We start from the raw sequence: 57,671 nt of genomic DNA on the forward strand, positions 1-57,671 counted from the left end.
GCAAATCTGGCTATGAATTCCTCTTCCTTGGCAAGCATGGCTTGCTGGCGCTTGAATGTAGCCTCTAATTGTTCCCGTCGGATTTGACGTTCCGTGAGGTAGAAGTCGTAGTCTCCCGAGTAGGTAGTGATGGTGCCCTGGGCGATTTCAACGGTTCTGCTGCAGAGCCGGGTCATAAATTCCCGGTCATGGCTCGTCATGACGATGGTTCCGTCAAAGGTGTTGAGCCAGGATTCCAGCCAGACGATGGATTCCAGATCCAGGTGGTTGGTGGGTTCGTCCATAAGCAGTACGGTGGGATTCTGAAGGAGGATTTGGCCCAGGGCGATCCGCATCTTCCATCCCCCTGAGAAGGACTCCACGGGTTCATCCCAGCGGTTCCGGGAAAATCCCAAGCCGGTGAGGATGGTTTCCGCCTTGGTTTCTAGGTTGTATCCGTCCAGATTCAGGAACTCCTCCTGGAGCTCCCCGTAGCGGTCCATGTCTTTCTCGGAGAAGCCCTCCGGGTCGGCCATACGGTTTTCCAGGTCGGTCAGCTCCCGGGCTACCTGGCTTACCCGGCCGGCACCCCGGATGAGGGTTTCGAAGAGGCTGCCGCCCTGCATCTCTCCCGTCTCCTGGGAGAAGTATCCCAGATCCACCCCTGGATCCATGGTGATTGAACCGGAATCCGGTTTTTCCTGACCGGTTATAAGGCGAAAAACCGTAGATTTACCCGCCCCGTTAGGACCTACCAGGCCGATCCGGTCTCCCCGGCGTACTAATAGATCAGCCTTGGAAAAGAGAACCCGATCGCCGTGGACAACCGAAATCCCCGATAGATGTATCATGAGAGCCTCCCGCGGTGGGGAGTGTAGCGAGTTTTGGTACCTTGTAACAGCCCCCGGTGGGCCCGGGGGGCAGGACGGGAGCGGCTTCCGGGGTACTCAGGCGGTATCCTCCCGGGTTTGCTCTTGGACCAGGAGGGGGATATGCAGGCAGAACCGGGTGCCGCGGTGTTCTTCCTGCTGGATTTTCACCCGCCCTTGCACCGATTTGAGGCGGTCCCTCACGAGGCTGAGGCCCACACCCCGGCCTGCATGGAGATCCGCCTGCCCAGCGGTACTGAAGCCTGGGGAGAAGAGCAGCTTAAACAGGGAGGATGGGGTGTGAGGGCCATCGGAATCCCGCAACAGCCCCAGGGAAAGCGCTTTTTGGCGGATGGATTCGAGGTTCAAGCCCCGACCGTCATCCTCCAGGGTGATAATGCCATGGTCGTCGGTCCTGGTAATGGAAAGGCGGATGGTCCCCTGGCCGGGTTTTCCTGAGGAACTCCGCTGATCCGGGGGCTCAATGCCGTGATACACGGCGTTCCGTACCAGCTGGACGAGGATCTCCTTGAGTTCCCGGCGGGGGAGGTCTTCCAGGATATGGGGTTCCAGGGCGTCGATTTCAAGACGGACCTGTTTCCCCTGGGCGGATGCGGCTTTTTCAGCCACCTTTTCCAGGGTCTTAATGAGGACATGTTCCCCCTGGAGGTGGATCTCTCCGGATTTGAAGGACCGGATCTTGCCGATGAGGGTTTTGAATACATCCAGGGAACGGTAAATATCTTCCAGCTGGAGGGTGACTCGGAGGGTATCCTGAAAGGTGATGTCTGGGTTCTCCCGAAGATTGGCTATGTCCTGTTCAATGGTATGGAGTTTTTGGCCGAAATTCTGGAGTCCCAGGATAACCGCGTTGGATTTTATGGCGTGGACGCCCTGAAAGGTCTGTACCATGGCAGCCTGGGTCTGGGTGCGGGAGTCCTTGAGGATCTGATTGATCTGTTCAAGCTCGTAATCGGTATCCTGAATAAAGTCGTCGAAGACCCGGGGATCCACGTGGATGACCTCGAAGAGGGACTGCATCTCCTCCTGGCGCTTCGCCTCCTCTTCAGAGAGCTGGCGGGTAAGCTCGACCTCCCGGGTCTGGTCCTTGATCAGGCAGAGGATCTGCACCTGGCCGTCCTCCCGGTCCACCGGGGCGAAACTACATGCCAGAATCCTGGGTTCGCCGCCATGGGTGGGTTGGTAGGTGAATTCGTGGAGGGGATTGATGTCTAGGAGCATCTCCTCATCGAAGGAGCGCTGACGGACCATGTCGAAGTAATCCTGAACAGACTGTAGCTCCTTATCCTTGAGTGAGCTGGTCAGCAGACCGGGAAGACTCATGCCTGACAGGTCCGGAACATCCAGGATGCGGGCAGCAGAAGGGGAGTAGTTGGGTTGGATCTGGTATTCTTCGTTTATCAGGAAGATGCCGTCCTTCAGATTGTCTTTCATGGCGGTGATTTCGTCGCGTTCTACCTGTAGGCGCCGGTTCAACGCAGCCAACTGGATGTCCTTGTTCATTTTGGTGCGCTCGTAGACGATGGTGGAGGCGAAAATGAGGAGGTACACCCCAATGGCCCGGAGGGCGAATCCCGTCTGGAAATCCATCTGAGCCAGCCCGGGAAGGAGCACCGTCACCCCGAGGAATACACCCAGAAGGCCGGCCAACATGGATCCCCACTGCATACCCAAAACGAAAACGGCAATAATGGGAAAGGAGAATGCCCATAACACCCCCGACCCCTGGACCCCTCCCCCAAAGGTGAGAAACCCGCAGAGGAACATGTACGGCACGACGGTAAGAAATCCGGAAATGATGAAGGGCGCGCTGCTCCGGAGCAGGAAGAACCCCACCAGGGTGGTAAGCCCCATGGCGATGTCGAAGGCCGCTTGAATCCCCGCACCGGCCTGGAGGCTCTGATACCCGAAGAGGAAGAGCAGACTGCCGCCCAGAATGATGAGGGTATTGAGCATGATGTACCGGATTCTTCCGTCCATCGCCGAGGGGTCCCGGGGATCGAATTCTTTTCCGCTGGTAATAAGATTCACGAAGAGGTTTGTCTTGCGACTGGTCATGGTTCATCCCTTTTTTATCTGGTTTCTGGTATGGTAATCGGAACCCAATCCTGGGCTGGATTCCGGAAAGACCCCGGGTTGACGGACCGGATACTGCCGCCGTTCTATCCAACCGCCTCGATAGCCACGGAAAGGCAAAACGTATCCCCCGAGGGAAGACGGAAGGGAATGCAGATGATCCTGGTCTGCTCGGTGGGCCAGATAACCGAATGGTTGTTTCCCCGGACGATGGTCGGCAGGGAGATGACCAGCCGGAAGGATTCCTCCAGCCCGCGTTTGGCATTACCGGCGATAATATTTACCACCTCGCCGATGGCATCCACCACCTCGTCGTCCAGACCGGTGTGCTGCTGCCCCGTCAGGGTACTGGTAAGGGACAGGGCCAGGTTCAGCTTCATGGAGATAACCACCGCCCCCCGGGCCTCCCCGGTTAGCCCGATGACAGCGGAAATATCCCAATTGTTCGCCTCGCTGCGGTCGATGAAGTGGGGCCTGTCAGCCCGTACCTCGGTTTGGAGAAAATCTCGGAATACCGATTCGCAAACCTCAACGAAGGGTTGTATATATTTTTCCACATCGGACTCCTATTTCAGGTGTAGCTTTGCCAACTTCTGCTGGAAGGTCTTCTCGTTCACCGGCTTGATGATGTAATCCGTAGCCCCGTTTTTCAGGGCTTCAATGACGTTGTACCGGGCTGCCTCGCTGGTAATCATGATGATAGGCAGATCTTTATGGAGGGGATTCGAACGCGCCTGCTTCAGAAAATCCAAGCCCGACAGTTCGGGCATGTTCCAGTCCAGGAGAACCAGGTCGATGGCATTATTATCCAGCCGTACCAGGGCTTCCTTCCCCGTGGAGGCCTCGATAAACTCGCAGGGAATATTCATGGATAAAAAGGTGTTCTTAACAATGTTCCGCATGATCCGGGAATCATCCACAACCAGTACCGTTTTTGCGCCCATTATTCCTCCATTTCGTTCATTGTAATGCATAGGAATGGTTAATCAATAGGGGCGCCTCTAAAAAGGTAATATTTTCTCCATAGTGAGGCGGAACAAGTTGAGTTTTATTGGTCCCGCTCTTTCCCCGAGCCTAGGGCCGGGTGAGCTTAGAGAAGGCGCTCCGGGTTTGTACGGGTTCCTCCCCCGAGCCTAGGGCCCGGGCACCAATAGCGAGATCAGCATGATACCGGCGAACAGTATGATTACCCCCGAGCTTACTGCCTCAAGGATACCCAATACCCTGCCCGCCGGAGAGTGGCTCCGATGCAGCAGGGTTTGTAACTGCTGTCTGCCGGCTACCACGCCTACCGCCAGGGCTGACATGGCGATGAATCCCCCCAGGGAGACCCCCGCCACCAGGAAGACGCTGAATGCCAGGCTGCGGTTTGCAACCCCGTAGACCAGGATGGCGGTGGACACCGGGCAGGGAACGAGGGCTACACTCATAGCAAGCCCCAGGGGGGAGGACGGTCCGGCTGACCGGGGGGTATCCGGTTCCCCGTGGGAGTGGCCGGAATGGCCCCCTCTACCTTCCGGGAGGTGGTGGGGATGGGAATGATGATGATGCATGCTCGGCCTATGGTGGGAGATCCAATGGCCCAGGGTGAGAATCAGAATCAGGCTGTAACTGACCAGTTGGAGCCACCAAGAGGCCTCGTTCTGGAAGTTGGAAAACACCACCTGGAATACCACCGTGCCTAAGAAGACCACTACCCCGGCGGACAGGCTGTCCACCAGGTTGACCAGGGCGCTGTATGCGATGCCCTGGCGTAATCTGGCACGGTTTCCCAAAAAGTAGGAGACGGTGAATACCTTTCCGTGGCCGGGTCCGAGGATATGGATGATTCCAAACAACACTGCGGTGAGGAAGGCGGAGACTCCCGCGCCGATATCTGCTTCTTCCATGACCCGGCGGGTAAGGTCCGAGAGCCGGCTGTGTAATTCCCGGGAGGTGCGGCGGATCCAGGAGGCTGCAGCCTGGAAGGGGGAGGCCAGGGGTGCTGGGGTGGAGTTCAGCACCGGAGTCGGTGATTCCTGGGACGGCGATGAGCCAGGGGTCTTGGAATCACCGCGAAAAAAGGGATCCTGACCGAAGAGGGGCAGGGCCTGAAGGGACAGGAGGAGAAACAAGAGGATTGGAAGCCGGATCATGGCAGGATCCTGAACCGCAGAGATTGTACCGGCAGGCGGCCCCATTCGCCGAAGTCCCAGGTTTCGGTGGGAAGATAGGGCTGGATGCTTCGGCCCCGGGTGGAGATGGGGGTTTCCGAGGCGGTAAGCAGGAAGTCGGTGTAGTAGCTCTGGTCGATATTGGCGATGCGCAAGGCGGGCAGATCCTGCCAGGGGACTGGGGTGTCCAGAGTGAACTGGAAGACCAGGCGGCCCTGGGTGATACTGCTGGTGAAGGAGCGGGCTTCGGGGATGGAAAGCCGGCGGTTGTTTACAAAAATGAAGAAGAAGTAGCTCCGGGATACGAGGTGGCTGAACATCAGTTCCCGGACGACGGCTATTTCCTCGGGGTCAAGGGTCCCGTCTCCGTCTGCATCGGCATCAACCAGAACCGCCGAGGAGTAGTATTCATCAAAGGTCCATTCCACCCCCAGCTCGGCCAGGCCTGCGGAATTAAACCGGGGTGTTACCGCCGTATCGATCCAGATGTGGGGGTGGGAAAAGCCCAGAGCGGGCACCAGGATCAGCATCATCAGCAGGCCGAGGCGTTGGGTGTCCGGCTTTGTACTGGGGTGTTTTGACCTTCGGGGCATAGGGTTCCTTTCCGGTAATATCTTGTAGTATCTTAGCGGATTAATAAGGATTTATACAACCTGCCGGGGTGCCTTCATGAACATCATGGTCCGGAAGTTCGGCTCCGGCCCAGGGTCTCCGGTTTGACTAGATACTGTTGGGGTGATTCTCATGCCGTCCGCCAGGGGACAGCCAGCGCAACCCCGGCGGTGTCCGGTCACCCCGGGACCCCGAGCTTGCCCCGTTGTACCGGAGCTGCAAAACCGGACGCAGGGGGGCGGTCCGGTTTCGGGGGCTGGGCTTAGGGGCTGGCAGAGAATGGTACCCCGGTCTCGGGCGAACTGGAGCAGGCTGTTCAGGTCGCCGGGGCTGCAGTCCAGAGAGAGCTGGAGCTCCAGGTAGGTGGCCGGACGTCCCGGGGGCAGAACCCCCAGGAGATCGTGTAAACTCGGGGTGATCATGCCACATCCCGGGATGAGCTAGCCCCAGGGGTGTTCAGAGCACCCCTCCTCCGGCCGACCAGGTAGAAGGCCCCGTATATACCCGCCAAACTGAGGAGGGAAAGAAGGATGGCGATGATGCTTCCCCCCTCGGCGAGCTGATAAAAGAGGGTTGCGATGTTGTAGGCTAGGACGGTTAGGTAGACCACTGCGGCCCACCCGTATCCGGCTCCCATCTCCCGGACCATGGCACCCAGGGCTGCTGCACAGGGAAAGTAGATAAGGACGAAGAGCAGGTAGGCGTAGGCGCCTGCGGGGCTGAACCGGCTGGTCAGGGCCGCTGCGGTCGCTGCATCCCCACCGGCCTCCTGAATGACCTCTTGGCTGTCCCCCTGGATCATTCCGATGCCCAGGGGGTCTGCCAGGCCCTCGATCCAGCCTGTAAGGTTCGCCGGTATGCTGAGGAAGGCTTCTCGGATGCCCGGCCATGGGGAGAATGCCGGAGACTCGGCAGCCGCGTCAGGGGCTGGAGGGGAATCGGTTTCAGGAGCTGGGTTCGGGGCTGCCGCGGGGGCAGCAATCTGGGCATCAACTTGGGAGTAGAGGGAGTTTAGGGTTCCGACTACTGCTTCTTTTGCAAAGATGCCGGTGAAGAGGCCGACGGTGGCCGGCCAATTGTCTTCCTGGATTCCCATGGGTTGGAAGACCGGTTGAATGGTCTTTCCCATAAGGCTCAGGAGGGATTCTTCGGAATCCTGGTTGCCGATGCTGCCGTCGGTTCCGATGGAGTTTAGAATGCCCAGAACTGCCACTGCTATCAGAATCACCTTACCCGCCCGGAGACTGAACTGCCCCAGACGACGGCCCACCGAGGAAACCAGAGGCACTATCCTCGGCGCCTGGTAGGGGGGCAGTTCCATGATGAAGGGGGTGGGCGGTCCGGTGAAGAGGGTGCGCTTTACCAGCAGGCCGGTTCCTATGGCCAGGACAGCGCCGGTTATGTAGAGGGAAAACACCACAAGGCCCGAGGCGTCGGGAAAAAAGGCCGCAGCGAAGAGGGCGTAGACCGGCAGCCGCGCGCCGCAGGACATGAGGGGTGCCATGAAGCCGGTGATTATCCGGTCACGTTTATGTTCCAGGGTTCGGGTTGCCATGATGGCGGGCACGGTGCATCCGAATCCCACCAAAAGGGGAACAAAGGCCTTGCCCGGCAGACCGATGCTCCGTAACAGTCGGTCCATGACAAAGGCGGCCCGGGCCATGTACCCCGATTCCTCCAAGAGGGAGAGAACCAGGAACATCATACCCACCACGGGAATGAAGGTCGCCACGGTCTGTATGCCCGCTCCCAATCCGTCAGCCAGCAGCACTCGGAGAAACGCCGGTGCAGCCAGGGTGTTCAGCAAGGCGGCAGTACCGTCCACAAAAATAGTGCCAAAGAGAATATCAAAGAAGTCGATGAATGCTCCGCCGATGGTCATGGTCAACCAGAATGCCAGGTACATGACCCCCAGGAAAATGGGTATTCCCCAGACCCGGTGCATGGTGATTCTATCTGCCCTGGAGAGTCCCGGTCGTCCGCCCCTGCTCCGGCGGGAGGGAGGGGTTGGGGCTGCTCCGCCGGATTGATCGGGGCGGTGGTTAAGGCTGGATGTGCCGGGGGATGCGCAGCAGCTGCGGTTGGGTTTTCTTAGGGTATCCTGGGATATGCTGCGGATGAGCCGGTATTTTGCATCGGCTACCAGGATGTCGGGATCCATTTCCAGGGTCGCCTCCAGGGCGGCGGCGGAGCTGTTGAGGCGTTCCCGGATCCGGGGTGTTAATTCCTCATCCTGTTCGAGGTATTTGATTGCAAGCCACCGGGGAGAAACCGCCAAATCAGCGGCCAGGTCGCCAAGCAGGGTCTCCTGGGTTTTAATCCAGCCTTCCAGCTCCTCCGGATAGGGTACGACCGGGAGGGGTTGGGTATCTCTGGGGCGAGGGTGAGAGGGAGGGGGCGCCACAAGGGTGCCGAGCCGGCCGGCTAGGTCAGCCTGGTCCTGGCGGTTTCGGGCGTTTACTGCGGCCACGGGGATACCGCCCAGGGCCCGGGAGAGGGCCTGGGTGTTAATCTCCCGGGTAATACGGTCTGTTTTCGTGAGAACTACCATGAGGGGGGTGCCCATTTCCAGAAGCTGGAGGGTGAGGTAGAGATTGCGCTCCAGATTGGAGACGTCTACCAGATTCACCACCAGATCCGCCTGACCGGAGAGGATAAACCGCCGGGCCACCTGTTCATCCTCGGAATTCGCATTCAGGGAGTAGAGGCCGGGTAGATCCACCACCTGTACCGGCGAGGGCTTGCTTCCCCGGGGACCGTGATCCAGATTCGGGGCCTGGGTGGCGGCATCCTTGGTCCTCCTGGCTTCCCCCGGCAGGGTAAGAATCCCGTATACCTGTTCCACTGTTACGCCCGGCCAGTTTCCCGTGCGCTGGGTGCTGCCTGTAAGGCCGTTGAAGAGGGTGGTTTTGCCGCAGTTCGGGTTCCCGATGAGGGCGATGGTTGGTGCCTTGGTCGGGGCGGGGTGTTTGGCTGCGCCGGATCGGTCGGGGCTCATAGCTCTCCTCCTTTTGGATTGTCCCGGAAGATGAGAATTTCTGCCTCTGCCTTACGCAGGGAGAGATTGTATCCCCGGAGTTCGATCTCAATGGGATCCCCTAGGGGGGCAATGCCGGTTACATGGATTTCTTCTCCCGGGGTGAGCCCCATGGAGAGTAGGCTCCGGCGGTATGCGCTGCTGCCCGGGCGGTATCCGGCTATGGTCCCCCGGAATCCTTTTCGTAATATGGTGGTCATGGGTAGATCCTCCTTTAGCTGTGGTGGTTATGGTCTGGTTTCATTCCTAGGGGTGTTACCCCAATGGCTTGGACAAGTTCCTGACTCAGGGCTAGGAGACTATCTCCGGACTGAACGAGTCTGGTGCCCCCGTGCCTGTTTTCTACCATCATGATCCTGGAGCCCGGTAACAGTCCCTGGCTGATGGCCTGGGAACGCAGGGAGGGGCAGCAGGGCAGGGTTTGGATGATCGCCTCGCTGTGGGGCTGTACATCCCCAAGGGAAGTCGAGCCGGGGAGGTGCCTTCCGGGACCGATGCGGCGCCGGAATCCCCTCATCCTCCCGGGTGATGGGTTGTTTTGGCGGCCGAATCTTCCTACGCGGCCCCAGCCTCTATGAATCATGGTGTTCTCCTCGGGTATCCTGCATTAGCCGGGTGTTTAGCCTAAGGAAGCTCTCAAGAGTTAATGCAGATAAACAAAGTAAGAGGAGTCTAACATTGGATGTTCGGGTGGTCAATATGAATTTGGTTCAGATGGTATCTGAAGGGGGAAGTAGGGCTCGGATTGCCTGTTCCAGGGAGGAAAACCCAGGGGAAAGGTGGGAAAGACCGGTTCTCAGTCCGGGGAGGGTTTGATCTACTGCGGCCTGTTCAAGGGTTGCGGCAAGTTTGGCCACCCCGGGTGCGCTTATTCCCAGACTGCTGCCCTTGAGGGCGTGGCAGAGTTCACGAATTTCAGCCCAATCCCGGTCATCCCCCGGGTCGGTCTGCCGCCAGGCCGATAATCCATCCACGATCTCCCGGGCCCGGGGGAGATATCCTTCAAGCACCCTGGTAACGGTGTCGGCATCACCCATAAAGGTATCCAGGAGGTCCGGGTAGTCGAGAATCTCCGGATCCGGAGCAGGGGGCGACCATGCTGCGGCCGGGGGGAGCAGGGAATCTGCCCGGGTGGATTGCTCGGGGTCCAGGGCATTCGGATTTCCCGGAGGCGGCGGGGATGGGGAGGCGGCCGTCCGGGGAATTCCGGTCTTCGCCTCGAAGCCGGGCGCTTCCCGGTCCTGGGGGGATGCCGGTCTGGGAAGCCATCGCTCCAGGATCGTCACCACCTCCTGGCGGCGGAAGGGTTTGATGAGCATATCGTTCATACCCGCGGAGAGGCAGACCTCCCGCTCACCCTTCACGGCATTGGCTGTAGCCGCGATAATCGGCACCCAGGGGTTATCCGCCCGGATAATCTGTGCCGCCTCGTACCCGTTGAGCTGGGGCATGTGTAGATCCATGAAGATGAGATCAAAGCTCTCCCGGGCGAGGGCATCCACAGCCTGCTGACCGTCCTCGGCTTCAGTGACGATACAGCCCAGTTTCGCGAGGATGGTCTGGAGCAGCAGGCGGTTTACCGGGGTATCCTCGGCAATGAGAATCCGGCTGTCCCGCCATGGCTGGTTACGGCTCGGGACCTGATCCCGGCTCTGGGCCTGATTCGGGCTCGGGACCTGATCCGGGCTCCCCGGGGGGATCACGCCGGGACGGGGAGGGATTCCCTGGAGTTGGGAAGCAGTCTCCCCGTCCGGATCCGGGCCCTCGAGGACCTCCAGATCGGCGTCCCGGCTAAAAATCCGGATGAGGGCGGCTGCAAGCTCATCCTGTTCCAGGGGTTTGTTGAGGTACTCATCGAACCAGTGCAAGAGTTTCATCTTGGCCTCGGTGCTGCCCGTACCCCGGGGGCTCATGAGGATGAGTCTGGTCTGGTTTATGGTTTTATCCGGGGTGATTTTACTGCCAAGGTGCCAGCCGTCCATGCCCGGCAGGGTCAGGTCGATGAGGGTTGCGTCCATGGGCTGGCCCAGGGCGCTCTGACGGTACAGGATCTCCAGAGCCTCATCACCCGAGGCGGCGGAGAACACCTGACATCCCCAGTGTTCAAGGTAGGCAGCGGTCAGGCTGCGCAGTTCAGGGTTGTCCTCAACCAGGAGAATACGCCGATCAAGGAGTTCCTGGATTCCGGACTGGCCGGCCCAGGGGGGAGGGGACATCGGATCCGGAGAGGAGGGGCTGTCCGGGGTGTCTCCGGGGCCGGGGATATCGGGCAGGGGCAGGGGGAGTTCCACCGTGAAGGTAGAGCCCCGGCCGGTTTTGCTCCTGACCCAGATAGAGCCCTTCATGAGCTGAACCAGGCCCTTGGTAATGCTCAGTCCCAGGCCGCTGCCCCCGAATTTTCGGGTGGTGGAGCTGTCTACCTGGCTGAACTCCCGGAAAAGGACCCCTTGCTTGGCTTTTTCTATGCCGATTCCGGTGTCCTGGATGTGCAGGGTGATTTCCTGGATATCCGCCCGGGGAAGCTCCTGGATGTTCCGGGAGTCGATGGGTAAATCCGGAAAGGACTGCTCCCCGGAAGCATGGGAATCCTCCCGGGGAAGACACCGAAGGATGATGAACCCGATCTCGGTGAACTTGACAGCGTTGTTGAAGAGGTTCACCACGATCTGGCGCAGCCGTACCGGATCGCCCATGACCCACCGGGGCAGTTCGGGATCAATATAGACGCCCACGTCCAGTCCCTTTTTGTGGGCTTCCAGGGAGAGCATGGATACGGCGGATTCCAGGGTACGGGTAAGGTCAAAGGGGATGGATTCCAGGGTCAGTTTGCCGGCCTCTATCTTGGAGAAGTCTAGTACGTTGCTTACCAGTTCCAGGAGGACCTCGGCGGCGAAGGATATCTGGCGGTTGTATTCCTGCTGTTCCTCATCCAGGGCGGTGTCTCCCAGGAGATCCCCCATGCCGATGATGGTGTGGATGGGAGTGCGGATCTCATGACTCATGGTGGATAGAAACTCGCTTTTAAGCTTCGCCGCCCGTTCAGCGGTTTTTACCGCCGTATCGGCGCTCTTTTTTTCCTGTACCAAGAGCTGCTCATGGGCAACCTGCTGGGAAATATCCTGAATGAAGGCCACTCCGAAGGGGTTGCCGCTCTCCCGGACCGGAGATCCGCTGATCCTCCACCAGGTTCGGTGGGGAATGCCCTGGGGGGATGCTGGGGCCGGGAGGGGCTGGACTTCTAGATGGAAGGCGGCATCCCGCTCGGACCAGAGCTTTGAAAAGGCTGCGGCCAGGGGCTGACGGTGGGCCTGATCCATGAAGCTCACCAGGGATTTGCCGGTCACCAGGGTGGGGTCACCCTGGACCATCCGTAAGAAGGCCTGGTTTGCCAGTCGGACGGAGAGATTTTGATCCACAATGACCATGCCTATGGGGGACTGTAAAAATACCGAACGGAACACCGGCGAATCATTCATGGGCGGCTCCGTCTAGAGGGATAGACTTAAGACCTCAGCGGTTTTGCGGATAACCTGCCGGGGTTTCAGGGGTTTAATCATATAACTGTGAATGCCGTAGCTGACGGCCTTTTTAACGCTTTCTTGGCGGCTGAGGGCGGAAAGGACAATAACGGGGATCTCGACGCCCCTGCGACGCAGGTACTCCAGCACCTGGAATCCGTTCAGTTCGGGCATCATGAGATCTAGAAAGATCAGGGCAAACTCATGGTTGGCGAGGTCTGCGGCGAAAAGACGGCCGTTGGTATAACTCCGGAAGGTCCACTTGCTCTGTTTGAATGTGGTTTTTATGACCTCATGAATGATCGGGTCATCGTCGACCACGGCGATTTCAAGGTTCTGAAACAGGATGCCCGATTCCGTCTCGTCATATCCCAGGCGGATCAGCTCCGATCCCGGAGATTTTGGAGCGGATGGGCTGAGCACCCGGTGCAGGGCGTCATCGTGGTGGTTGCCTTGATCGTGGCGCATACCCAGAAGGCCCTCCATGGCCTCTTCCAGATTGGGCGTTACCTGGATTGCCCGGAGCTTCTGACGGTTTTCCATGATGGTCTTTACCTGGGGGCTTTCGGTGAGCACCTTGATAAACCGGGGATCGGCCTGAGCCTGAGCGGTAATTACATCGAAAAATAAGAGCAGCTTTTCTTCATCCCCGGGAACCAGGTCCAGGGTACTGAACATGATCAGTACCTTGGGAGACTGCACCTGGTACAGGCTGGTGAGTTCTGCAATTTTATAGCGCAACTGGTCGATTTTGTGGCGGTTCAGGCCACGGGCTACCTCGATGAACAGGATGGTATCATTCAGATGGGCGTCGATGATGCAGGGGGTATCGTCGGTTCCCAGGGTGGTGCCGGTGATCTCGCTCACCGCCTTGAGCAGGATGTCCAGCTGCAGGGGTTTGGATACGATTTTGCTTACCTTCAGGCGGGCCAGCTGTACCACAGCATCCTTGGCGAGTTTGGTAGCCATTACGATGACCGGGGTGGTTTGGATGTTACGATCCTCCAGGCGGTCTTCCAGGATGGATATGCAGCTTTTCCGGGTTAGGTAAAAATCCGTGATGACGAGATCAGGCAGGGTACCCTTCAGCTTGGTATAGCCGTCCAACCCGTTGACGGCCGGGATGGTTGAAAATCCCAGGGCTTCAAGCTGGGTGCTGAGGTATTCCCGGATGAGGGGCGATTCATCGATTATCAGGATCGTTTTCATCACTCTAAAATATAAGAAATTTTTAATCGCGCTGCCATGGTCAGGGAAAAAAAGTGGCAGGCCCGGTTGAGTTGTTGTGGGTAGGATAATCGATAGAGGTACTAAAGATAGGATCCTAGACAAAATTCATATTATTAGTAAAATTTAATCATACTAGGAAAAACCCCCAAATTTGACTTGGGAAAACCCTAGGGTATCATAGGGGCAGGGAATCGTACCCTAGTCCGGCGGATGGCTCCTTACAACCGGGTGTTTGAATGAGCCTCGCCATCGAACCCATAGAGAGTGCACAAAAGGCTGTAATCTACACCGGATGTAGCGGGTTTCCCGGGTTCAGGCTCCAGAGATAGGGTAGCGAACGGGTAGAGTTACACGCTTTTGCGCACGAAGAAAACCAGAAGGAGTAGGCATGAAGAAGAAACTGAGCGCACGGGTGTGGGCTATCGGAAGTATTATCCTGGGACAGGTGTTTTGGATTATTGAAATTTTTGCAGCCAGCGGTTCGGTTTTGGTGGATGTTCTGCTTATTACAGGGGCGCTGGGGTTTACCGGCCTGGGGATCGGGCTTTTAATTATGAATGCAAATACGGTTCGCCGCCAGCTTGCCCAGGCCTTGGAGGTTTCCCAGGAGCAACAGGAGGCGGTGAGGGCTGTGGAGGAACTGATCCGGAATAACGACAGTCAATCCCAGGATTTGATCAGCAGCATCCGGGCCTCCCTGTTCATGAACCAGCGGATCCAGACCAGCGTGGACGAGATCGACGATCAGGCCGAGACCATGGCCCAACAGGTGCGCAGCACCTCCGCGGCGGTGGAGCAGACCCAGGCTACCCTGGAGAGTTTTACTAAGCGGATTGAATCCCAATCAGCCGCAGTAGTGCAAACCTCATCATCCATTGAAGAGATGAATGCCAATCTGGACAGTGTTTCCCGGGTGGCGAACCAGTACCGGGGCCAAACCGGAGAGCTGGTGGACCTCGCCGGGAAGGGAGAGGAGCAGGCCGAACATACCAATCAGATCATAGAACAGATCAATACCCATGTGGATGCCGTCCAGTCTGTTATCCAGGTGATTAACGGGGTGGCCAGCCAGACGAATCTCCTGTCCATGAATGCCGCCATTGAGGCTGCCCACGCAGGAGACGCCGGACGGGGCTTTGCGGTAGTGGCTGAAGAAATCCGGAAGCTCGCGGAGTCCACAGCCGAAAATGCCCGGAACATCGGGGGAACCCTGAAACAGATTGTCCAGGAGATCGGTGAGGCCAAGGATCTGGGGAACGAGAACCTCGCCTACTTTAAACGGGTCAGGGAGGATGTAAACGGTGTCGCCAACGCCTTCGCGGAGATCGATCAGGCAACCGATGAGATTTCCGTGGGCAGCGGAGAGGTTGTCAAAGCCACCAGTGATCTGGTGCATATTACCGAGGAGATCCAGCAGGGCGCCCGGGAGATCGCCGAGAGCGTTACTGAAATGTCCCGGGGTTTAAAAGAGCTGCTTCAGGCCAGCGATGCCACGGATGAAAACTCCGAAAAGATCGATCAGGTTCTCTCCCAGAATAACAAGGTTCTGGCGACCCTGGCCCAGGCGAGTATCGAAGGGGTGGATTCAATCAACGAGCTGGAGAAGGTGGTGTTGAATCTGGATGAGTCGGCGATGAACTCCAACATGGCAGCCTTACGCCACCTCTTCTGGGCCATCCAGATACGCCGGTTGATCGACGGCGATACCAAGGGGGCAAAACTTCGGTCCACCGCCCTGACGGACTGCTGGACCCATGCCTGGACCCAGAGTCAAGCTGGTCGGTCCTTCCAAGGATTTAAGGCCTACGACGAGTTTGTTCCTCTGCACCGGGAGTTTCATGCCACCATTACGCAACTGGTGAACCGGATTAAGGGGTCGTCGCCGGAATCCCGCAGCGAAGAGGAAGAGGATAAACTCGAGGAGAATTACCAAGCCCTGCTTGTGCTAATAAGCCGGATTATCTCCATACTGAATGAACTGGGGGATGAGGTGGACCGCCGAGAGGCGGAGCGCCAGGCTCGAAGCGGCGAGGCAGATGCGGCAAGCACCAGCAAGGAGCTGGAAGAATCCCTAGAAACCGCCTGACCGAGGCAGCTGAACCTGGCGGGTTATGACCTGGGCTTGATGAGCCGGTAAAAAACACCCCGGTCTTGGGAGTTCCTCTGGATTGTTCCCCGGGCTTCCAGGACCGACAGGTATTTGTTTATCTGATTCGGGTGGTAAACACCGTGGTGGCCCCACACTCCCAGTACACACAATTCATGGTACAGGTTTCATGGGGTACCAAATCAATCCCCAAGGACATTCCCAAGCGTCGGCTGGGAACCGGGCCGAAGAGGTAGGTATCCATACGGCTGTCCCCGGAACTGGGACAGGTAGGTCTGACAGCCGGCGAACAGGTCACAGTGCTGAAGGGTTTTGTAGTGCGCAAAAGGTTGTAAACGGCACCAGATATAGCGGAGCAACCTATAAGTAGGCCCATGGGCTGTGTCGCCGGGGCCGAAAGTTACAACCTTTTGCGCACTATCGAGGATGCCCCTGCTCCACAGGCAGACTAGTAGTCCTGGTCGGTCTCCAACTCGGGGTCAATGATTTTGGTGTGGTACCCCGTGGGGTTTTCCCTGAAATACCGTTTCCGGTAGGCGCTGGGAGTGCTGCCGGTATGTTCCTTAAACCGTTTCGACAAATGAAAGGGGCTCGAAAAACCCAGTTCCCAGGCGATTTCCTTGAGGCTGAGGTCGGAATTGATGAGCATGGAGCTGGCCGCCTCGATCTTGAGATGGGTGTAGTAGCGCATGGGAGTGGTGTGGAGATGGCGGTTAAAGAGGCGGATGAGGTGTTCCTTGGAAATGTCCAGACGCTGGCATACCTGATCCAGGGATATCCGGCTGAAGAGGTGTTCCTGAAACAGGGATGCAGCCTGTTCCAGTTGGAGGTGGAAGTCGCCGCTTCCCCGGTTTGTGCCAGGGGCCGGGAGGCCCGGGCTGGTGTGCGGGCCGGCGGACGGGGTTCGGCCGGTTTGCGCCGCCTCCGATGGTGTTTGCAACACATCATGGGCGGATGCCGGGGAATCCGGGGTGTTCCGGTCTGATGGCTGGCCATGCATGCCCCGGCGGTGCATCTCCTCACCGTAGAGTTGGTAGAGAAAGGCGAGCAAGCGATGTTCCCCCGCCGCCCGCTGGTAGGGGTTTTCCGATGAAAAGCTGCTTTTTATCTCCTCCAGTACGAAGCGCTGGGAACCCCGGAGCCGTAGGGGAAACCGGGTCTGGAATCCCGGATCGTTCACCAGGGGGTAGACCGGCTCATCGGCCTGGAGGGTGAAGAGGGCGGCATAGTAGGACAGGGGGCGGTCCAGGTTCCGGGGATGAATCTTATGCACCTGGCCGGGCAGGGTTAGGTAGAGACTGCCCGGTCTGATGCTCCGGGTGGTCCGGTTGTTTTCAAAGGTTCCCTCGCCGTGGATGAAATAATGCAGTTCATACTGTCCCGCCTCGTGAGCATGCCGCCGGGAATGCCAGTGAATGAGCTGGGGTTTATTCATGGTGTGAATGAATACCACATCGGTAATCGTCATTCCTCAATTATACACATCACACGTCAATTATGTATATGTCCTGGTGCAGAATATGGGGCTACTATGACACCATAGAACGAAACCCATCGGTAAGGAGATGACTATGAGCAATGAAGTTTTTTCAAATATTCCCGAGATTAAGTTCGAGGGACCGGATAGCGACAACAGCCTGGCCTTCCGGCATTATAATCCCTCTGAAAAAGTAGGGGATAAGACCATGGCCGAACACCTGCGGTTCTCCATGGCGTTCTGGCACACCATGAACGGAGGAGGAAGCGATCCCTTCGGTGCTGACACCGCCCAACGCCCCTGGGACTCGGTATCCGATCCCATGGAGCAGGCCCGGATTAAGATGCGGGGCATCTTCGAATTAACCGAGAAACTGCAGATTCCCTTCTTCTGTTTCCACGACCGGGACATCGCCCCCGAGGGTGAGACCCTGGCAAAATCCCATAAAAACCTGGATGAGATCGTCGGCCTGGCCAAAACCCTGATGAAAACCAGCAAAACCCGGCTGCTCTGGGGCACTGCAAACCTCTTTGTTCATCCCCGGTACATGCACGGCGGCGCCACAAGTCCCGACCTGAAGGTGTACGCCTATGCGGCGGGACAGGTGCGCAAGGCCCTGGAAGTGACCAAGGAGCTGGGAGGCGAGAACTACGTATTCTGGGGCGGCCGGGAAGGCTATGAGACCCTCCTGAACACCGACATGAAGAAGGAACTGGATAATCTTGCAGCCTTCATGCACATGGCGGTGGACTATGCAAAAGAGATTGGCTTTGACGGCCAGTTCCTCTTTGAGCCTAAGCCCAAGGAACCCACCAAACACCAGTACGACACCGACAGCGCCACGGTCTACGGCTTCCTGGAGAAGTACGACCTGCTGCCCCACGTGAAGCTCAACATTGAAACAAACCACGCCACCCTGGCCGGTCACACCATTCAGCACGAGCTGCACTTCGCCCGGATCAACGGTATTCTGGGAAGCGTGGATGCCAATCAAGGCGATACCCTCCTGGGATGGGACACCGACCAGTTCCCCACGGACCTCTACGTCTCCACCCTGATGATGTACGAGATTCTGAAAAACGGTGGCCTGCACCGGGGCGGTCTGAACTTCGACGCGAAGGTTCGCCGGCCGTCCTACACCGTTCAGGATGTGGTAGAAGCCCATATCATCGGTATGGACAGCTTTGCCCGGGGGCTGAAGGCGGCGCATTCCATGCTGACAGACGGTGTATTGGAGGATTTCAACGCCCAGCGCTACGCCAGCTGGAACAGCGACCTGGGTAAAAAAGTGGCCCAGGGCAAAGCCACCCTGGCGGAACTCGAAAAGTCCGTACTCAATGACCCCGTTCATGTTCCCGCATCGGGACGTCAGGAGTATCTTGAGAGCATCGTGAACCGCTACATCTAAGGAATCTGGGAATACACCTGATCCCCAGGAATTCCGGGCGGACAACCTAATCATAAATCCCTTCACCCGAGGGATTTATGATTTTTCTATTTTACGCCTGCACTGGTACCCCTACCCGTACCACGGGCATACAAGGAACGACCCATGACAAACCGTAATCCATCAGCCGGGGACACACTGGTCCTCGGATTGGACATCAGCACCCAGAGTATCACCGGCACCCTGTTGTCGGTAAATCCCCGGAGCTACCGCGTACTGGCCGATCACTCCCTAGCCTATGCCCGGGACGAACGGACCAAGCACCTGGGAATCGATCCCCACAGCCTCATTATCCCCGGCCAGGAACCCGGGCAGGCTGAACAGCCCGCAGTCCTCTTTTTGGCTGCTCTGGACGCCCTCCTGGAGGACCTGAAGGGGCAGGGCGCAGCCCTCTCGGAGGTGGCGGCCATTCAAATCTCCGCCCAGCAGCACGGCCACGCCTATCTCAATGACCGGGCGCCGGCGCTGTTTGCTGCGCTCAATTCCACGGTTTCAGGGGGTGCCGGATCAGGAAAATCAGCCGGACCGGGCGACGGGTCAGCCGGACCGGGCGGGGAACAACAAAATCCGTCGGACCCGGATCTGAAAACCCGATTGGAACCGGCCTTCAGTTACCCCGGCTGCCCCATTTGGATGACCAGCAATACATCCCGGGAGGCCGATGATCTGCGCCGGCGGTCCGGGGGCAAGGACGCGGTTATCGCTCTTTCGGGCAGCGATTCGCCCCTGCGTTTTACCGGGGCGGTCATCCGCCGGATTGCCCTAACCGATCCTGGGGTCTACGGCGCTACTGCGTCCATCCGGCTGCTGAACAGCCTCATGGCGGGGGTACTCTCGGGAAACCCGGATGTTCCTGCCGACTGGGGCAATGCCTCGGGAATGACCCTCATGGATTATAAAAACCGCACCTGGTCCTCCGAGCTCCTGGAGGCCGCTGCCGGGGACCTTCCCGGGGGAGCCCGGGGTCTTGAGGACCGCCTGGGCGGCCTTGCCCATCCCCTTACCTGGGCCGGCAGGGTGGCCAGTTATTTTACCCAGCGGTACGGATTCTCGCCGGATTGTCTTGTGGGTGTTGGTTCCGGGGATAATCCCCAATCCAAGGTAGGTACCTGGGGGGATCTTCTCAGCCTTGGAACCAGCTTCGTGTACATGATTCACCAGGATGAACCCCAAACCGATCCCCGGGGTTTCGCCAATAGCATGTACGACGGCCTCGGCCAGCCCTTTGTCTTTGCCTGCCGGACCAACGGGGCCTTGGTCTGGGACCAGGTGCGCCGGAGCTGCGGTATTGAACCCCAGGACTTCGCCGCAGCCGATCAGGCCCTGGCCGCTTCCGCCCCCGGGGAGGACCCCCTCCTGTTCCAGCCCCTGGAGGAGAGTTTCCCCCCCAGTCCCGTCACGGGTAGGATTCAGGGCGATCTCGTCCGGGACTACCCCGGGGTGGTGGACAGCTCTCTGGGCCTGCTCTGGTATTACAGTCGCCATCTCTCCGCCGCCACGGGCCCCCTGGCCATTACCGGCGGTCCCTCGGCCAGTCCGGAAATCTGCCGTCGGGTTGCCTCCCTCTGGCAGCGGCCCGTGGTCCGGGTTGCGGGGTCCGGCGCCTCCCTGGGCGCCGCCCTGGCAGCCTATGCTGGTCTGATCCTGAATCCGGAGGGTCGGGGTGATTTTAATGCCGGTTCCTCCGTTGAGGCGGCGGCTGTCCTGGCGCCCCTGGTTTCCCGAGGGGGTGCAGAAATACCCCCCGATCCCGTTCTGGTGGCTGCCTACCACCATGGCTCCGATGCCTACATCCCGGCCCTCATCCGGCGCTTCGAGGCTCTGGGGTCCTAACCGGCCCCGGGATGGTATGGTTACCCGGCAGGGGCGGGGCGCTCCAGGGTATGGCAGCCGTTGAACCGGGCAAAATCCTCCAGGGCTGCTGTGAGCATGGCATTGGAATCACCATGGGAAAAAAACTCTCCATCCAAGTGCTCGGCTTGAACGGCTAAGACCTTTTCTGCTCTTCGGGCCTTGAGGTCCACCATTCCTACGAAGCCGCGGTGGCTCAACAGGGGCAGGCTGAAATACCCGTAGCGGCGTTTTTCCTTGGGAAGGTAGCATTCGATCCGGTAAGAGAAGTCGAAAAGGGCCTCCACCCAGGCGCGCTGAATGATGAGGTTGTCGAAGGGGGAGAGGATGCAAAGCCAGGGGTCGGAGTTCTTGGGGTGATCATTCGGTGAGGCCGTCGGCAGGCGCGGGTCAGGAAGATTCGGTGGGTCAGGAAGTTCAGGTGGGTCCAGACGACCGGTTGGGTCAAGAAGCACCGGCGGGTCCAGAAGCACCGGCGGGTCCAGAAGCTCCGGCCGGGCGTACCATCCCGGTTCGCCCTGAATAGTCAGGGGGAGGAGGGTGCCGGCTTCCACCTCGTCTGTCAGGGTCTGGACGAGGTGCTTGCGGCCGTCCTTGTGTTGGCTGGTCAGGAAGGGCAGGCGGCTGATGTACTGGTTTTTCAGGGTCATGTCTATGAGGTAGCCGGCCATTTCCTTGGGGTTCGGGGGGGTGGTGGAGATATGGCTGGGCAGGATACGTTCGGCCAGGTCGAAGACCTTCTGAAAGGACCGGCGCTCTCGGACCATGAGTATCCCCTGGTGGAGCAGTTCTTCCAGGGCGATTTTCGCAGGCTTCCAGTCCCACCACTGCCCGGGTTTGTCCCGGGGGTCTTCAAAATCCCTGGCCATCAGGGGACCCTCCTGGGTTATCCGGTTCAGTACATGCTCCACAATCCTTCGGTTTGCCTGGAACCACTCATGCCCCCGGCGGCGGATGCGCTGCATCCGGGGAAGGCTGAAGCGGTACTTCTCCATGGGCAGGTAGGCGGCGGCATGGGCCCAGTACTCGAAGATCTGCCGGTTTTCCAGGGCCGCGTCCAGGTCCCGGGGATGGTAACCCGGAACCCGGGTGTACAGAACATGGTGGTGGGCCCGCTGGATGACGTGGATGGTATCAATCTGAATATAACCGGTGTTTTGTACCGCCTGGTGGACGGATTCACAATACCGGTGGGCGAACCGGGAGAGAACGTGCTGTCGGGCTTCCTGGTTGGTGAGTTCCAGGACCGGGCGGCCGGGCAGGCTGGGTTGAGGGGCGCTCATCAATGCAGGCGCTGTTCTACAATCCGGGACACCAGCTTTGCCACAATCATCACGCTAAGGGTTATGACTACCCAAGGATCCAGACTGGCATTCAGGGATTGCACCACAATGGCTACCACCAGGGTGGCCACCCCGGCCATGTAGCCCAAGCGGCTTGCCCGGTGCAGGTGGCTCGCTTCCCGTTCATCCTGGGGCCGTTCCCGGTACAGGAGCCCCGCGTACAATCCGAAGGCACCGATGAGCAGCCCGAGAATGATCATCTGGAGCTGGGTCGGCATACTCCAACCGAAGGGATCCAGCTTGACCACCGATAATACCACCATCAGTACCGACAGAATAATCTCACCCAGACTCATCAACATAGAAAATCTCCTCCAGGGGCTTTTCGAATTCCCGGGCAATCTTCAGTGCTAACAAAACCGAGGGTACGTAGTTGCCCTTTTCCATGGCAATGATGGTTTGCCGGGTTACACCGATACGCTGGGCAAAATCCTCCTGGGTCAGCCCTGCCATCTGGCGGTGAATTTTGATTGTATTACCCACGGTTTCCTGTGCCATGACCGCTCCACTGTATACGCTAACGCCACTGGACATCAAGAAAGAGATCGGGAAAGGCCTGCCTCAGATGGTCTATTTTAGGCCAGTCCCAGTATACCACATAGGGGTACTCGGGGTTCTTCCTCATAAAATCCTGATGGTATTCCTCGGCTGGGTAGAATTCTTCGGGGCTTTCAAGCATTGAAAGGACGGTTACTATGGGTGATTCGAATGCCCCGCTGAGTTCCAGGTCGGTGATGGCTCGGCTTGCCATCCTCTCCTGGTCCTCCGAGAGGGTAAATATCTCCGACCGGTACTGGGTTCCCCGGTCCGGACCCTGGTAGTTTAATTGGGTAGGATTATGGGCCACCTGAAAAAAGACATCCAACAACTCCTGGTAGCTGATGACCTGGGAATCGTATTCAACGAGAACCGCTTCGGCGTGTTCGGTCACTCCCCGGCTAACCGCGTTGTAGTTTGCCATCCGTGCCTCTCCGCCGGCATAGCCAGAAACCGCCCTATGCACCCCTCGCAGGTGTTCAAACACGCCTTCCACCCCCCAAAAACAGCCCCCGGCGAACACGGCCGTCCGGAGTTGTTCGGGCCCCTGGGTCGGCTGGAGTGATTCGGGCTGGACGGAGGTTCTGTCCTGCTGTTCCGGGGGGTTCCCCTGGGCTGTACCCAGTCCGGGAAGCAAGAGTACCAGGGCAGCAGCCAGGAAGGCAGCTGGCGCCCGTCTGATTGGTATGGAAATCTGATTGATCATAGCTATCCTCCAAAGGTAAAGGTGTAGATCCGCGTTCCCCGGGACAGGGTCAGGGTAATCTCCCCCTGTTGAGTCCGGGGATGCTGCACCAGCTGGTACATTCGGCTGGCATCCACGGTTATACTGGGGCTTTCGGAATCCCCGGGTTGGGAAATGGCAATAGTCCCTGTTCCGCCCGCCGGGGCTGCTACCACGGCATTCACCGTCTTGGCCTGGTAGGCGAGGGTCACCCGGGATGAGTCTCCGGCGGCCTCGGCGTATTCCGGGGTAATCTTCCACAGACCCTCCAGGGACCAATGGTGGAGGTCCAGGGTTTCAGGGGGGCTGAATTCCTGCTCACCGAAGGCCAGAGGGGGGGTGCCCTGGAACCCTTCCGCCCTGCGGCTGCCCAGGTACATCTCCGGGGTCGAGGCATATTCCTGATTCGAAACCGGGCCCAGGCTTGTAGGGGGGGAGTAGCCCGCCTCAATGAGCAGGCTCTGGATCATTCTCTCGGTTTCCAGATAGTCGCCCTCACCGAAGGTGAAGAACCGTACCTGGCCCTGGGCATCAATCAGAAAATGGGCAGGCCAAAACCGGTTTTTATAGCTCCGCCACTGGGCAAAATTATTGTCCAATACCACCGGCCAGGTGATTCCCTGATCTTCCACCGCCTTTTTCACATTTTCCAGGCTTCGTTCAAAGGAAAACTCCGGGGAATGGACGCCGATAAGCTCAAAGCCGTGGGCCCGGTATTTCCGATACCAGTCCTGGAGATAGGGCAGGGTTCGTATACAGTTGACGCAGCTGTAGGTCCAGAAGTCGATGAGGACGACCCGTCCCTCCAGGGCATCCATGGTTAGAGGCCGGCTGTTGATCCAGGGGCCCTGGGCAATCAGGTCCGGGGCCGTGCCGTAGCGTCCCGCCACCGCCTCCCGGCTTAGATCCGTATCCACCCCTGCGAAGACGCCCTCCTGGCTGTACTGGTCGTTCTGTTCCAGGAGTTGATCCTCCCGTTCCCGGAGGGCCTGGTTAACGGCATCGCTCTGCTCCAAGGCGGTGAGGTTGCTTCCATATCCCGGGAATGCATCCAGGACGGCGCTTTGGAACCGCAGATCCCAGCCCAGGGCAATAACAAGGCTCATGGCCATCATTACCACCCCGAATCCCCGCCGGATTCCCTGACTATGCCGGCTCAGAGCGGGAACCCGACGAAGTAGTGCCCGGCCCCCCACCATAATAAAATACATGGGAATTGCTGTACCCAGACTGTAGGCCAGGGTGATTACAAAGGCTCCTGCATCAATGGAACTTGCCAGGGCCAGGGTGATGACCGAGGCCAGAATGGGGCCCACGCAGGGCGTCCACAGAATACCCAGGCTCATACCCAGGGGAACCCCGCTCCAGAACCCCCCAACCCGTCCTTGACGGGGCTGAAAGCGGGTCACCAGTTTTGATACCCCGGCTTCAAACCACCTGTTCAGCTGGGGTACCACCATGACCAGGCCGAACAATGCCAATACCGCCACCGCCAGGACCCTCAGACTCCCGGATTCCAGCCCCGTCGCCTCGGCCAGGGCCGAGAGGGTAACGGTGAACACGGTGAAGCTCAATACGAACCCCAGGATAATCCCCCAGGGCCTGGCTCGGCCGCCCCCGGAGCCCCCGGCCAAGACGACCGGGAGCACAGGTAGGATGCAGGGCGAGAGGATGGTTATAATCCCTGAAAGAAAGGCAAATCCCGCCAGTAAAAGCATTTACATCTCCTCGTCGGTGTGCATCACCAGGGTCTCAACCCCGCCGCCGGTCCAGCGTTCCGCGGCCATACCCATCGCGTCGATGCGGATAAAGGTTCCACCGGAACTCACCTCGTACTTCTGCCACACCTCCCGGGCCGATTTCGGTACGGTAATCACGGTTACCTGGGGCGGAATCTTGGCAAACTCATTGTCAATCATCATCTTTGCGGCCATGGATTCCTCGCTGTCATCTAGGAACAGCAAAACGGTGGGGCCGGTTTCCGCATACATGGCGGCTTCTTCGGGGGTGGTGTACTCCATCTTCATGGCCATGGCGCTCATCATCATAGCATCGTCCTTCTCCATGGCCTCTTCCTGCATCATGGTATCATCCTTCTTCATGGACCCCTCTTCGGAGGTTCCTCCCGCGAACATCTGGCCCATTCCCAAGAGGATGATCAGAACTCCTATAACTTTCCGCATATCTCGCTCCTTCTGAGCTCCCGGAGTTCCGGATACCCCGGGGCTGCTCGGTATGAATATTATTCCTGACAGAAATACTATACCAAATGTAAAGCCGACAATACAAAATGTCAAGTTGAGTATACAAACCTTATGGGAAAAATTTCTAGTTGGCCAAAGATTGCAGCGTTACACCTCGGGTGGACCACCCCGTGAAGATGAATCTATAGGAAACAACCATGCACCATGGCTGTGCCCTTCGGGCATGACCCCGAGGGTATTGTTGATGGGGGAGGGAACCAGGATAGTATAAAGAGCCCGGCGGACGGTCAGCCGGATCGACGGTAGTCAGGGTTAGTCTTCGTTTTGCTTTACCTGGTCCCAGAGCCGGTCCATCCGTTGAAACTCCTGGGGGCCCATGGGGACGCCCTGGGCCTTCATTTCCTGTTCCACCCCCCGGAAGCGGCGGGAGAATTTTGCATTCGCCCGGTGTAGGGCGATGGCGGGGTCAATATGAAGGAACCGTGCGACATTGACCACAGAGAACAGCAGGTCTCCCAGTTCTTCTTCCAGGTGATCCTGATTCTTTGTCTGTTCCTCCGGGGAGGAGCCGGCGGATGGAGAGGCGGTTCCGGAAGGGGATTGGGGAGCTGGGGATAGTTGCCGGTTCTTCCAGGCTTCCCGGGTTTCCTCCAATTCTTCCTGGATCTTGTCCCAAACCGGTTCGGCCTCGGTCCAGTCGAAGCCGGCTTTGGCGGCCTTTTTTTGGAGTTTGTAGGCACGCTCCAGGGGAGGAAGGGCCTGACTGACTGAATCCAGGATGGAATCCTTTTTGCGCCGACCCTCTACCGTTTCCTTGATCTGATCCCATTGACGGACAACCTCGTCAGGGTGGTCCGCCTGGGCGTGGGAGAATACGTGGGGATGCCGGCGGATGAGTTTTTCACTCACCTCGTGGAGGATTTGCTGAACAGTAAAATCACCCTGATCCTCATAGATCTGGCCGATCATGACGGCCATGAGCATTACATCCCCGAGTTCTTCCCGGATATGGGGTAGATCCCGGTGATTGATGGCCTCCACGGCTTCGTATGCCTCCTCGATGAGACCTGCCCGGAGACTCTCCGGGGTCTGCTCCCGGTCCCAGGGACAGCCCTGGGGGGATCGGAGCTGGCTGACGATTCGGTATAGCCGCTGGAAGCCCGGTGTTTCGGGGCCGGGAGGGATTAGGGGTTCTTTTCCGTTGCTCATGCCTGGCAGTGTAATATCCGGGACGGACCTTGCCAAGCCGGTCCGGGGCGAAGGCCCGACGGCTGGTGCATTCCCTGACTGGCGGCCGGGGCGGAGCCGGTCAGCGATCCCTGGCAGCCGGAGCATGTCCGGAGATACCTGCGACCCAAGGCTTGGCTCCGGGGCGGGGTTCAGAAGGGGAGGCAGGGGGGGGCTGATCAGAGGTTCGGGGCCTCAGAGCTAGGGGCCGGTGTCTCAGAGCTACGTGCCGGTGTCTCAGAGCCACCTGCCGGTGCCTCCGGCCCGGGGACCCTGTTAGATTCCAAGGATGGGGGGCCGACGCATCAGGTCCGGGGGCCTTTTTGGATGCCCAGGATGGGTGGGCGGATGGTGATTTCGGTAACGATGTTCGGCTGCTCCAGAATGTCGGCTACGATCCGGGCTAGTTCGGCGGGCTCAATGGCCGCCGCGGGGTCCGGGGAGGGGCGGAATTCCAGGTTGTCGAAGAAGCCGGTGCGGGTGAGGTCGGGGTTTATACAGGTGACCCCGGCTCCGAAGCGCCGTAAATCTTCCTGGAGGGATAGGCTGAAGCTGCGTAGACCTGCTTTGGTGGCGCTGTAGAGGGCTGCCCATTTGGAGGATCTGGTGGCCTCGATGGAGGCGATGTGGATGATCCGGCCGCTGTTTTTCTGGATGGCCGGAAGGCAGAGCTTAGCCAGTACCATGGGGGCGGTCAGGTTCACCGCCACCATGTTCTGGATATCCCGGGGGCTGATCTGCTCGTGGGGGCGGAACATACCGAAACCCGCCGCATTGATAATCCCCCAGGGGGGTGATTCCTCCAGGAGGGATTCCACCTCCCGGACCAAGGCCTCCTGGTTTTCCAGCCGGGAGAGGACGGGAACAACCCGGTACTGGGGGCGGGATGCCAGTTCAGCATGAATTGCCCTGCCCATACCTCCGGTGCTTCCGGTAAGGTAGAGGATCTTAGGGGGTGGAGAGGCGGTCTGATTCACGGTATTCCTCCTCGGGTAGGGTTCGGCCGGCGGAATGCATGGAGATTTTCTCCCCGTAGCGGGTAAGCATATCCTCCTCAAAGGCCGGGTTATCCGGATATTCTCGCCCCATTACCGCGGTCCAGAGCCGGGGATCCTCCATACAGAGGTAAAAATACACCTCCCGGTGCCAGTCCGCAAGCTCATGGTAGGCCAGGGTAAAGAGCTGCTCCTTGATTTCCAGGGGATAACTCAGTTTTCCCTGGGCGTTTTCCATGGGCATCTGCAGAATCTTGCTCCGGATCAGGCTCTTCCGAAGGGCCTTGATGACCGGTTTTGTGAAGGTGAGGGTGCCCAGGGACACCATTACTACCTCCCCGGGGACGAATCTTGCTCTCAATTTGCGGCAGAGCCCGGCGTAGTCCTCCTGCCAGCCCCGGTACCAGACCATGGGGTGCAGGTGGAATCCCACCAGGACGCCCCGGTCTGCCAAGGAACGGGCGGCGTCCAGACGCTGGTCGAGGCTTGCGGTTCCCTGTTCCTCATGGTCGATGATTACCGGGGTATTGAGGCTCCAGGTGCATACCAGGTTTGCCGGTACCGGTCGCGTGAGCAATGCGCTGACGTCCCCGGATTTGGTTTTGAGCTCCAGAATGACCCGGGGATGGCGGCGGGCAAAGTCCAGAAGGGCGTCCAGGGCGCCATGGCGTTCGGCCCACAGCAGGGAATCGGAGCTTTGGCCCGTACCGATGTGGTAGGATTTGTGCTTGTCCAGTTCCAGGGCGGCAAGCTTCTCGGGGAAGTCCGGATCGAACACCACCCGGCCGGGGTCATAGAAGGTCCTGATGGCACAGTAGCTGCAGTCGAAGCCGCAGCCCTGGATGACGTCCAGGGTTTTGAGGTTGCAGCACCGGGTCTTGGCGGATGCTACCGGGCAGTCCCCTAGGGCCAATGCATCCTGGGGCCTGTCCACCAAACGGCGGTGCTTCGGGGTGGCCAGCTCCATCCCCGTAAAATCCGTGTATGATTTTTCCCGGTCCCTCGTCTCCCGCCAGAGCCGCCGCAGATCTTCAAATCGGCATATTCCTCGGCTTACCGCCTGCTCCAGATTCACCTCATCCCAGCTGCGAAGATCAGCTGCCCAATCTACCACCTGCCTCAGCTCCTGGAAGCTGAAGCGCCGGTGATTCCAGGCGATCTCCAGGGCTTTGGCATCCCGGGGATCCAAGGCTTGGAAGGCATGGCTCCGGGTTATGGTTCGTACCACCGATTCTTTGGTGGCCGGAATGCCGGTATGGATGCCCGGACCGGGTTCGGTTGCCAGGACTGAAACCAGGCGATCCAGGGTATCCAGGCAGCCGGCCATGTAGGCCCTGGTTTGCTCCTTGGGGGGAACATTCGAATCACCATAGTCTGAGACCACCCGAACAATCGAAAATCGTGCCTCCGGCCAGAGGTCAGCAGCCTTCCTTGCCACGTACCAGCCCTCCATATCCGCGATTATTCCTATTCCGGGTTTCCGAAGGCCAGCCCAGTCTGTGAGCGGCTGGTCCACAGTGATCAACGCGGCCTGGAGTACTCCTCCCAGAAGCGGGCAGGTGATTGGCAACTCTTCGTCCAGGGTGATTTCACGGCGGCAGGATCGAGCAAGGACCGGCTGGCCCAGGACGAATACCGGTTCTCCGAGGGATTGGTCAGAAGGGTCCCTCGGAACCGGCCTGGGGGGAGGGGCGGCTGCGGTGCCCGCCAGGATAATGGTATGCCATGTACGCTTAGCATGTTCAGAAGCAGCTCCAAACAGCCAGTCCAGGGCGGCTTCGACGGCGGATCCGCCCACTCCGGTAACCAGAAGCACCGGTTTCTCGGCGCCGCGGAATACCCGGAAGGGACGGGTTTCATACTGTGTTAAGCCCAGGTGCTCGATGATGGGCTGAGCCTCAGCCAAAAGGGGGCAGAGGATGAGCACCCGGGAGTGGGTTGGCGTTTTATTTCCCGGCATACCGGGCAGTATACCCTAGGTCGGGGGTATTACAACTAGGGTGCAGGAACGATCGCAGTGTTGCCCCCTGCGGAACTACTCCCGGGGTTTAGGAATCGCCGTAGATCTCTTCAAAAAACAAGGCGAGGTCGGAGATGAGGGGTGTAAGCTCGGATTCCGGGACGGTCTGGGTTATCCGGGCCCGGTTCTCCTGGGTAAAGGAATCATCGGGGTAATACACCAGGGGTTCCAGGTTAGTAAGCCTGTCGCTGTAGATAATCTGCCAGCCCTGGGCGGTTTTTCCGAGAAATACCCCCAGGCTCATCCGGAAGGAATAATCATCAATGATCGCCAGGGCGGTCTGATTCGCCCCGGTGGTAAACACCCGCACGATCTCGTAGGCCAACCCGGCCTGCTCATCCTAGGGGAATTCTTGTTGCAACACCTCCTGCAGCTCCGTCGGAATTGCTGCGGGGTCGCCGTGACGATCGGCTCCTGCTGAACCTGTCTGGTCCTGTCCGGATAGGGGAAGTACCAGAAATATCCAACAGAGCATGCCTAGGATGCTCGTAAGCAGTGATGGGGTATATCCTGAACGGTAAGAATGACGGCTCATGGGCCCTCCTTAAACATTGCTGTATTCCATAGGGCGCAATGTATATAGGTCAACGTTCGGATGGGGAATGCCTAACTCCTTCTCCCTTGGTTGGGGATTCGCGTTGCAGGCGCAGGACAATCTCCGTACGGTTGGAAACCTTGAGCTTCCGCATAATACTATAGAGGTGATTTTTCACCGTGCCCTCGGAGATGAATAGGATGCCGCCGATCTCCTTGTTGCTTTTCCCGAGGGCCACCTGATTCAGAATCTCCGTTTCCCGGGGGGTGATACCGAATTCGGCGGTGAGGGTGGAAAAGTCGATGGGTTCTAACCGGGGCTCAATCCGATGCAAGGCCTTGGAAACCGATACCGCCAGGGTATTCCCGATGGCTACCATCCCAGCAAGGGTTATCCCGGTGGTGATGAGGTTCAGGTAGATTTCATTCGATACGGGTATGTTCAACAGGGAGAGGAGGAATCCCAGGGGAGCGAAGTCCCGGGAAAGAAGGATCTCCGAGTAATGGAATGTCTCCCCCAGGGTAATGAGGAGAAACATGGTTACCGCTCCGATCATGGCCCAGGCTTCTCGGGCACCCCTGAGGGCTGCAACGGCGAAGCGTAGGGTTATCACCAGGAGTATCAGACTCTTAATAAGGTTATAGACGATTACGATCCTGGAGTAGGTCAGAACCGGGACCAGCAGTACGACCAGAATATCCAGGGCTATCAAGAAGGTTAGGGGCAGGGTTACCCAGCGTGGCAGATAGCGGGGATACACGGATTCGATGAGGCGGATAAAGATTAAGAACACCAGGGGCGCCGAAAGGTACTCCAGTTTCAGCTGGAGAACCCAGGGAAAATCCGGGATGAGCCGGCTCACCAGCATATTGCCCGTGACGGCTACCCGTACCGACATGGTAATGAACATGATTCCCAGGAGCAAGGCCGCGGGGTTTTTACGGTTCCGGTAGACCACGAGGTTGTAGAATGCCAGGGTCAGGAAGCTGCCCACAAGAAAGATGTCATACATGGTTTCTGTGCTATCCAGGGCGGTGATTTGATCCGGTGTACCGAGCTTGAGGGGTTTCCACATCCCGCCCCGGCGGTGATGGTAGTTGGACACCTGGGCGACGATGGATGTGGTTCCCCGGGGGACATCGAAGGTTACGGTATCCATACGGTAGTGGGGCCGGGAGGTTTCCGGGGAGGTTCCTACATCACCGCTTTTTGCCACCAGTCTGCCGTTTATCCAGAGGGAATATGCCGTGGAGGGATTAGGAATCCAAAGGGAAGCCCGGGACATATCCGGTGGAAAGGTTAGATCCAGGGCAAAGGTAGCAAAGCCGAATCCCCCCACGGGGTTACCGTTATGCCGCCAGCTGTTCCAGGTGCCAGGCATTTCGAACACGGCCGCCGAGCCTCCGGCCTCGTAGCCCTGGGATCCTTGGGACGGCGAGATGTCTCCGGGTTCCAGCAGCTCTTCCCAAAAAATCCTCCACTCACCGGTGAGCTCCAGGATCCCCTGTTCCTGGAAGCTCCAGTCCGAAAGGTCCATCCATCCCGATTCGGCCCTGGGGGTCTGGGTATCCTGGTCAGTATGAGGAATCTGCTGATGTTGAGCGGAGAGTACAAAGCAGTTCAGCACTGTGAACAAGAGAAGGGCTACATGTCTCTTGGTGAGCGGATTCAACTCACGACACCCCCTGAAAAACACAGCCAGGGCGAATACCAACCAACATCCCCCGAAAGATCCTCGGATGCCCAAAATTATGACTAAAGTACTATGGAATAGTCAAGCCTCAGCAGCCATTAATTGGGTATGGGCATCGCCGGTTAGGAGCACTATGCGTCATAGCAGCCTTGGGAGTCTTATGGGAGAATATACCCCGATCCGACGGTCCCCAAAATTATACCCCCGTATTCAACGGCTGTGAGCCGGCCCCCGGAAGGGTGAAACGGGTTGGAAAAGGAGAAGAGCAAATGAAGAAACTGCTTATCCGGGTTGTTTCTATTGGCGGATTACTGGGGATCATGGTTCTATTCACCGGGTGTACCGGTATCTTCGGAGGCGAGGAGCCGGAAGCCGGAGCTACCCTGGTGTACCATAGCAACGGTGCCCAGTCAGGTAGTGTGCCCGTGGATTCCCGGCAGTACCTGCCGGGCGACGTGGCGGTTGTATTCGGTAATACCGGCTCCCTGGCGAAGCCCGGCTTCAGCTTTTCCGGGTGGAATACCCAGGCGGACGGCGGCGGCACACCCTATGCCGGGGGCGACAGCTTCATATTCGGTTCCGAATCTACGGATCTCTATGCCCAGTGGCAGGTGGTCCCGGAAACCTACCTGGTGACCTATGACGGCAACGGCGCCGACAGCGGAGAACCGCCGGTGGATGATACTACCTACCAGTCGGGAGCGTCCGTGACGGCGGCTGTTGTTCCCGGAGATTTGACCCGTTCCGGGTACGGAATCCTCAGCTGGAACACCGAGCCGGACGGCAGCGGCGTTTCCTATGCCCCGGGGGATAGTTTTCTGATAGAAGGGGAGGATGTAACCCTGTACGCCGAGTGGTTCGCCCTGGTTGCAGATGTAGCCCTGGGGTACGATCACAGCTTTATCGTCACAACCCAGGGAACCCTCTTTGCCATGGGCAGGAATTCCAACGGGCAGCTTGGCCTGGGAGACACCGATGACCGGCTGCTTCCCACACCGGTTCCCACGGATGAACCCATTACCGCCGCTTCGGCAGGGCTTTCCCACTCCCTCCTGGTTGACGAAACCGGTGCTGTTTGGGCAGCCGGTTGGAATATTGCCGGCCAACTCGGCCTGGGAGACACCGATGACCGGAATACCTTCACCGCCCTGACCGGTATCACTAACGGACTGGATGTGCAGGCCGCCTATGCCTTTTCAACCATCTTGACCACCGACGGTACCGTTTTCGGCATGGGCCAAAACCAATACGGTCAGATAGGTGATAATACCACTACAGACAAAGACTCCCCCGCCCAGTCACCGGGCATTACCACCGCGGTAGCCCTGGCAAGCGCCGGGTGGGCACAGTCCCATACCATCATTCTTACCTCCCCGGGCAGTGTGTTATCGGTAGGGGCAAACCACAGCGGTCAGTTGGGGGTGGGAGATACCACGTCCCGCTCCATTCCTGCCGCCGTGTCCTCCCCAACGGATGTGGTCGCCATATCCACGGGAGGCTTCCACACCCTGTATCTGACCGCCGACGGCACCCTCTACGGTACCGGCAGCAGCAGCCAGGGGCAGTTGGGAGGGGGCGCCAACGCCGAAGGCACCGAAGACCCCTATGAAATAATGACCGGCGTCGCAGCCATGTCGGCGGGGGACGAATACAGCATGGTAATCACCCAGGACGGCACCCTCCTGGCCTCGGGACTCAACGAAGACGGCCAGCTCGGCCTTGGCCATACCAGCACAATCTACGAATTCCTTCCGGTGATGGATGATGTCGCCGCAGTGTACGCCGGGATCGAGCATACCCTTATTGTGAAAACCGACGGTACCCTCTGGGCTGCCGGGGCAAATGACCGGGGCCAGCTCGGCGACGGAACCCTGATAACCCGCCCGACACCCGTGCGGATCACCTACTGACCGGATCTTCCAGGCCGGGAGATTCGAACAAGCCCCGGGAAAGGCAGGCTGGGACCCGACCGGCTCCAGCCCCCTATCCTAGGGGATCCTCGGGGGTAATAATCCAGCAGCCAGGGTGGTTTGTATATCCAATCCTCGGATAGTACCCAGCCGCCTTAGGGGCTGCCAGGAGGATGAGCTTAGCCCGAGGCCCGAGGGTTTCCCGTGTCTTTTTTTGCAGGGTGATTCCAATGCCCCTGGCCTGGTAATCCCTATCCACACAGAGATCCGACAAATAACACGCGTAATGAAAATCCGTTACCGACCGGGCAATACCGATTAGAGTACCCCCGATCCGCGCGGTCACCACCAGATTGCTGTTCTCCAGCATCCCCCGGATACAATCCCGGTCCTGAACCGGCCGCCGCTCACCCAATCCCGAGCGGTTTAAAACCCGGATAAACTCCTCTACTCCAACCGGCTCGTTAACAGCATACACCAATTGCTCCATGACCTTCTCCTCAAGAATACTATAGCGCTCCGGAGAAACCGAGGATAGACAGCTCCAGGGGTTGATCGGCCTGGGGCGAGGCTGGGCACGCACTTCCCTTCAGTACTAAGGTTTCATTGAATTTTTAGAAAAAAACATTAATAGGATTTTCCTGCAAATAGCATATGCTAAAATCTCCTTGAGTTAATTAGGAAAACTTCAGGTAAGTGGACTATTACAGGAAGTTTTTGTAAAAGGGTATTGATTATTGTCTGTTGCTCCTTATACTAAGGGGAGAATACAACAACGAAAAGGAGAGTTGATATGAAGAAGGTTGCAAAACTTCTCGTAGCAGCGGTAGTACTGATGGTACTCTTCGCGTCTTGTACAACCATGAAGGTTGAAGGTCTTTCTTACGGGGCTCCGGCAAATGTTGAGACCCTGGGTGAGTTTAACACCACCGTAACCGGGTTTAAGCTCCTGGGTTCCGGCGCCGGTACCACTCTGGTGAATATCCGGTCAAATGCCCCTGGGGACGACATCGAGGAAGCAATCCAGGATGAAATTGCGAAACTCGGCGGAAACGGCGCGGTTGATGTAACCATCGAGTACGGCGCTGAATTCCTTGACATGCTGCTGACCTCAGTAACCGGTAACGTGTACGCTCCGTACACCATCAAGATTTCCGGTACCGTCGTTAAGTACTAAAATCAGGCGGGTTTTCAGGTTCGGGAGGATTTCCGGGCCTGATGAAGACCGCCGGTGCAAAAGGCCCTTGTACGGTAACAGGTACAGGGGCTTTTTTTGTACCCCGGACAGCATCCGGCAACTCCTTGCCCGGAGGATGGTGTCCCGTTAAAATCACCCTAAAAAAGGAAGATAGAATGACAACACGCAAAAAACGGCTCCCCGGGATTTGGTCCAGGGGCGTTTTGCCCGCTCTCGTGCTGGCATGTTCGATCCTCGTTGCGGCGGGATGTTCAGGGGAGAAACCCGGAGACGGGGCTGTGGGAGCTGCTTCATCGTTTATGACGGCCCTCCGCCAGGGCGATCATGAGACGGTTTCCGGCTTGCTGACCGAGGCGAACGAATCCTTGCAGAAGGGTTCCCTGCCCATGTTCTCCCGCCAGGAGGTGACCGGTTCGAAGCAGGTGGGGGAGGATGAATACCAGGTTACCCTGCGCCTGGAGGGTGAGGACGGATTCTTGGATTTCACCCTGAGGGTTCTGCGCAGAGATGGTGTTTGGCGGGTCAGCCCGGATCTGCAGGTCACCCAGCCCCTGGATCTGCCCTAACATCCCGGGAGGTAGGGCGGTTTGAAGGCCTATCGGGGGGCTATGGTCAGGTGCAGCCGCAGGGTATTCTCACCCTGGGTGGAATCCTTCCAGGAGACATCAAAGTACTCCTCATGGGGGAGGGAAGGGCGGTCCGGTCCGCTGAGGGAGATGGTCCGGGTATATATGCCCGGGAAGGATAGGTCGTCGCCCAATTCATCCTCGTAGAACTCGGCGGTTATGACTAGTTCCTCGGAGGGGTCGTCAATGTACATGATTGGTCTCCAATTCAGGGGATAGTAGTCTCCTGTTTCGAGGGAGATGTTGTCATGCTCGCTACGGATCCGTTTGATACGCTTTTTTTCCTGCCCTTGGGCCAGGGTGATGTACCCGAAATACTCGGCGGCGTCGTCAGCGGGATTAAGGAATCCGTCACCCTCGGTTTCGTGTATGACGGTGATTCCGGCAACCTCAATCCGAAGGTCGTGGGGGGAGGTTCGGGGGCGCCCCGATGCACCGTGGATGTAAAATCTAAGATCCGCTAAAAAGGCATGGAATGCCGTGGGAACATCCCGGATGAAGTCCTGGCTGCGGTAATCCATGTACTCATCCCCGAGAACCACCGGATCCGCCGTGGTAAACTTGTGCCAGAACTGGGCATCCAGGAGATTCCGGTTTGAGTAGGCGGCGGTACGGGAAAAATCGGTGTCCAAGGGGCGGTCGAAAAGACCCTCATCCACCCGTATGTCTGTTACCCCGGTTTCCGCCGGAACAAACTCCTCCAGGGGTCCGGATATGAGATCCCCCCAGGCCCAGAAATTCACCATGGTCGCGGCCCTGGGGCGGAAGAGGCTGGTGGTTTCAAAGTTCAGGGTTTCCAGCCAGTCCTCCAGGTAGGAATCAATGACGGCTTCCTCGGGGTAGGTGCCGGGATGCCCCAGACGGGTACCTAGGGGGGAGCTCAGGGTGATGTACAGATCCACCTCCAGGGGATCGGGTTCGGCAGCTTCCAGGGATAAGGCGAGGTAGGTCAGGACCGTTCCCCAGCTATGTCCTACTACAACCAAGGGGAGCCCCAGGGATTCGGCGTAATCCTTTTTCTCCCGGAGGAATTGCCGCAGACTGTTCGGTCCCCGGTCTTCAAGGATCTTGGCCGTGTCGCCGGTGGCATTTCCGCTCCAAGGGAAGGATGAGATTTTGTAGTCCGGGTCTGAGAGCAGGGCGGTCAGGGCCAGGGAGAGGTAGGTGTCTCTATCGTCCATTGGTTCGGCTTCCATGCCGGTAATCTCCATTAGTTCTCCCAGAAGGGTGTTTACAAAGGATAGTCCCTCAACGGCCACGATGACGGCACCGGTGGACTGGTCCGGGGGCTGGTGTCCGGGGCCGGGTTCCCCCTCATCGGGTAGGGGGAGGACAGTGCAGCCGATGAGCCCCAACAGCAGAGTACTCAGGGCTCGTAACCGGGTGTACCCCGGGCCAGGCTGGCGGCGCCTCATGGCTTTACAATCCCGATGGTAAAGATGAGTTCTGCCTCTGTTCCGGCATTCCGGAAGTGAAGTTTATGTTCTGTCACGCCGTTCCACCCATGGCGCATGTAGATATGGGCCCAGGAATCACCCAGGTCATCATCGCTGGTAACGTCATCCTCCCATAGATGCCCCCAGAGTCCGATGAAGGCCGTAGACTCATTAAAATCCTGGAAGGTCCGGGTTTCCCTGCGGTTTACGGTGATCCATTGGCCCGCTCCGAGTTCTCCGTAATCGTCAGCCTGGGATTCCGAGACGGACCAGAGATGGGCGCCGTAAAAGGCAAGGTTATTTTCTGCCCGATATCCGTCAAATCCCCCATGACCGTATAGTTCCGCAGTGGAGCCGGCGTCATCATGGCTATGGAGTACCACCTTAGTGAGGGTTACCTCCACGGTCAGGGAATTATTAACGTCCAAACCCTGCTCATCCGCCAGTTGCAAAAAGGCAGCATGGATGGCCTCACTGCGCTCCTGGTCCTGGGCGAACTCCCAGATACCCGTCAGTCCGCCGCCCCCGGTCTGGTCCGAGGGCGGAAATCCGACAAACTGGGGATAATCGCTCACACTGTCGATCCAGGCCCGGTAGTCATTATCGTTTATAATGTTCTGCCCGAATTCACTGGCCCCCCCGTACACATTCAGGGTTTTCCGGGTGTTGGATTCGAATAGGCTCCGCTCCTCTTCCGATAGGCTTTCCGCGGAAATCCCGGCAGATACAAACTTGGCATCGAAGCTGGCTGAGGCCAGGACGGATAGGCTCCGGGCTGTGGTAATCTGGGACATGTCGGAAGCCAGGTTGTAGTCCAGTCTGCCGCCGGTGTATAGACCGCGGATGATGTGGGTGCCGTAGGTGGAAAAGAGTTCCGCTGGATCCGTATCGGGGTTGTTTATATCGGTCCGGGCCTGGGGGGTCAGATACTTCCCGAGGGTATCTATGTCTGCTGTACTAATGGCTAGTTCCGTTTTATAGATTTGACTTTGAATGGTGGCGTAGGAAAACTCCGCCCGGTTATAGGTGTCGGCTGAAAAATTGGTTTCTACCGAACCGCTGAAGGCCTTAAAGCCACCGGAGATTCCCACGTTCACAGCCAACTGAGAAGAATACTCCGAGATGGTTGTCCCGGTAAACGCCTGGAAGGAACTGGTTTCGATGGTCCTTTCTTCAATCAGGCCATCCTGGTCCAGGGCGTTGCCGTCCAAGACCGCCTTACGAACCTCCTTGGTATCTGCGTAGTTTCCGAAGATATTGTAGCCTCGGCCGATATTCTGCCGAGGATCCGGTGCTGTTGCTGGCTCGTTTCCCGGGTCCGGTTCGTCCTCCGGGGGCGGGCCGGGTAAAAGATCGCAGGACCCGAGACCGAGCACCAGGATCGACAGGAGTAGGGCGAGTCCTCCGGGGCGTAATACCCGGGATTTTAATGAGTTTATATGGGGAATTGCAGATTTCATGGCTGTGTCCTTCCTTTGTTTCGAGGCTTTAGATCGAGGTTCTTTCTGAACCTCAGCGGTCTGCGGGCCTTCAGAACGTGATCTGTACCGAGGGCCCTGATGTTGGGGGTGTTCCGTCCTGAATTCTTTCCTGGAGGGCGATGGGAAGAGGATGGGGCTCATCACCGTAGCCCTCTGAGGCTTGGGTAGCCGGGTAATTCCAGGGTGGTATTCGGGGAAATCACGGCTTCCTTACCCTGATTGATCCGGACATCGAAGGCCCTGAACCAGTAGGCCTCGGGAGCGTTCTGTTGGGTGAGGGGGTCCCCGTGGTGGTGTTCGAACCAATGGGGGCTGAAGCGGTACTCCTTACCGCCGATCTGAGCCCCGAGGAATACCCGGGAATGCAGGAAGGAATTCGGTGAGTGCTCGGGTTCGGTCATGGAAATACTGGCGACGGCGAAGACGTAATACCCGTCAGGGGCATCGTAGAGGGTCAGGTGTTCCGGCCCGTAGCCCTGGGATTCCTTGAGGTCCAGGTTCATGTAGGGATTGCTGGAGGACAGGGTGCCCTGTTCGGTCTGCTCATACCGCGCATCGCTAAAACTGAGGGTGAAGTCCGTGGCGGGGATACTGGCTTGCTGGGGTCCCGTTAATGTGATGGATCCGGTTGCCAGTCCCGTTTCATTATGTGTAATGGTCAGTACACCCGTTACGCCGGTCATGGTTGCTAACCCGAACCCCCCTGTGGCGAAAAATCCCGTAGCAGTTTCCGGTATGCCGAGGTCGAATGTCCCTGTACCGGTACCGTCCCAAAAACCGCCCTGGCCGCCCAGACTCCCGGTAAGGTCAAAGACCACGTCCCCTCCGTTTCCCATGGAGAGACTGTAGCTTCCGGCTTGATCATCCACACTGAGGGTCAGGTAGGCAGGCGTTTCTTCATAAATGAAGGTGATTTCACTGCCCTGGGCATGCCCAATGGTACCCCCGCCGAAGAAGCCGCTGGATGCCAGGCCATTGGGAGCCGGAGGTACATCGGGATTGTTCGCCTCCAGTAGCCACCGGGCGGTGCTCGATCCATCCGGGGCTGTTTCATCAAAATACCAAACGAAGATATCCATATTGCTGGATGGCCAATCCCAGGTTAGGGTTGCGTATATATCCGGTCCGGAACCCGGGCTGCCCTGGGGGGAAAAGGTTACCGTCTTTGGCTCCGACACGGTATGTCCCTGGGTCGACACCCCGAGAAGCTCAACGGTATTGGTACCGGGCTGCAAATCTATGGTTTGAGTAAAGCTCCCCATTCCCCCTCCCGTGGTTTCTAGATCCACCAGGAGGTAGCGGTTGTTTATTTTCAGGGCAGCAACGGCTAGGTCGGTATTGGCCAGGGATCCCGAGACAGAAACAAAGGGAACCGAGCTGTCCGTTGTATCGACCCTGAAGTCCGTTATTTCCGGAATCCCCGTGGGGGTGTATCCGGCATCCACATGAAGCGGCACATAAAAATCCTGGTATTCGCTGGGGGCCAGGGCTGGAATGCCCTCATACATGTCGGTCATCTGGCCCGGTACTGCATCAACCAACGCCACCCCGGCATAAGCCACAGGCCCCTCAAAAATCGGCGGATCCGAATACTCAAGGTTACTGAAGAGAAAAATGGGTACCGGGCCGTCGGCTTGTACGGCCACCTCGAAGGGCGCTTCCAGATAGTAATAGTTGAAAAAAGAAAAGCTCGAAGCAGGTATACTCAGTTCCTGGGTACCCACCAATAGATCTACATAGCCGCTGAGATTCGCCGTGGAGTAGAGATCGTGGGTATCCCATGGGTAAAACCGGGCTGTACCGGTTATCCCGGAGAGGGGCCCCTCCCCCCCGGGTTGTTCCAGGTCGGGATCCTTGCCGTCCGGATCCTGACCATCCAGGATAGTACATCCCACTAACACCGCCATACTAAGCACCAAAAAAATAATTCTGACAACCGTATTCACCTCTACCTCCCTGGACCTCGCCGGTCGTGCGCTCTCGCACCGTCTTTGAAACAGAAACCCGTTCAGGAGAAAAGATTAGTAATACAGTCGTAATTATTCCATGTAACCTTCGTTACATTTTTCGTACTCCGGGGCAAATTTACCCGGCATCGTCATCTTGAAGTCCCTGGGAAGATTAGGATATTCTTAAGCACCGGAGTTTCCATGGTATCCATGTCTAAATCCATCCTCACCCTCCTGGTTCTAACCGCGGGATTCCTGGGTACGATGAGCTGCCGGACCGAACAGAACAGCGAACCGCCTGTCCCCGGGTCCGAGATCAATCCCCCGCAACCTAGTGCACAACAAGGCATCCTGGATCTATCCGGACTTTCTCTACCCGAGCTGGGCCCCCGAAACATTGAGGGGGAGTGGATGTTTTTCTGGGAGGACTTTATTGATCCGGTAACCCGGATGGAGGATATTCCTCGGGGTGGTCAACCCTTTACCATGCCCCATTCCTGGAACGGTACCCCGTGGCAAAACCGGGAGCTTCCCGGCCAGGGGTATGCAAGTTATGCCCTGCAAATCCGGTTGCCCCGGGAGCTGGAACAGGTCGGCCTATGGATTCCCAATGCCTCCACCGCCTACACCCTCTACGCGGATGGAAAACCTATAGCCTCAAGCGGGGTTCCCGGAAAGACCGCAGATAGCTCGATTCCCCGATACCGTATTTCTAAAACCATGGTGCCCGTACAGAATGGCCAGATCATGCTCGTTCTCCATGTTTCTAATTTTCACCACCGCCGGGGAGGACTGTGGAAGGCAATACGGATTGGGACGGTGAACCAGATTGAGAATCTCCAAACCACCGAGACCATGTATGACCTGCTGCTGCTGGGGAACTTTTTTGCCCTGGGGCTGTACAATCTCTTCCTGTTTTTCTTGTCTCCTGGAAAACCGAAGGTCTCTATGCTTCTAACGGTATTTTTCGGCGTGCTGGTGGTGCGGATTCTCATGCTAGGCCAAATGCTCGTTACCCAGGTGCTGCCGGAGTTCCCCTGGGTGCTGCAGCTGAAATTGGAGTACCTAACCAGCCATGGGGTACCGGTGCTATTGGTGTGGATCATCGATCTCCTCTATCCCGGCAAATTGGATCGACGCATCACCCTGGCTGTTACCGGGTTTGTGCTCCTCAATTTCCTCGTGATGCTGGTGACACCCGTCCTGTTCTATTCGCAGATTGTCTTCATTTACCTCATCGGACTATTGATCGGGCTTTCGGCAGCTACCCTGCAGTTCATCCTGAATTTGATTCGTGGAGACCGTTCCGCCCTGGTGATGATCGGGGTTATCCTGATCATCCTTTTTGTGGTTCTGGGCGAATCGGTGCATAACTGGGAGCTGGTCTTATCCCGGGATTTTGCTCCCTTCGGGTTTTTGTTGGAACTTTTTTCTCAGGATGGAACTATCCGCAGCACCGCCCACCTCATTTCCACCATTGTAGCCGTGCTGAGTTTTTTTGTTTTTGCGAACCTCCTGGCCCTCGCCGCTTCCCGGAAGGCCCTGGCAGTTGCCGCCGCGTCTCCTAACCCTGATCCTCAGCCCCCAGCCCTTGATTGGCCGCGGCTGCACCAGGATTATTCTATTACCAAACGCGAGGGGGAGCTCATTACCCTGGTAGTCCAGGGACTAAGCAACAAGGAGATAGGCGAAAGCCTTTTCATCTCCGAGGGGACCGTTAAAAACCATCTCCACAACATCATGCAAAAACTCGGGGTACGCAACCGTACCGAACTCTCCCTGCGGGTCAGGGCGCTGCCCCAGGATTCCCCAGAAACAGAATCCCCACAGAGGTAAGAAAGGCCGGTTTCGGCTGATACACCGCCCAATGGTCGCTAAGCTTTTCGTGTTCCAAGTACACCGCATAGGAGCTGCCATCGTTCTGAAACCGGACCCCCAGCCGAAACTGGTAATCCACATCAATCCAGGATTCTGAGTCCCGGCGGTTACCCAGCACCACCCCCCGCGCCTGGGCAAACAGGCCGAGCCAGGGGGCGGGCTGCCACAGGGTACTCTCCAGCTCTCCGGCAAGCCCCCACCGGTATATCTCCACGGGCTGATCCGGAAAAACCGCGGGAATATTCGCCTCCCCCTCCAGGGTAAGGCTTGTTCGCCGGAGAAAGGGCCGGGCTCCCAGGATATTCCAATCCGGGCTCTGGTAGCCCGCCCCGAAGCCCTGGTGCATGATCAGCCGACGTGCCTGATCCAGGTCGTGCTTACAGCTATGCCGAAAATACAGGTAGGGAAAGCCCCAGGCGGTACTGAGTCCCAGGCGGGCTTTTAGATCCGATAGGAAACTGGATGCCAGAAAGTACCAGTGCCCGTTGGGAGACACGGCGCTTTGAAACATCAGCCGCCCCCGAAGGTCAAAGCTCACCAATCCCGCCGAAACCAGCGAAACATAGGCCCCCACCTCGTAGGTCCAGCTATGGTACCCCTGGCTCTCCTCAACCCTGGCACCGTCATCCAGGTAGGCCTCCCACCCCGGAGCGTATTTCCGAAGCGCCAGCCAGGCGGCGGTCTGTCCCAAAAACTGCGGGGCTGTTTCTCCTAGGTGATTTAAACGCCCCGGGACCGGCGGCGGGACAATAGCTTCGCTCCAGGCAGGGATTCTGAGTACCGTGCCGAGCAGACCTGCAATGAGCAGAATGATTTTCCATGACCTTGGATGCATCGTACCTCCCTATCACCGGGAGCCTGCCCGGTGGCGATAACCGCTACCATTATCAGGCTGGTACGCCCATACCGCCCCGAGCCTTTCGGGAAGGAGCGGGCCAGCCCGGTGGCGATCAGGGCTGCCGCTTATCCCAATAGTTCCAGGGCCGCAATGTCGATCTTTTTCATGGTAAACATAGCCTGGAGCATACGGTGTTTAGCGGCCTCGTTTTCGGAGGTCAGCAGGCGGTTCATGGCCTCGTTGGGAAGGATCTGCCATGATACGCCGTAGCAGTCCTTGAGCCAGCCGCATTGCTCCGCTCCGGGGTCCGCGGAGAGGGCGTTCCAGTACCGGTCCAGCTCCTCCTGGCTTGGGGTGTCCGCCACCAGCGAAATCCCCTCGGAAAAAGAAAAACCATGGTCCTGGGCACTGTCCATGGCAATGATCTGGCGATCCAGGATATGGATCTCTCCGTACATCACCGTTCCTGGAATATCCGGTTCCATCCCCTCGGGGTAGCGGGCGATCTCACCCACCGAAGCACCGGGAAAAACCGAGGCATAGTGGTTCATGGCCTGCTCCGCCTTACCGCATTGCTCCCCCACAAAGAGCAGACACGGGGATACCCGCTGTCCCTCAGGGGCCGGAGTAACCGAAACCTGGTAGGAGACCCCGAACCGGTCCTGAATCCAGCCGTAGCGTTCATTGAAGGGGTAGCTGTCCAGGGGCATGAGAATCCTACCCCCGGGAGTCAGGGCCTGCCAGATTCGGTCCACCTCCCGGGCATCCTGGCAGCGGACAAAGAAGGAGATGGATGGATTCGGGGTGAAGGATGCCCCGCCGTTCAGAGCAGTGAAGCTGAATCCGTCGATCTGATACTCCACCGTCATAACCGATCCCGGCTCCTGTCCGTGAAATTCCCGTCCAACCTCAGTATAGTAGGTCTTTGCGGTAATCCGTGAATTCGGGAATATTCCCGTATAAAACTCGGCAGCCTCCTCGGCAGCCTGGTTATCCAACCAAATGCATGCCCCTAGTTTCGACATAGCGGCCTCCTTTTACCCACCTATCTTAGAATTGTAGGAGATAATTTCCTTGATTTTTGCCGTCTTGCTATGGCCGGAGAAGATGTATACATCGCAGAAGCTAACCCTCGAACCGTCCTGAAAGAGCATGACCCCGTCCAGGGCGGCCTGGGCGCCGTGGGTAATGATGTGATGGATGTGCAGCTCCCGGGCCTGCTGGTCTGCCATAGCGGTTAACACCTCCCGAACCCGGGGTTTTCCCTGAATCTCCCGGTCCCCCACCATCCGCCAGAGGATATCCTCGGATAATCGGGAGAGTATTTCTTCCACATCTCCCCGGGCAAAGCTGATGTTCAGATCCCGCAGCAGGGCTTTTCGCGGGGCATTGTTACAGTCGTCCTTACAGTCAATGGAAACCACGGCGGTACCTTCCTCTCGGGAGCCGCGGGGACGGGTAACGCCTCCATTCCGGTGTTACCGTTATACAGGATCCCCGCATAAGGCATAGTATTTTGGTAATAAATATAGTGCAGAGAAAAGCCGATTGCAAAAACTTGTTTGCCATCGGCTTTGGAAGTCTGCCGGCCCTTGCTGCCGGGTATAAATGATTATCCTTTGTGCGCTACCAGATGATGCCCCCTAGTTCCGGGCGTAGGCAGCATCGTTCCAGCGAAGCTCGTTCTTAAAATCCCGCAGCCGAGTTTCACCGTCGATGACCAGGGTCTCGATGCCTGCCATGGCACCGTACATTTCCAGGACACTCTGGGGCACGGCTTGGGTGTAGACCGTGTGGTGGGCGCCTCCGGCAAGGATCCAGGCGGCAGCTGCGGTTTTAAGGTCCGGCAGGGGTTTCCAGAGGACCCGGGCCACAGGCAGCTTCGGCATGGCTTCGGGGAGATTTACCGCTTCCACTGCATTGAGTATCAGCCGGAGCCGCCCCCCCAGAGTTATGAGGGATGCGTTGACCGCCGGCCCCGGGGCACCGTCAAATACCAGGCGGACCGGATCGTCCTTGCCTCCGATTCCCAGAGGGTGGACTTCTAAACTCGGTTTTTTCCCCGGTGCTGCGATGGAAGGGCAGACCTCCAGCATATGGGCCCCGAGAACCATGGGCTCTGCGGGATCCAGGTGGTAGGTATAGTCCTCCATGAAGCTGGTGCCGCCGGCCAGCCCCTCGCCCATCCGCTTGACCGTCCGGAGCATGGCGGCTGTCTTCCAATCCCCCTCTGCACCGAATCCGTAACCGTCAGCCATAAGCTGCTGGACCGCCATTCCCGGAAGCTGATCCAGACCGTGGAGATCCTCGAAGGTGGTTGTGAAGGCGCCGAACCTTCCTTCCTCCAGGAATGCACGCAACCCCGCTTCAATTCTCGCCGCAGTACGGAGCTGGGTCACCCGGTGTCCGCTCTTATCCTCGTACCGAGCCCGGTACTTTTCCACGACCCGGTTAACCTCGGCATCGGTAACGGCAGTAACCCGTTCAACTAAATCACCCACGCCGTACCCCGAGACCTCAATGCCGAGGTCGATTTGAGTGCCCACCTTATCGCCCTCGGTTACCGACACCTCTCGCATATTATCCCCGAACCGGGCCACCCTGAGGCTCCGGGTTTCCGCGATTCCTCGGGCGGCGCGGATCCAGTGTCCGATCTTCCTTACCACCTCCGGATCCTTCCAGTGGCCGACGACAACCTCCCGGTGTTTTCCCAAACGGCTCATAATGTGGCCGTACTCCCGGCCGCCGTGAGCGCTCTGGTGCAGGTTCATAAAGTCCATATCGATCTGGCCCCAGGGAATATCCCGGCCCATCTGGGTGTGGAGATGGAGAATGGGTTTTGTCAGCTGGAGCAGTCCCTTTATCCACATCTTGGCAGGGCTGAAGGTATGCATCCATGTGATTACCCCGATACACGCCTCCGTCGCCGATGCCTGGATGCAGGCGGCGAGGATCTGGTCCGGGGTGGTGACCACCTCTTTGAAGATGAGTCTTCCCGGTATCTCCGGGCTGTCGTCCAGGGCTGCGGCGATTACCTTCGAATCCTTCTCCACCTGCTGGAGGGTTTCGGGGCCGTAAAGATGCTGGCTTCCGGTAATAAACCAGATTTCTTTGTCTGAAAATACGCTCATGTCTTGTCTCCTATCTGTCCGTAGTAAGCCCCGGGGCCGTGTTTCCGCGAATAGTGTTTATCGGCCATGGGGCGGGGTATGGATTGGGGTTTTGGGGTGATTTGCTCCGTGAGGGCCGCCATTTGGGCCACCGCTTCCAAGGCCACGGCATTCCTGGCAGCATCCATGGCTGTCCGGCCCCAGGTAAAGGGACCGTGGTGGGGTAACAGGGCTCCCGGATGCTCCAGGGGATCAAGCCCCCTCTCGAGAAAGGACTCTAGGATGGCGGTACCCGTGGCCTTTTCGTATTCTTCTTCAATCTCCTTGGCAGTCAGGGGGCGCACCAGGGGAATCTGATCCGCCCAGTGATCCGCATGGGTGCTTCCGTACACGGGTATCGCCCGTTCGGCTTGAGCCCAGGCTACTGCATGGATCGAGTGGGTGTGAACGATACCGCCGATGGTCCGAAAACCCCGGTACAGCTCACGGTGGGTGGGAGTATCCGATGAAGGCCGTTTAGATCCGTCGGCGATGGTGCCCGTTTCGAGGTCCAGCACCACCATGTCCTCGGCCCGGAGCTCCCGGTAATCGACGCCTGAGGGTTTTATGGCAAACAAACCCAGGTCCCGGTCGATGGCCGATGCATTACCCCAGGTAAGCACCACGAGACCCTCAGCTTTTAGCATCAGATTTGCCTCAAAGGCAGCTTGGCGAAGTTCAGGATATTTCATGAGCGGTCCTTTATATCCAGGAGCCGCTTCATGGCAGCATACAGGTCCGGGGAGGCTCCTGGCACGCCGAAGGCGTCATGAAGGTTCCGGTAGATCCCGTATAACCGGGTATAGACTTCATGCCGGGAGGGATCGGGGGTGTAGACCTCATCAAGGGTACCGGTCATGGCCCCCATGGCCGAGGAAAAATCATCGTATCCGCCCCGGTCCGCTCCCGCTGTTACAGCAGCTGCCACCGCACTGCCCAGGGCTGCAGTCTGGGTACTCCGGGATAATTCCATGGGTTTGCCAAGGACATCCGCGTAGATCTGCATGAGCATAGGGCTTTTATAGGGGATTCCGCCGCAGGCAAGCACCCGGCGGGTGTTTACGCCGTACTCCTCGAAACGTTCTACAATGACCCGGGCGCCGAAGGCTGTGGCCTCCACCAGGGCCCGGTACATCTCTGCAGGGGTGCTATGGAGGGTTAATCCAATGAACAGTCCGGTGAGCCGCTGATCTACCAGAACGGTACGGTTTCCGTTCTGCCAGTCCAGGGCCAGTATCCCGCTCTGCCCGGGACGCAGCCTCCGGGCCTGATCCTCCAGATCGGCAAGCACCTCGCCGGTGGGTCTTCCCGGTCCGGCAATCTTGGCAAACCAGTTGAAAATATCCCCGATGGCTGATTGCCCCGCTTCAAGACCATGGAATCCCGGGAGTACCGATCCCGGCACAATGCCGCAGAGCCCGGGAATATCCGGGAGGGAGTCGGAACCGTCGGCCACGGTAATATCGCAGCAGCTGGTGCCGATGTTTTTTACCAATACACCGGTGCCAACTCCGGCGCCGACGGCTCCAAAGTGGGCATCGAAGGCGCCTAGGGCCACGGGAATCCCCTCCGGAAGGCCGAGTCTGTCCGCCCACTCCGGGGTCAGATAGCCCGCAGGTTCCTCAGCGGTACGGGCGTGGGCCGGCAGGCTGTCCCGGATACGGCCCAATTCGGGGTGCAGGGCCGTGAGAAATTCCCGATCAGGGTACCCGCCCCAGGATTCGTGAAACAGGCCCTTATGGCCGGCGGCGCAAATCCCCCGGGGAATCCCATCTGGGGCAGTGTTTCCCGTGAGAATGGCGGGTACTAAGTCGGCATGTTCAACCCAGGTTGCAGCCGCAGCGGATACACGGGGATTCGAACGTGCGCACTTGAGGATCTTCGCCCAGAACCATTCCGAGGAGTAGGTGCCCCCGATTTTTCCCAGATACTCGGGATGGAGTTCCCGGGCAGCAGCGGTTATGTCGGCAGCCTCGGCAAAGGCGGTATGATCCTTCCACAGCCATACCATGGCATCCAGCTCCTGGGCGAACTCGGGCCTCAACCCCAGGGGGGTGCCGTCCTGATCCACCGGAATCGGTGTAGATCCGGTGGTATCCACGCCTATTCCGATTACCTGGTCAGCTTCAACAGCTGATTCTGTAGATCCTTGGTTTAGTATGGAACGGATCACCGCTTGGAGTCCGTCGATATGATCCTGGGGATGCTGGCGGGCAAGGTTGCTGTCCCCGGCATCAATGAGAACCCCGTCGGTTCCGTGGGGGTACGGAAATACGGCTTCAGCAGCGGTATTTCCGTTGGAAACATCCACTAAAACACCGCGGACGCTGGATGTACCGAAATCCAGGCCGATGGTAAAACGCTTCATCTTCTTACCTCTTATCAGTCGCATGCTTGGGAAGGATCGGCCGCCCGGAGGCAGGTACCTTCGTTGTGGCTGCGTGCACGTACACGCAACCACAAAGCCATAGTACGCCTAGTTGGACCGGTTGTCAAATAAAGTTCATCCGATTTTTTTCCTGTGGGGTTTAACGGGGGCTCAGGGGACATGGCACCGGGGTGAGCGGCCCCCTGGATGGCGGTACCGTGAATTGCCGGGGAGGCTACATAGGAGGTGCTAATCAGGAGATGCTAAGCAGCCGGCTGGGCCAGAAGGGCTAAATCTCCCGGTAATAGGACCAGTTCTCGGGGCTGATAATATCAATCGGCATGGAGAGGGTGTCCGGCAGCTTGGTTTTCATTGCAAAGTGTTTCCAGAGCAGACGCATGGCTTCAAAGGTTTGAAGGGAGGGGTGCTGACTGATGAGGAAACTGATTTGACCCTCTTGAAGGGCTTCCAGGTTTCCCGGAGTCATATCGTGACCGATAATGAGCCAATCGAGTCCCCGGAGAGCCGCCCGCCGGGCAACCCGGCCTACCGCGGAGTTTGCAACATAGAGCCCCGAGACCTCGGGCAGTGCGGATTCGATGTTGGCTAACACCTCGTCAATAGCATCGGGGTTGTCGGGGTTGTGCAGTTGAAATACCTGGGAGATTGCACCGGCTGTTTCGGTTTCGAGGAAGGAACGAAAGCCCTGAATCCGCTGGTCGATGTGGTGATCCCCGGGGCTAATGGCTACCGCAGCAAGCTGCCGCGCGGATTTCGCGGCAAGACAGAGCAGCCGGGCACCCAGTTTTCCCGCGGCGTGGGCATCCTGACCGACGAAGGTCTCTGCTCCTGAACCGGGCAGGGGGGTATCGAACAGAATAAGGGGCATCTCCGGCGGCACGGCCGCCAGGGCCTCCCGGGCTGGATCGGTAAGTACCGGGGCTAGGAGAAGGGCGTCGCTACCTCCGGCCAGGGCCTCCTCCACCGCCCGGTGAAAGTCCCGGGGTTCGGTTCTGTCAAAGGGAAGGTGAATACTCCGTAGACCCAGGCCTGCATAGTCTTCATTCGCCCTGGCCAGTCCCCGGGCCGATTCCTCCCAGAAGCCGCTGTCCTGATCCGTCCGGGGGAACACTGCCGCAACCGTCCAGGTTTTCGCCTTCGAAAGCCTGCTTGCCTGAAGGTTCGGCGAGTAGCCGGTCTCTTCGATTATTTTTTGGATCCGGGCCCGGGTAGTATCAGAGACCCTGCCCCGGTTATGAATAACCCGGTCAACGGTTCCTATAGAAACCTGAGCGATTCGTGCAATGTCCTTGACGGTAACGGTTGTCTCTTTCACAGCATCACTCTACTACAATCCTTCTCAGCTGGCCAGCACGAAACCCGGGCAGCTGCAGGGCAGACCGGTTTGGGTTCCCGGTGAGTTCCCGTTTTGGGGGGGAATGAACCCGGGATATCCGGCGTACCCCCATGATAGTACGGGCAGTTGCCGCCTGGGAGGAAGGGATCCCTACCGGGAGGCTACACCGGTTCGTTTTCCGAGAGGCACCCAGCCACGGCGGGAGGTGTATTTGCCCCGGGGGACAGGAAAAAACCCCTCCCAGGGGACTGAGGCAGTGAAATCACCAAAAAAAGTAAGAAAAAGATTGACAGATTGCCAAACCGGATTCAAAGTAACCTTAAGCGTGAACGTACACGCAACCAGGATTTTTCATTCATGAGGGGATTTTTCCCCCTAAGCGCTGGAATTAAACGGAATCTACGCGGCGTTGCCGTGTTATAACAATAGGGTCGTTTCGAATCAAATGGAGGTGCGAAATGTCATTGCGAAGAGTTTCTAATCATGGGGAGCCCCGGTTGAATAGTCTTACCAAGACCATCGGCCTGGTTCTGGTATTTTGGCTGGCAGTGGGCGGGATTGTAGTAGCCGGAGGTGGTCAAGAGGCTTCAGGCGGCAGCGATCTCATCAAGGTAGGGATCGTAAACCTTCCCCCGGAGGAGTCCGGCTATCGGCAGGCAAACGTTGAGGATATGAACAGCGTTTTCTCCCGGGCTAACGGCTATGATGCCCGGCAGACCAATACTGCAGACAACAGCGAACAGATTGCTGCTGCTCAAGGCTACATCAGAGACGGGGTGGATTACCTGCTCATATCCGCCGCCAACGCCACAGGTTGGGACAACGTACTCCAGTCGGCAAAAACCGCCGGTGTAACCGTCTTCCTCTTCGACCGGCTCATTCAAACCAATGCGTCCAACTACCAGGCAGCCCTTGTCTCGGATATGTACGCCCAGGGCACCACTGCTGTTAATTGGCTGCTCAGTCAAGGGTTAGACGAGTATAACGTCATTCTGATTCGCGGTCAGCTGGGTTCCGCCGCAGAGGTAGGACGGAGCGATGCAGTCTTGAAGGCCCGGGATGCGGGAAAAATCAACCTTGTTGCCGACGGAACCGGGGGAGACAGCTGGAGCCTTGAGGAGGCACGGAAGGTTGTTGAAGCTGCCATTACTGCCGGGAAGGAATTTAACGTGATTTATGCCCAGAACGATGGTATGGCCCAGGGTGCGGTTCAGGCACTGGATGCCGCAGGCATTACCCACGGAAAGAACGGTAAGGTTAAGATCATGGGATTCGACTTTAACCGCTTCGCCCTCCGGAATGTACAGGCCGGCTACTGGGATTATGACGGACAATCCAGTCCCCGCCAGGCATCCCAGATTTCTTCCTGGATCAAGAGCCGGGAAGCCGGTGAAACCATCCCCAGCGGGATTGTGTACCTGGACGAGATCGGCGTAGATACCTCTACGGTTACCAATGACATCATCGAAAACCAGGGAATCAATGCAGATCCCGGCGAAGGTGTTGTAACTCGATAAGAATTCGAATTCTACCGCAGTGTTGGTATGTGTACGGGCCGGAGTAGATTCCTCCTTCATACAGCACTGCGGTTCTTTGTAAGGAGAACCTAGTGCGCAAAAGGTTGTACCATTGCACCCCGGCGACACCACCCATGGGTGAGAGTATTGGCTGTGCCGCTATATCTGGTGTGGTTTACAACCTTTTGCGCACTACATAAGGAGAAGTCCCCATTGCAGAATCAGATCGTACTTCAGATGCAGGGAATCTGTAAGTCCTTTCCCGGGGTCCGGGCCCTGCACAATGTCAGTTTTACCCTTAGAAAAGGGGAGGTCCACGCCCTCATGGGCGAGAATGGCGCGGGAAAATCCACCCTGATCAAGGTGATGACCGGGGTTTACGAGAAGGATGCCGGCCAGATAGAGATAGAGGACCAGGCCATCCATTTCCGGTCTCCCCAGGATGCCCAGAACTTCGGCGTCGGAACCGTGTATCAGGAAATCACCCTCTGCCCGAACCTGACGGTGGCAGAGAATATGTTCATCGGCCGGGGGCGGTACGCCTTTGTGAACTGGCGGCAGATGAACCGGCGCGCCGTGGAGCTGTTGGCCTCATTGAGCATACCCGCACGGCCGACCCAACAGCTTTCCAGCTGCTCCTTGGCGGTCCAGCAGATGATTGCCATCGCCCGGGCCGTGGATATGGATTGCAAGATCCTCGTCCTGGACGAACCGACCTCATCCCTGGATGAGGACGAGGTGAATAAACTCTTTGCCCTCATGAGGGAATTGAAGTCCAGGGGGGTCGGGATTATCTTTGTGACCCATTTTCTGGACCAGGTCTATGAAATCAGCGACCGGATTACCGTCCTGCGAAACGGCGAGTTCATCGGCGAATACGAGGCAGAAAATCTGCCCCAGATTGATCTCATCTCCAAAATGATGGGAAAAGAATTAGACAACGTTTCAAAAATCAGCAATACACAAACCCTGGAAGGGGACACGAGTACACCGGTCTTGGAGGCTTCAGAGTTGTCCAGCGCTGCAGGGGTGCGCCCCTTTGATTTTTCCATCCGCAAGGGAGAGGTAAACGGGTTCACCGGACTGTTAGGATCGGGACGCAGCGAAAGCGTCAGGGCAATCTATGCCGCAGACAAGGTGACCGGCGGACAGGTAAGCATGCACGGGAAGGACGTGAAAATCACCAAACCCCTGGATGCCATGAAGCTTGGTATCGGCTACCTGCCCGAGGATCGCAAGGGAGACGGCATTATTGAGGATCTCTCCGTTCGGGATAATATCATTCTTGCCCTCCAGGTCATGAAGGGCTTTTTTAAACCCCTTTCCCGGAGCGAGGCCGAGACCTTTGCCGACCAGTACATAAAGAGCCTGAACATAAAAACGGCATCCACCGAAACCCCGATCAAATGTCTCTCCGGGGGCAACCAGCAGAAGGTCATCCTGGCCCGATGGCTTCTGACCCATCCCGAGTACCTCATCCTGGATGAACCCACCCGGGGCATCGATGTGGGAACCAAGGTGGAAATCCAGAAGCTCGTACTCCGTCTTGCGAAAGACGGGGTCAGCGTCACCTTTATTTCCTCAGAAATTGAGGAGATGCTGCGCACCTGTTCCCGGCTCATCGTCATGAAGGACCGGGCCATCGTTGGTGAACTGAAGGGGAATGATCTAACCCAGAACGACGTCATGCAGGTAATAGCCGGAGGAGGAGCACAACCATGACCGAGACCCTACCGACCAAAAAAACAGCAGATAAACCCCGGGGATACCACATCCTGCTCCCCCTCTCGGTTCTGCTCATTTTAATAGTGATCAACCTGATTAAGGGCGCGGATTATTTTAGTATTTCTGTTATAAACGGCGCCCTCTACGGGAACATTCCGAATATCCTCTTCGGGGCCTCGGAACTTGTCATCCTTGCCATCGGCATGACCCTGGTCACCTCTTCTTCCGGAGGCCAGGACATCAGTGTGGGGGTGGCGGCGACTATTACCTCTGCGGTCTTCGTTTGGGTGGTCCTCGGAGCGGGACAGATCACCTGGCTGACAATTCTAGCCGGGTTTCTGGTTTCCTGCCTTGCCGGGATTCTCATAGGGGGATTCAACGGTGCCCTGGTAGCGGTGTTCAAGGTGCAGCCCATGGTCGCCACCCTGATTCTCTTTACCGCCGGCCGTTCCATCGCCTTTCTCATCGACGGCAAGCTATCCCCCATTCTGGCCAACGATCTTACAAGCCAGCTCGGCGGGGTAATTCCCGGTGTGCCGATTCAGACACCGATAATCCTGACGGCTCTGTTCATAGCCTTGGTGGCCTTGTTCCTAAAAACCACCAATCTAAGGCTCTACTCCGAGTCCGTGGGGATAAACGAGACCGCCGCCCGGCTGAACGGTATCGATCCCATCCGGGTGAAGTTCCTTACCTACATGATTCTCGGGGTCTGTACCGCCGTAGCCGGTTTTATAGCCGTGACCAAGGCAGGCCGCCATGACAGCGTAAACCTGCTGAAGTTTGTGGAGATGGACGCCATTTTGGCGGTAGCTATCGGAGGGAACGCCCTGGGGGGCGGCAAGTTCAGCATCTCCGGATCAATAATCGGCGCCTATACAATAGAGGTACTCAACCGGACCCTGCTTCGGTTGGAGGTGGACACCGAGGCTATCAAGGCCTTCAAGGCGGTATTCATCATCATCTTAATGGTAATCGCCTCGCCGGTGGTCCGGGCATACACTGCCAAGGCCAGTAAATGGCTTAGAGAACGCATCAAGGGGCCGGGAATTCCGGCCAAGGGGGAGATCTAAGGTGGAACCGACAATCACCATGAACCATACAAAACCGGCCAAGAACCGGGAAGCCATATCGAACTCAAACCTGCTCTTCTTTATTGCCGCGGGTATCTTCGTCCTCATGTATGCCCTGGCCATCCTGAATTATCCCGGCAGCTTCCTGCAGTTTCAGACCTTTTTTGACCTCTTCAGCCTGAATGCCCCCCTGATCATTCTGACCCTGGGCATGAGTATAGTGATGATCGGCGGGGGAATCGATATCTCCGTGGGTGCCGTAACCGGCTTGGTAACCATGAGCTGTGCGGTGTTTTTGGAATCCCAGATGGGCAGCGTGGGAGGCGCCATGCTCCTGTCCCTGGCCATCGGCCTCGCCTTCGGACTACTCCATGGGTACCTCATTGCCTACCTGGAAATACAGCCCTTCATCATCACCCTGGCAGGAATGTTTCTGGCGAACGGACTGCTAACCACCATCCATAAGGACCCCCTGAACGTTACCCTCCCGGAGTTTATTGCCCTCCGGGATTTTGAGTTCGTCATTCCCTGGCTGGGAAGCCAAAACCGTCTGGGCATTTTTATACCCCTGGAGGTCAAACCCGGTGCGGTGGTTGTTGTCGTGCTTGTACTGATCCTCGCCGGGGTCATGAAGTGGTCGCGGTTCGGCCGTAATCTCTACGCAGTGGGCGGCAACAGCCAGAGCGCCCTGATGCTCGGCATTAACGTGAAACGGACACGGTTTTTTTCATACCTTGTCTGCGGGCTGCTTTCGGGCATTGCAGGCTTCGTCTATATAATGACCACCGGTGCGGGCAATGTGGGTAACGCCGCAGGCTTCGAAATGAAGGCCATCGCCTCGTCCATCATCGGGGGCACCATGCTAACCGGGGGTGTGGGTAACATCTTCGGTTCACCCATCGGCGCCTTGACCCTGCTGACCATTAACGAACTCATCCGTGCGGCAGGGATTAATTCGAATTTCCAGGCCATCGGCAGCGGCCTCATGCTCTGCATTTTCATTGTGCTGCAGAGTGTGGTCGTTTCCCTCCGGGGCCGGGACGCCTTCAAGATACCCCTACCTGCCTGGCTGCTGTCTTGGAGGAAGAAGACCTAGGGTGATTCTCATGCCCGGGTAACCTGTGCTTGGTGCGCAAAACCGTGATAATCCCATGCCGGCAACACCACCTCCGGGATGGGCAACGGTGAGTTCCTCAAAACTCACCGCCCTGTATTGTACACCAGCCAGCTGTAGAGTGCCGCGCAAGCCCCAATGAGGAGAACCACCATGTATGTTTCGATAAAAACCAAACTGGTATTGGTCACCCTGCTCATAACCCTGGTAGTCTCGGTGTTTGTCGTTTTCGCCTTCATCTCCAACGGCAGGAACCAAGAACTGGTTTCGGAGCTGCTGAATATCGACTACCGCCGGCGCCTTGTAGGGGAGGTGGAGCTCGAGACCGCCAAACTCTGGCATGCCCTCACCGAAGCCAGCCTAACCCAGGAAGACTCTTCGGTGGAGGAAGCCCGGGAAGCATATACTGAGGCCCGGGAAAACCTTAAAACAATAGAAGAGCAATTCCAGTCCCATACCCTGGCAACCCTCGATTCGGTTTATACGGGAATCGACCGGTTTATGGATGCCGGGATGTCCATGGTGGAGGGCTATGCCCTCAGCCGAGCTGAGGGGCAGCTGCTATCTATGTCCTTTAATACCCAAGCCGACGGAGTCTTTCGGACCTTGGGGAGCCTGGGAAACGATCTGGATGCAAGCCACCAAGCGGCTCAGGAGGCCTTCCGGGCCCACCAACAGAACTATGAGGTATTACAGCTGATTCTATCGATAACCACCATCCTCCTGCTCGTGGTGGTTATGACCCTGATCACCATCAATCTTATCGGACCCATCACCGCAGCAAAAAACTCCTTCAAGGAGCTATCAACCACCGCGGGTGATCTGAGCCGGAGCATTTCCATCGCCAGCCGAGACGAGGTCGGGGAACTGGTCAAATGGTTCAACCTGTTCATCGGCAAGCTCAGGGGTATCCTCGTGGCGGTGACCGGCTTAGTGGGGCGAAATCACCGTCTTGGAAAAGGAATTACCCGGGTCTCCCGGGATGCCGCGGCCATCGTCGCCCGGGTGGTGGAGCATGCGGGGCATACGAAACAGGAGATGTCCCACCTGGATGGCGAGATAGAAAAGATTACCGGATCCATCCAGAGCATGAAGGAATCAGTCCTGGGCCTTTCCTCCCAGGTGGACGAACAAGCCAGTGCAATTCAGGAATCGACGGCATCCATTGAGCAGATTATGGCCTCGGTGAATAACATTGCCGCCATATCCGAGAACCGCACCGAAGGCCTATCCCAGCTGGTGATTCTCATCTCCCGGGGGAGCGAGAAGGTGAGTACCACCAATGCCCTAATCCAGGATATGGCAGCCAATGCCCAGACCATGCGTGACCTCATTCACATCATCAACTCTATTTCCCACCAGACAAACCTCCTGGCCATGAACGCCTCCATAGAGGCAGCCCATGCCGGGGACGCGGGCAGGGGATTTTCAGTAGTCGCCGAGGAAATCCGCAAACTTTCGGAAAGCACCCGGGAGAACGCCGACATGATAACCCTCTCTCTCAAAACCACCACCGAAAAACTCGAAGAGGCAACCACCGCAGGCCGGGAGAGCGAGGCTGCCCTGGTAACCATAGACCGGGAGGTCCAGGAGTTCTCCGACGCCCTTGGTGAGGTTAGTTCCGGTATGACAGAGCTTTCATCGGCGGGTACGGAAATCCTCCGTTCCATTGACATCCTCCGAGCCGCCTCCCAGGTGGTTCATGATAGAACCTCCCAGTTGAATACAAGTATCGCGGTCATCTCCGGTTCAGCGGAGAACCTTCAGCAGGTTTCGTCCAGGAGCCTGGAGATTACCCAAGGCCTCGCCGCCCAGGGTGATGAATTACATCAGGTCTCCCGCCGGGTGAGCGTCATCGGCCATCAAAACCGCTATAACAACCGCCTGTTGGAACTGGAGATCAACCGCTTCAATACCGGGGTCGATCCCGAATCACCGGATGATGATTCCTCCCCGGGCTTAGCCTGGTCAGATGCTCTCTCCCTGGGAATCCCCTCCATCGACAGCCAGTTGAGGCAGATCCTGGAAACACTAAACCTCTTCATGACAGGTCTCATGACCGACCAGGATACCCCAACCCTCGCCCCCCTGATTGACGATCTCCTGAGATCTCTGGAGTCCTATTTCGAGGATGAAGAGGCTCTCATGGCTGATACCGGCTACCCGGAACTTGGGGACCATAAGACCCTCCATAGTGCTTTTGGAGATCATTTCCGGACCCTCCGCCAAGACGCCCAAACCACTAACTACGGCACTTCATCCCTCATCGCCCTCCTGGAGCTGCTCATCGATTGGCTCACCGACCATGTGGCCAATGGGGATGCCGACTTTGGACGGTTCTACAGCCAATGGACCTCCGAGGGCGCAGGGGATTGAACCTTCGATAGCAGGTTTGAC

The 57,671-nt window shown here is 57.8% G+C and carries 49 protein-coding genes (1 of these 49 only partly in view); 13 read left to right on the forward strand and 36 right to left on the reverse strand.

The genetic code is table 11. The features are described 5' to 3' along the window. From DC28_RS07780 to DC28_RS07835, 12 genes are all read right to left on the reverse strand, one after another. Window positions 1-830: the 5' portion of an ABC-F family ATP-binding cassette domain-containing protein gene (locus DC28_RS07780; protein ID WP_037547483.1), read on the reverse strand. The gene continues 790 nt to the left of window position 1, outside the view; 830 of the gene's 1,620 nt are visible here — the first part of the coding sequence; the start codon lies at window positions 828-830; its stop codon lies off the left edge, out of view. Between the two features lie 96 nt (window positions 831-926). Then, a complete protein-coding gene (locus DC28_RS07785; RefSeq protein ID WP_037547485.1) occupies window positions 927-2,927 on the reverse strand; it encodes an ATP-binding protein in 2,001 nt (666 codons plus the stop codon). 104 nt (window positions 2,928-3,031) lie between these two features. Continuing rightward, window positions 3,032-3,502 (reverse strand): chemotaxis protein CheX, encoded by a 471-nt coding sequence (locus tag DC28_RS07790; RefSeq protein WP_037547486.1) that lies wholly within the window; start codon window positions 3,500-3,502, stop codon window positions 3,032-3,034. Window positions 3,503-3,511: 9 nt separating this feature from the next. Further along, entirely contained in the window at window positions 3,512-3,889 is a 378-nt protein-coding gene (locus tag DC28_RS07795; protein ID WP_037547488.1) for a response regulator, read from the reverse strand. 189 nt (window positions 3,890-4,078) lie between these two features. After that, window positions 4,079-5,080, reverse strand: coding sequence for a nickel/cobalt transporter (locus tag DC28_RS07800; RefSeq protein WP_037547490.1), 1,002 nt, complete (start codon window positions 5,078-5,080; stop codon window positions 4,079-4,081). Beyond that, entirely contained in the window at window positions 5,077-5,691 is a 615-nt protein-coding gene (locus DC28_RS07805) for a DUF1007 family protein (RefSeq protein WP_037547495.1), read from the reverse strand. The genes DC28_RS07800 and DC28_RS07805 overlap by 4 nt, the downstream gene beginning before the upstream one ends. A 51-nt stretch (window positions 5,692-5,742) precedes the next feature. After that, complete coding sequence (locus tag DC28_RS07810; RefSeq protein WP_037547497.1) at window positions 5,743-6,132, reverse strand: hypothetical protein; 390 nt, start codon at window positions 6,130-6,132, stop codon at window positions 5,743-5,745. Further along, window positions 6,129-8,708, reverse strand: a complete 2,580-nt coding sequence (gene feoB, locus DC28_RS07815; RefSeq protein ID WP_052078614.1) for a ferrous iron transport protein B — start codon at window positions 8,706-8,708, stop codon at window positions 6,129-6,131. Before feoB ends, DC28_RS07810 begins: the two co-directional genes overlap by 4 nt. After that, complete coding sequence (locus tag DC28_RS07820) at window positions 8,705-8,947, reverse strand: FeoA family protein (RefSeq protein WP_037547499.1); 243 nt, start codon at window positions 8,945-8,947, stop codon at window positions 8,705-8,707. Before DC28_RS07820 ends, feoB begins: the two co-directional genes overlap by 4 nt. Before the next feature lie 14 nt (window positions 8,948-8,961). After that, window positions 8,962-9,330 (reverse strand): FeoA family protein, encoded by a 369-nt coding sequence (locus DC28_RS07825; protein WP_081942059.1) that lies wholly within the window; start codon window positions 9,328-9,330, stop codon window positions 8,962-8,964. Window positions 9,331-9,457: 127 nt separating this feature from the next. Continuing rightward, complete coding sequence (locus DC28_RS07830) at window positions 9,458-12,223, reverse strand: response regulator (protein ID WP_037547505.1); 2,766 nt, start codon at window positions 12,221-12,223, stop codon at window positions 9,458-9,460. A gap of 12 nt (window positions 12,224-12,235) precedes the next feature. Further along, window positions 12,236-13,474: a response regulator gene (locus tag DC28_RS07835; RefSeq protein WP_037547506.1), complete on the reverse strand. Its 1,239-nt coding sequence runs from the start codon at window positions 13,472-13,474 to the stop codon at window positions 12,236-12,238. A 409-nt stretch (window positions 13,475-13,883) separates the two neighbouring features. Here DC28_RS07835 and DC28_RS07840 point away from each other — a divergent pair, with 409 nt between their 5' ends. Then, window positions 13,884-15,581 carry a methyl-accepting chemotaxis protein gene (locus DC28_RS07840; protein WP_052078615.1) on the forward strand — a complete coding sequence of 566 codons (1,698 nt, stop codon included), beginning with the start codon at window positions 13,884-13,886 and terminating at the stop codon, window positions 15,579-15,581. 469 nt (window positions 15,582-16,050) lie between these two features. On the opposite strand, the gene DC28_RS15470 is transcribed toward DC28_RS07840, so the two are convergent. Then, window positions 16,051-17,070 carry an AraC family transcriptional regulator gene (locus DC28_RS15470; protein ID WP_052078616.1) on the reverse strand — a complete coding sequence of 340 codons (1,020 nt, stop codon included), beginning with the start codon at window positions 17,068-17,070 and terminating at the stop codon, window positions 16,051-16,053. Between the two features lie 103 nt (window positions 17,071-17,173). Between DC28_RS15470 and xylA the strand changes: the two genes are divergently transcribed. Both xylA and DC28_RS07855 read left to right on the forward strand, forming a co-directional pair. After that, window positions 17,174-18,487 (forward strand): xylose isomerase, encoded by a 1,314-nt coding sequence (gene xylA / locus DC28_RS07850; protein ID WP_037547508.1) that lies wholly within the window; start codon window positions 17,174-17,176, stop codon window positions 18,485-18,487. Between the two features lie 144 nt (window positions 18,488-18,631). Continuing rightward, the gene (locus tag DC28_RS07855; protein WP_037547509.1) at window positions 18,632-20,359 is read left to right on the forward strand and encodes an acetate and sugar kinases/Hsc70/actin family protein; all 1,728 of its coding nucleotides are present in this window, start codon (window positions 18,632-18,634) and stop codon (window positions 20,357-20,359) included. A gap of 20 nt (window positions 20,360-20,379) precedes the next feature. Here the strand turns inward: DC28_RS07855 and DC28_RS07860 are convergent, their stop codons facing one another. From DC28_RS07860 to DC28_RS07910, 12 genes are all read right to left on the reverse strand, one after another. Then, window positions 20,380-21,660: a winged helix-turn-helix domain-containing protein gene (locus DC28_RS07860; protein WP_052078617.1), complete on the reverse strand. Its 1,281-nt coding sequence runs from the start codon at window positions 21,658-21,660 to the stop codon at window positions 20,380-20,382. Beyond that, window positions 21,660-22,016 (reverse strand): hypothetical protein, encoded by a 357-nt coding sequence (locus DC28_RS07865; RefSeq protein WP_162180212.1) that lies wholly within the window; start codon window positions 22,014-22,016, stop codon window positions 21,660-21,662. The genes DC28_RS07860 and DC28_RS07865 overlap by 1 nt, the downstream gene beginning before the upstream one ends. After that, on the reverse strand, window positions 22,003-22,218 hold the full coding sequence (locus tag DC28_RS07870; protein WP_037547512.1) for a helix-turn-helix transcriptional regulator: 216 nt from the start codon (window positions 22,216-22,218) through the stop codon (window positions 22,003-22,005). Before DC28_RS07870 ends, DC28_RS07865 begins: the two co-directional genes overlap by 14 nt. Before the next feature lie 19 nt (window positions 22,219-22,237). Beyond that, complete coding sequence (gene msrA, locus DC28_RS07875) at window positions 22,238-22,963, reverse strand: peptide-methionine (S)-S-oxide reductase MsrA (RefSeq protein WP_037547514.1); 726 nt, start codon at window positions 22,961-22,963, stop codon at window positions 22,238-22,240. Window positions 22,964-22,965: 2 nt separating this feature from the next. Continuing rightward, window positions 22,966-24,699, reverse strand: coding sequence for a redoxin domain-containing protein (locus DC28_RS07880; RefSeq protein ID WP_037547516.1), 1,734 nt, complete (start codon window positions 24,697-24,699; stop codon window positions 22,966-22,968). Continuing rightward, window positions 24,700-25,164 carry a hypothetical protein gene (locus DC28_RS07885; protein WP_037547517.1) on the reverse strand — a complete coding sequence of 155 codons (465 nt, stop codon included), beginning with the start codon at window positions 25,162-25,164 and terminating at the stop codon, window positions 24,700-24,702. A gap of 333 nt (window positions 25,165-25,497) precedes the next feature. Next, window positions 25,498-26,394 (reverse strand): nucleoside triphosphate pyrophosphohydrolase, encoded by an 897-nt coding sequence (gene mazG, locus DC28_RS07890; RefSeq protein WP_052078618.1) that lies wholly within the window; start codon window positions 26,392-26,394, stop codon window positions 25,498-25,500. Window positions 26,395-26,717: 323 nt separating this feature from the next. Continuing rightward, on the reverse strand, window positions 26,718-27,389 hold the full coding sequence (locus DC28_RS07895) for an SDR family NAD(P)-dependent oxidoreductase (RefSeq protein ID WP_037547520.1): 672 nt from the start codon (window positions 27,387-27,389) through the stop codon (window positions 26,718-26,720). Beyond that, window positions 27,361-29,367, reverse strand: coding sequence for a spore photoproduct lyase family protein (locus DC28_RS16425; protein WP_156104624.1), 2,007 nt, complete (start codon window positions 29,365-29,367; stop codon window positions 27,361-27,363). The genes DC28_RS07895 and DC28_RS16425 overlap by 29 nt, the downstream gene beginning before the upstream one ends. An 88-nt stretch (window positions 29,368-29,455) precedes the next feature. Further along, entirely contained in the window at window positions 29,456-29,752 is a 297-nt protein-coding gene (locus DC28_RS07905; RefSeq protein ID WP_037547521.1) for a hypothetical protein, read from the reverse strand. A 15-nt stretch (window positions 29,753-29,767) separates the two neighbouring features. After that, window positions 29,768-29,962, reverse strand: coding sequence for a hypothetical protein (locus DC28_RS16430; protein WP_156104625.1), 195 nt, complete (start codon window positions 29,960-29,962; stop codon window positions 29,768-29,770). A 49-nt stretch (window positions 29,963-30,011) separates the two neighbouring features. Beyond that, entirely contained in the window at window positions 30,012-31,499 is a 1,488-nt protein-coding gene (locus DC28_RS07910) for a LuxR C-terminal-related transcriptional regulator (RefSeq protein WP_156104626.1), read from the reverse strand. Window positions 31,500-31,541: 42 nt separating this feature from the next. Here DC28_RS07910 and DC28_RS16435 point away from each other — a divergent pair, with 42 nt between their 5' ends. Both DC28_RS16435 and DC28_RS15475 read left to right on the forward strand, forming a co-directional pair. Continuing rightward, window positions 31,542-31,721 (forward strand): hypothetical protein, encoded by a 180-nt coding sequence (locus DC28_RS16435; RefSeq protein WP_156104627.1) that lies wholly within the window; start codon window positions 31,542-31,544, stop codon window positions 31,719-31,721. Between the two features lie 203 nt (window positions 31,722-31,924). Further along, complete coding sequence (locus DC28_RS15475; protein ID WP_156104628.1) at window positions 31,925-33,565, forward strand: RCC1 domain-containing protein; 1,641 nt, start codon at window positions 31,925-31,927, stop codon at window positions 33,563-33,565. 73 nt (window positions 33,566-33,638) lie between these two features. Here DC28_RS15475 and DC28_RS07920 read toward each other — a convergent pair whose 3' ends face one another. After that, entirely contained in the window at window positions 33,639-34,055 is a 417-nt protein-coding gene (locus tag DC28_RS07920) for a GNAT family N-acetyltransferase (RefSeq protein WP_037547525.1), read from the reverse strand. Window positions 34,056-34,358: 303 nt separating this feature from the next. Between DC28_RS07920 and DC28_RS07925 the strand changes: the two genes are divergently transcribed. Continuing rightward, a complete protein-coding gene (locus DC28_RS07925) occupies window positions 34,359-34,742 on the forward strand; it encodes a hypothetical protein (protein WP_037547527.1) in 384 nt (127 codons plus the stop codon). A gap of 176 nt (window positions 34,743-34,918) precedes the next feature. Beyond that, window positions 34,919-35,329, forward strand: coding sequence for a hypothetical protein (locus DC28_RS07930; RefSeq protein ID WP_037547529.1), 411 nt, complete (start codon window positions 34,919-34,921; stop codon window positions 35,327-35,329). A gap of 29 nt (window positions 35,330-35,358) precedes the next feature. Here DC28_RS07930 and DC28_RS07935 read toward each other — a convergent pair whose 3' ends face one another. The 3 genes from DC28_RS07935 to DC28_RS07945 form a co-directional block, all read right to left on the reverse strand. Continuing rightward, complete coding sequence (locus DC28_RS07935) at window positions 35,359-36,804, reverse strand: hypothetical protein (protein WP_037547530.1); 1,446 nt, start codon at window positions 36,802-36,804, stop codon at window positions 35,359-35,361. Next, window positions 36,801-38,285: an MAC/perforin domain-containing protein gene (locus DC28_RS07940; RefSeq protein WP_037547533.1), complete on the reverse strand. Its 1,485-nt coding sequence runs from the start codon at window positions 38,283-38,285 to the stop codon at window positions 36,801-36,803. The genes DC28_RS07935 and DC28_RS07940 overlap by 4 nt, the downstream gene beginning before the upstream one ends. Window positions 38,286-38,446: 161 nt before the next feature. Beyond that, window positions 38,447-40,252, reverse strand: coding sequence for a molecular chaperone DnaJ (locus DC28_RS07945; protein WP_037547535.1), 1,806 nt, complete (start codon window positions 40,250-40,252; stop codon window positions 38,447-38,449). Window positions 40,253-40,456: 204 nt separating this feature from the next. Between DC28_RS07945 and DC28_RS16840 the strand changes: the two genes are divergently transcribed. Then, window positions 40,457-42,091 (forward strand): LuxR C-terminal-related transcriptional regulator, encoded by a 1,635-nt coding sequence (locus DC28_RS16840; RefSeq protein ID WP_037547537.1) that lies wholly within the window; start codon window positions 40,457-40,459, stop codon window positions 42,089-42,091. Here the strand turns inward: DC28_RS16840 and DC28_RS07955 are convergent. The 7 genes from DC28_RS07955 to DC28_RS07985 all read right to left on the reverse strand — a co-directional run bounded on the left by DC28_RS07955 (window position 42,042) and on the right by DC28_RS07985 (window position 49,824). Continuing rightward, window positions 42,042-42,968, reverse strand: coding sequence for a hypothetical protein (locus tag DC28_RS07955; protein ID WP_037547538.1), 927 nt, complete (start codon window positions 42,966-42,968; stop codon window positions 42,042-42,044). The two genes, DC28_RS16840 and DC28_RS07955, sit on opposite strands and share 50 nt — an antisense overlap. A gap of 128 nt (window positions 42,969-43,096) precedes the next feature. Then, the gene (locus DC28_RS07960; protein ID WP_037547540.1) at window positions 43,097-43,996 is read right to left on the reverse strand and encodes a VOC family protein; all 900 of its coding nucleotides are present in this window, start codon (window positions 43,994-43,996) and stop codon (window positions 43,097-43,099) included. A 12-nt stretch (window positions 43,997-44,008) separates the two neighbouring features. Beyond that, window positions 44,009-44,395, reverse strand: coding sequence for a nuclear transport factor 2 family protein (locus tag DC28_RS07965; RefSeq protein WP_037547541.1), 387 nt, complete (start codon window positions 44,393-44,395; stop codon window positions 44,009-44,011). Window positions 44,396-44,614: 219 nt separating this feature from the next. Beyond that, window positions 44,615-46,102 carry an L-arabinose isomerase gene (araA, locus tag DC28_RS07970; protein WP_037547543.1) on the reverse strand — a complete coding sequence of 496 codons (1,488 nt, stop codon included), beginning with the start codon at window positions 46,100-46,102 and terminating at the stop codon, window positions 44,615-44,617. Then, entirely contained in the window at window positions 46,099-46,812 is a 714-nt protein-coding gene (gene araD / locus DC28_RS07975; RefSeq protein ID WP_037547545.1) for an L-ribulose-5-phosphate 4-epimerase AraD, read from the reverse strand. The genes araA and araD overlap by 4 nt, the downstream gene beginning before the upstream one ends. Then, window positions 46,809-48,488, reverse strand: coding sequence for a ribulokinase (locus DC28_RS07980; RefSeq protein ID WP_037547548.1), 1,680 nt, complete (start codon window positions 48,486-48,488; stop codon window positions 46,809-46,811). Before DC28_RS07980 ends, araD begins: the two co-directional genes overlap by 4 nt. A gap of 289 nt (window positions 48,489-48,777) precedes the next feature. After that, on the reverse strand, window positions 48,778-49,824 hold the full coding sequence (locus tag DC28_RS07985; protein ID WP_037547551.1) for a LacI family DNA-binding transcriptional regulator: 1,047 nt from the start codon (window positions 49,822-49,824) through the stop codon (window positions 48,778-48,780). Between the two features lie 479 nt (window positions 49,825-50,303). On the opposite strand from DC28_RS07985, the gene DC28_RS07990 reads away from it, so the two are divergent. The 5 genes from DC28_RS07990 (at window position 50,304) to DC28_RS15480 (ending at window position 57,650) form a co-directional block, all read left to right on the forward strand. Next, a complete protein-coding gene (locus DC28_RS07990) occupies window positions 50,304-51,362 on the forward strand; it encodes a substrate-binding domain-containing protein (protein ID WP_052078620.1) in 1,059 nt (352 codons plus the stop codon). A gap of 237 nt (window positions 51,363-51,599) precedes the next feature. Then, the gene (locus DC28_RS07995; RefSeq protein ID WP_408020230.1) at window positions 51,600-53,084 is read left to right on the forward strand and encodes a sugar ABC transporter ATP-binding protein; all 1,485 of its coding nucleotides are present in this window, start codon (window positions 51,600-51,602) and stop codon (window positions 53,082-53,084) included. Further along, window positions 53,081-54,160 carry an ABC transporter permease gene (locus DC28_RS08000; RefSeq protein ID WP_037547555.1) on the forward strand — a complete coding sequence of 360 codons (1,080 nt, stop codon included), beginning with the start codon at window positions 53,081-53,083 and terminating at the stop codon, window positions 54,158-54,160. Before DC28_RS07995 ends, DC28_RS08000 begins: the two co-directional genes overlap by 4 nt. A 19-nt stretch (window positions 54,161-54,179) precedes the next feature. After that, window positions 54,180-55,256 (forward strand): ABC transporter permease, encoded by a 1,077-nt coding sequence (locus DC28_RS08005; RefSeq protein ID WP_037547614.1) that lies wholly within the window; start codon window positions 54,180-54,182, stop codon window positions 55,254-55,256. Window positions 55,257-55,427: 171 nt separating this feature from the next. Next, the gene (locus DC28_RS15480; protein WP_052078621.1) at window positions 55,428-57,650 is read left to right on the forward strand and encodes a methyl-accepting chemotaxis protein; all 2,223 of its coding nucleotides are present in this window, start codon (window positions 55,428-55,430) and stop codon (window positions 57,648-57,650) included. Window positions 57,651-57,671 lie beyond the last annotated feature (21 nt).

This window comes from Spirochaeta lutea, from assembly GCF_000758165.1.
GTDB classification, from domain to species: Bacteria; Spirochaetota; Spirochaetia; order DSM-27196; family Salinispiraceae; genus Spirochaeta_D; species Spirochaeta_D lutea.

What these genes read in the sequence shown, in the direction of transcription:
- DC28_RS07855 (WP_037547509.1), top strand. Translation starts at nt 18,632, where the DNA reads ATGACAAACCGTAATCCATCAGCCGGGGACACACTGGTCCTCGGATTG.
- DC28_RS07955 (WP_037547538.1), bottom strand. Translation starts at nt 42,968, where the DNA reads ATGCATCCAAGGTCATGGAAAATCATTCTGCTCATTGCAGGTCTGCTC.
- DC28_RS07860 (WP_052078617.1), bottom strand. Translation starts at nt 21,660, where the DNA reads ATGAGCGCCCCTCAACCCAGCCTGCCCGGCCGCCCGGTCCTGGAACTC.
- DC28_RS07840 (WP_052078615.1), top strand. Translation starts at nt 13,884, where the DNA reads ATGAAGAAGAAACTGAGCGCACGGGTGTGGGCTATCGGAAGTATTATC.
- araD (WP_037547545.1), bottom strand. Translation starts at nt 46,812, where the DNA reads ATGAAATATCCTGAACTTCGCCAAGCTGCCTTTGAGGCAAATCTGATG.
- DC28_RS07825 (WP_081942059.1), bottom strand. Translation starts at nt 9,330, where the DNA reads ATGATTCATAGAGGCTGGGGCCGCGTAGGAAGATTCGGCCGCCAAAAC.
- mazG (WP_052078618.1), bottom strand. Translation starts at nt 26,394, where the DNA reads ATGAGCAACGGAAAAGAACCCCTAATCCCTCCCGGCCCCGAAACACCG.
- DC28_RS16840 (WP_037547537.1), top strand. Translation starts at nt 40,457, where the DNA reads ATGGTATCCATGTCTAAATCCATCCTCACCCTCCTGGTTCTAACCGCG.
- DC28_RS07865 (WP_162180212.1), bottom strand. Translation starts at nt 22,016, where the DNA reads ATGAGTCTGGGTGAGATTATTCTGTCGGTACTGATGGTGGTATTATCG.
- DC28_RS07820 (WP_037547499.1), bottom strand. Translation starts at nt 8,947, where the DNA reads ATGACCACCATATTACGAAAAGGATTCCGGGGGACCATAGCCGGATAC.
- DC28_RS07880 (WP_037547516.1), bottom strand. Translation starts at nt 24,699, where the DNA reads ATGCTTTTACTGGCGGGATTTGCCTTTCTTTCAGGGATTATAACCATC.
- DC28_RS07800 (WP_037547490.1), bottom strand. Translation starts at nt 5,080, where the DNA reads ATGATCCGGCTTCCAATCCTCTTGTTTCTCCTCCTGTCCCTTCAGGCC.
- DC28_RS07930 (WP_037547529.1), top strand. Translation starts at nt 34,919, where the DNA reads ATGACAACACGCAAAAAACGGCTCCCCGGGATTTGGTCCAGGGGCGTT.
- DC28_RS07940 (WP_037547533.1), bottom strand. Translation starts at nt 38,285, where the DNA reads ATGAAATCTGCAATTCCCCATATAAACTCATTAAAATCCCGGGTATTA.
- DC28_RS16435 (WP_156104627.1), top strand. Translation starts at nt 31,542, where the DNA reads ATGAGGAATCTGCTGATGTTGAGCGGAGAGTACAAAGCAGTTCAGCAC.
- DC28_RS07935 (WP_037547530.1), bottom strand. Translation starts at nt 36,804, where the DNA reads ATGAGGCGCCGCCAGCCTGGCCCGGGGTACACCCGGTTACGAGCCCTG.
- DC28_RS15475 (WP_156104628.1), top strand. Translation starts at nt 31,925, where the DNA reads ATGAAGAAACTGCTTATCCGGGTTGTTTCTATTGGCGGATTACTGGGG.
- DC28_RS15470 (WP_052078616.1), bottom strand. Translation starts at nt 17,070, where the DNA reads ATGACGATTACCGATGTGGTATTCATTCACACCATGAATAAACCCCAG.
- DC28_RS07925 (WP_037547527.1), top strand. Translation starts at nt 34,359, where the DNA reads ATGAAGAAGGTTGCAAAACTTCTCGTAGCAGCGGTAGTACTGATGGTA.
- DC28_RS08000 (WP_037547555.1), top strand. Translation starts at nt 53,081, where the DNA reads ATGACCGAGACCCTACCGACCAAAAAAACAGCAGATAAACCCCGGGGA.
- DC28_RS07870 (WP_037547512.1), bottom strand. Translation starts at nt 22,218, where the DNA reads ATGGCACAGGAAACCGTGGGTAATACAATCAAAATTCACCGCCAGATG.
- DC28_RS07795 (WP_037547488.1), bottom strand. Translation starts at nt 3,889, where the DNA reads ATGGGCGCAAAAACGGTACTGGTTGTGGATGATTCCCGGATCATGCGG.
- DC28_RS07920 (WP_037547525.1), bottom strand. Translation starts at nt 34,055, where the DNA reads ATGGAGCAATTGGTGTATGCTGTTAACGAGCCGGTTGGAGTAGAGGAG.
- DC28_RS16425 (WP_156104624.1), bottom strand. Translation starts at nt 29,367, where the DNA reads ATGCCGGGAAATAAAACGCCAACCCACTCCCGGGTGCTCATCCTCTGC.
- DC28_RS07830 (WP_037547505.1), bottom strand. Translation starts at nt 12,223, where the DNA reads ATGAATGATTCGCCGGTGTTCCGTTCGGTATTTTTACAGTCCCCCATA.
- msrA (WP_037547514.1), bottom strand. Translation starts at nt 22,963, where the DNA reads ATGATCAATCAGATTTCCATACCAATCAGACGGGCGCCAGCTGCCTTC.
- DC28_RS07785 (WP_037547485.1), bottom strand. Translation starts at nt 2,927, where the DNA reads ATGACCAGTCGCAAGACAAACCTCTTCGTGAATCTTATTACCAGCGGA.
- DC28_RS15480 (WP_052078621.1), top strand. Translation starts at nt 55,428, where the DNA reads ATGTATGTTTCGATAAAAACCAAACTGGTATTGGTCACCCTGCTCATA.
- DC28_RS07960 (WP_037547540.1), bottom strand. Translation starts at nt 43,996, where the DNA reads ATGTCGAAACTAGGGGCATGCATTTGGTTGGATAACCAGGCTGCCGAG.
- DC28_RS07810 (WP_037547497.1), bottom strand. Translation starts at nt 6,132, where the DNA reads ATGATCACCCCGAGTTTACACGATCTCCTGGGGGTTCTGCCCCCGGGA.
- DC28_RS07995 (WP_408020230.1), top strand. Translation starts at nt 51,600, where the DNA reads ATGCAGGGAATCTGTAAGTCCTTTCCCGGGGTCCGGGCCCTGCACAAT.
- araA (WP_037547543.1), bottom strand. Translation starts at nt 46,102, where the DNA reads ATGAGCGTATTTTCAGACAAAGAAATCTGGTTTATTACCGGAAGCCAG.
- DC28_RS07980 (WP_037547548.1), bottom strand. Translation starts at nt 48,488, where the DNA reads ATGAAGCGTTTTACCATCGGCCTGGATTTCGGTACATCCAGCGTCCGC.
- DC28_RS07990 (WP_052078620.1), top strand. Translation starts at nt 50,304, where the DNA reads ATGTCATTGCGAAGAGTTTCTAATCATGGGGAGCCCCGGTTGAATAGT.
- DC28_RS07885 (WP_037547517.1), bottom strand. Translation starts at nt 25,164, where the DNA reads ATGCGGAAAGTTATAGGAGTTCTGATCATCCTCTTGGGAATGGGCCAG.
- feoB (WP_052078614.1), bottom strand. Translation starts at nt 8,708, where the DNA reads ATGAGCCCCGACCGATCCGGCGCAGCCAAACACCCCGCCCCGACCAAG.
- xylA (WP_037547508.1), top strand. Translation starts at nt 17,174, where the DNA reads ATGAGCAATGAAGTTTTTTCAAATATTCCCGAGATTAAGTTCGAGGGA.
- DC28_RS07910 (WP_156104626.1), bottom strand. Translation starts at nt 31,499, where the DNA reads ATGGACCTTTCGGACTGGAGCTTCCAGGAACAGGGGATCCTGGAGCTC.
- DC28_RS08005 (WP_037547614.1), top strand. Translation starts at nt 54,180, where the DNA reads ATGAACCATACAAAACCGGCCAAGAACCGGGAAGCCATATCGAACTCA.
- DC28_RS07835 (WP_037547506.1), bottom strand. Translation starts at nt 13,474, where the DNA reads ATGAAAACGATCCTGATAATCGATGAATCGCCCCTCATCCGGGAATAC.
- DC28_RS16430 (WP_156104625.1), bottom strand. Translation starts at nt 29,962, where the DNA reads ATGAGCCGTCATTCTTACCGTTCAGGATATACCCCATCACTGCTTACG.
- DC28_RS07805 (WP_037547495.1), bottom strand. Translation starts at nt 5,691, where the DNA reads ATGCCCCGAAGGTCAAAACACCCCAGTACAAAGCCGGACACCCAACGC.